This window comes from Planomicrobium stackebrandtii, from assembly GCF_030814955.1.
GTDB lineage: Bacteria > Bacillota > Bacilli > Bacillales_A > Planococcaceae > Planococcus > Planococcus stackebrandtii.
Genome location: NZ_JAUSWB010000002.1, coordinates 228909 through 285786, shown reverse-complemented (window position 1 = coordinate 285786; position 56878 = coordinate 228909). Strand labels below are relative to the sequence as shown.

The window sequence follows — 56878 nt, the reverse complement described above, 5'->3', positions numbered from 1 at the left end:
TTCAGGAATATTCGGCTTCAAGGTAGCGATGATATCCTGCGAAATCAAGGCACCAATCGCCAGTAAATTACCGCTTAGCGTTGAAAGTCCAGCAGAAATTGCACCGGCAATAACAAGTGCTGTCACCCATTCCGGATTATAGACCAGATTCAGGATGATGGTCAGTTTATCTGCATCCCCATCTGAAATGACCAATCCTTGAGTAGCCGTTGCATAAACACCAACAAAGCCCATTGCATAGGTCGCTGAGAACACCAACCCTAGAATGAACGCGAACCAGACCATTGCTGAACGTGCACTTTTCAGATTGGATGCGGTGTAGACGCGCATCGCTAAATGTGGAAGCCCCAAAGCTCCGATCGTCAAAGCTGGAATAATGGAGAAATACCATTTTGGAGAGAATTGGTAATCAAAAAATGTCGGCAAAGACTCCAGCATCGCCGGGACCATATCTGAATAGAACAAAGGCGGGAAGTACCAGCCTGTCGCTCCAACCGCTTTCATGATTGCGCCAAGCGGCAGAATAAACATCAAGGCGATGATGACCATCTGGATTGCTGCGTTGTTTGTCGCTCCTGCCATACCCCCAATTGTGATATAGCCGACGATAATGATGCCAAAAACAAAAAGTCCGGTTAAATAGGGAATACCCAATAAAGTTTCAAAGGTAATTGCAATTCCGATCATCTGGCCCAAGGCATACATGATAGATACCAAAATCATGAAAAGAGCAGCTATAATCGATGCTGTCACTCCATACCGGTCACGGATAAAATGTGTAGGAGAGAAAGCTCCCATCCGGCGCAGGCTTGTGCCGTAGATGATGGTAATCAGCGGGATCGCCAGAATCAATTGGATCCACAACATAATGAACGGCACTTGCAGCTGAAGAATCAGCGCCGTAATGCCCAGGAATGTTGCCAAACTCATGTAAGTTGCCGCCATCGCAAGTCCATTTGTGAAGGCACCAACATTCCCGCCGCCTATGTATAAGTCCTTAGCTGAGGCGCTTTTTCGGTTGGACAGAAATCCAACGACGTAAAACAGAACAAAAGTCGCTCCCACGACCGCTAAACCAAGAATTGGATTGGATAATTGCCAGTTTTGTGCTTCCATTACCTACACATCCTTTGCTTCGTCGGAAACTCCGAGCGCATCGTTTTCACTATCAATTTCATCATCAATCCGATTGCCGATTTTTCCAGCTACAATTGTCAAAAAGAAGACCCCAAACCAGCCCATCAAGATTGGTACAATATACATGACCGGGAAACCAAACAACATGCCATCCACCGGAAAGATAGAGAAAATCAGACCTACATTTCCTACCAGGATAAAGGCGGCCGTCATCCAAATTGTAAACTGCACTTCTTTTTTGTACGCTTTCATCGAATCCCCCGTTTCAACTAGATTCCTATTGCTATTCTTCTCCAACTGAGCGTTCGCTCAGTTTCAACCAAAGTTCCTCCCTTTTTTATTATATGATTGATAACTGTCTTGATTGTAACCGCTTGCATAAAAACAAGTCAACCGAATTTTTAAATTATTTAAAATATTGACGAAAGCTTATTCAACTCATTTTCTCTGATCTTTTTTATAAAAAAATCAATCAAATTTGCATAAAGAGTGTATTCTCGAAACATAAATAAAAAAACTTCACTATTCTAGTATACTTTTATTTTTAAACTATACTTATTGAACTATTGATTTCCACTTATTGCTATTCCGGAAATCAACTCCATTTTCATGCCCGCAAGATCCAAATCATGCAGTGGGCGCGACAGGACGTCACGGATCCTAAGGCTTTGTACCGAATCGATTTCTTATGTGTTGCTCCATCGCTGCGCTGTTCCCTTAGGAGTCTCTGCTGATTTGCTCTCTATCTTTTATGAATACTGTAGGAAAATATAAAATTACTTTCAATCCACCCCTTCACTTAGCGCTCGCGCGTCCAAGGGCGTGGCCAAGCTAGAAGACATGTGCCCTTTTCTTGTGGGAGAGCTGCCGAAAGCGGCCGAAGCGAAGGGTAAAGATTGGCTTCTTTCGTTCCCATATATAGTTGAAGTGATTTCATTATGCACAAATACTTTAAACACAAAATACCCCTCGGACAGCAGACTGCCTGAGGGGTATTTTATGGATAAACTTATAGATTCGGCTTATCGTTTTCTTGCTCCATTTTCTTTTCCAGCTTTTCAAGCTGGCGCTTCGCAAATTCGCGGCCGCCCATACCAAAAGAAATAGCGAACGCTACTGCAAGTCCGGCAATGATGAAAAGGAATGCCAGATTGACAATGTTTGTTGCAAAGTTCAACTGGTCCAAGGTCATGAATACGGCAATAATGATGATGGCGTATTTCACGATGGATCCAAGGAATCGGTTGCCGGAAGACTGTTTGATATAGTTCCCAAGCAAGCTGCCGCCGATGAGTCCAAGGCCCAGAATAATCAGTGAACTGATAAGAAGCGGCAAGTAGCCAATGATGGCTTCACCAATGCCATTCAATACATCAAGCTGCAGTACATTCATTGCCTCCACAGTAAAGAAGATAATGATAATTGTCTGAACTACCTTGCCGACGATGCTCGCAATATCAAAGCTTGGTGTTTTAGATTTGTCCGGATTCAGGTAAGTCGAGAATCGGTTGATGCCTGTGCCGTTCAACAGGCTGATCAATAGATCTCCAACAAACTTAGCGATTAGGACACCTACAAGTATCAAAATGATCGCTACAAAAATGTTTGGGATCATATTCAGAACCTGGTTGAGCATATTGACAATCGGTTCAGAAATCGATCGAATATTTAAGGTCTCCAATGCAATGGTCAAAATCGGAATCAATACGATGACGAAGACCACGTTAGCCAGAACATTTGCAAGCGTTGATTTGTCACTTGAATCCATTCTTGCAGTACCAGTTGATGTACCGCCAGTTTTGCTGGTAATCTTGTTGAACCACTTATCGATATTTATGGCTGCCAAAAGGCTGAACACAAGATTTTTTACAAACTTCGCTACAAAGTAGCCAATCACGATAATAATGATGGCCATGAAAAGATTTGGCAGGAATGCCAATAACTTGTCCATCATATTTGAAATCGGCTGTGCCACATTATTCATATTAAGCGTCTGCAAAACACTCGGAATAAACAAAATGAAGATCAGGTAATAAAGAATTTTTCCTATAGAATCCAGTTTGCTGTCTGCATCTTCTTTTGTTTTTGCCATATGGCCTCTGACCATTGCTTTGTCCACGCCTGCTTTTTTTAATCCTTTCGTGAAGATCGCCCGTACAATCGTCGCTACAATCCACGCAATAAGCAATAACAACAGTGCGCCTAAAACGTTTGGAATGTAATCAATGATCGTATTGCCGACTCCTCTGAAAGAATTTCCAACATCGTTCATACACTCAACCCCTATTATAATTTTTAGATCTTATTTACTATCCCCATACTCTACTGAAAATAAACTCCCGGACAATGAAAAACCGCTCAACCAGTGAGCGGTTCTGTTAAAAATCTTTAAGAAGCCAGCTTTCTTCTCTTCGCCATCGTCAATACAATAATGCCGCACAGGAGCAATCCTACTCCAATCCAAGAAAGGACGCTCAGCTCTTCTCCTACTACCAGCACACCCAAAATTGCTGCCGTCAATGGTTCCGCCAATGACAAAGTTACTGCCGAAGAAGAAGGAATCTGTTTTAAACCAAAAGAAAACCAAATATACGATAAGCTTGTCGCACCGATCCCTAAATAAATGAGCAGCCATAAGTTTCCTGAAACGGTTATGTATGATAAGTCGAAGAACAACAAAAAAGGCAGGAGACAGCAGGCGCTTAGTGAAAAAATTACTGCAACAGCAGAAACCGGTTCCATCGCTTTGAGTACATTTTTACTTGCAAGCGCGTAGACCGCAAAAGAAATGCCAGCACCAAGAGCCATAGCGATTCCTATCGGGTCCACCAGCTGCTGCCCTTTATTGGCAAATAGCAGGACACATCCCGCCAATGCCAGCAATGTAGCGATGCCCCACACTCTGTCCGGTCTCTTCTTTAGCGCCGCCCATTCAATCAGACCGGTTAGTACAGGAGCACTGCCGATTGTTACAACTGTTCCAATGGCAATTCCAGTCAATTGGACAGACGAAAAAAATAAAGGCTGAAACAATGCCATGCTGATAGCGGAAAAAGTTGCTGCCGGCCACGGAATCGAACGCACTGATAGTTTTTTTGCCGCCATTACAAAGATCAGCAAAGAAAAACCACCAATTGCCAAACGGAAAGCGCCAATTGACAATGGATGCGCTGTACCCTCAAAAAAAGATTGGGCTGTACCTGTTGTTCCCCACAAGATGGCTGCCAGCAGCACCCACAAATAGGCTGTGTAATTCACATTCAACACCTCTGACTTTCTATACTACCCTAGTAACATACCATGGTACTGTTGGATTGAGATAGCTGTCTTCTTCTATTATAATAAAAGAAAAGAGGAGGGGATCCTATGTATATGACAGTCAAGGAAACTGCCGCTTTTTTGTCCATGTCTGAAGAACAAGTCAATCGCTACGTATTAGAAGGCCGTATCCGTGCAGTCCATGATGGAGAACAATACATGATCAACACCTCTCAGTTCGGCACGCATTTCCAGCAGTTGGAAGAAGCTAAACAAGCGTTGGAGGAGTGGCGCGCTACGCCGATTCCAGACGATGTGGATATCAAGGATGAAGACTGACCGCAGAAAAAAGCATCCGATCGGGGGAAATATTCCCGGATCGAATGCTTTTTTTGTAATCAATTTCACCTATCTTGTGAGTTCCGGTACTAGTAAACTTTTTAACTTCCTCTCGATAAAACCGCCCCATTTTTCGAATTCCACTAAAAATCCATCGTGGCCAAAATCTGTTTCAACGATTTGCCAGCTTGCCGCTCTCTGCTTTTCAAGCCATGGAACCATCAGTTCACTCGGATAAAGCAAGTCATGAGTAAAAGATAGGGAAAACACCGGGATATCCAGAACAGCATCCTGTATATCATGGGTGTTCATGGCTTTCAGCAGCAGCACATAGCTGTTGGCATCAAACCGATCCGCAAGTTTCTTCCCCTGGTAGTTCAAGTATGACTGTACGTTAAATTCATCGCCATCATTGGTACGGCCAAATCGCTGATTAAACATGTTCCCGCTGCGATAAGTGACCATGCCTGCCATGCGGGCAACTTCGAATCCTTTTAAAAGAGCGGAATCCTCGTAATTTCCACCATTAAATGCTCCGTCATTTTCAATCGCCAAAATACCGATATGATTAAAAGCCACACCATAATCACTGTAGTGGGGTGTAACTGCTAATGGAAGAATCGCATCAACAAACCCCGGATACAACTTTCCCCATTCCAAAGTTTTCATACCACCTAACGAGCCCCCAATCACGCCTGCAAGGTGGTGAATTCCAAGCTTTTTCAAGGCATGATGTTCTGCACGTACCATATCACGTATGGTTAGAGTTGGAAATTCACCGCGATAAGGGGTTCCAGTCTCCGGATTTATCGAAAGCGGGCCAGTCGATCCATGGCATCCTCCCAAAACATTGAAAGTAATCACCTGAAAAACATCTGTATCCACCGGCTTGCCTGGTCCGATTAATCCTGCCCACCATCCTGGATTGTCCTTTGTGCCAACAGCATATTGATCGCCTGTCAATGCATGGCATACTAAGACAACCGGAGCTTTTTCGTCTCCATGACGTTCGTATGCAAGTTCTACATCGTTTAACACCTTAGCTGAATCCAGGGTTAACGCGCCGATGGCTACTGTGTTCATGACAATCCCTCCTTATGCATTTTCCAATACTGCCGCCTGTATCGCCTGTTCCAAATCAGCGATCAAATCTTCTGCGTTCTCTAATCCGACAGACAAGCGGATCAACTCTTCCGTTACGCCGGATGATTTTAATTCTTCATCGTTTAATTGCTGATGTGTGGTGGAAGCCGGATGAATGATCAGCGATTTGGCATCTCCTACATTGGCTACATGAGACCAAAGGTTGACGCTGTCGATGACTTTACGTCCTGCCTCACGTCCGCCTTTAATTCCGAAATTGACAATCGAACCGTAACCATTGTTTTCCAAGTATTTCTTTGCCAGTTGATGAGAAGGATGATCTTCAAAACCAAGGAAATTAACCCACTCGATTTGTGGATGCTGCTTCAAATAATTTGCGACAAGTTGGGCATTGCTGCTGTGTTTTGGAATGCGGAGATGCAAAGTTTCCAATCCTTGCAACAAAGCATGTGCACTTTCAGGACTCAGGGACGGACCAAAATCCCGCAGCAGCTGAACGCGAAGTTTTGTTGCGAAGGCCGCTTCCGGAACATCAATGCCATAACGCAATCCGTGATATGTTTCGTCCGGCTGCGTGTAATTCGGGAATCGTGGATTGTCCCAATTGAAGGTTCCGGCGTCCACTGCTATTCCGCCAATGGTCGTGCCGTGACCGCCAATCCATTTTGTGGCAGAGTGAATGACAACATCGGCACCGAATTTAATGGGATTGCTGCCATACGGAGAAGCAAATGTGTTGTCGATTAACAACGGAATGCCATTTTCATGTGCAATTGCTGCTATTTTTTCTACATCAAAGACATTCAAGCTTGGATTGCCAATTATTTCACCGAATAAAACTTTCGTCTTCTCTGTAATTGCCGCTTTGAAATTTTCAGGATTTGTCGCATCAACAAATTTGGTCTTAATGCCATAACGCGGCAAGGTGTTTGCAAATAAATTGTACGTTCCGCCATACAGGTTGCTGTCCGCCACGATTTCGTCCCCGGCTTCAGCAATATTCATAATGGAAAAGGCAATGGCGGCCATTCCGGAAGACAGAGCAACTGCCGCTGTACCGCCTTCTAATAATGCTACCCGCTGTTCGAAAACATCGACTGTCGGATTCATGATGCGTGAGTAAATATTGCCGGTATCCTTAAGGCCAAAAAGATCCTGTGCGTGCTGCGTGTCCTTAAAGACGTAAGAAGTGGTTTTATAGATTGGCACCCCTCTTGATCCTGTTGCAGGATCCGGCTGTTGTCCGCCATGCAGTAATAAAGTTTCTGGTTTTAAGTTTGTCATTTTCCATTCCCCCTATTTTTTATGGATACAATAATGCCGAAGAGAACAGCAAAAAGCCCTCTTCGGTAAGAAGAGGGCCGTAAATTACGGAGTTTCCTCCTCTTATCTGTCAGAACCTGTCGATCAGTTCTGTAGGAATTAGCACCTTTCCAGACAAAAACGTCTGTTGGTTGCCGGGCATCACAGGGCCTATCCCTCCGCCACTCTTGATAAGAGTATTTGATTTGGTTTTTCATCTTGTTGAGAAGTATAAAAACTTCCGCGCTTTTTGTCAAGTCCATTAGTCAAAAAATTTTGAAACCTTCCTTTCTTTCAAACGTTATCAATTACAGAGGAGGAATTAGCATGCTTATGTGGGTTTTGGTGTTGTTTATCGCGGGCTATATCATTGGTTGTTTTCATGGATCTCTTGCTGCGCAGGCTTTATCAGGAATCAACGTTAAAAAAGAAGGCGTGAAAAATTCTGGTGCTTCCAACGCTGCCATCGTTCTGGGCTGGAAATACGGATTGCTAGTTGCATTTATTGATATTTTTAAAGGCTTTGCTGCGGTTGCAGGTCTCCGTCTGTTATTGGAAACAGGAAGTTTTTCATCTGAAATGACCTGGGCATTATTGTTTGTGGCAGGCGCCGGTGTGGTTTTCGGCCATAATTTCCCCTTCTACATGAATTTTAATGGCGGCAAGGGCACCGCTTCGGTCATAGGCGTTATGCTTGCGCTTGACTGGAAGCTTGGGTTGCTTGGCCTGCTGCTGTTGATCGGCGTTTCGCTGGCAACAGACTACTTGGTAATAGGCGTACTTGTCCTCTATGCCATCTATTTTGTAATCGCTGTCGGCCCCGCTTCCGGAGCCTGGCCCTTGCTGACAGCATCTGCCCTGTTTGCTATGGCTGTATGGAAGCATAGCGAAAATATTATCCGAATAAAAGATGGAACTGAAAATAAAGTGTCTTCAGTCTTAGGCAAGAAATCTACCACATCAAATTGAGTAGATTTCACAAAGGTTTTATTCATATTTTAAAGTTTGTGAAATAAATCTCAATTTCCCCCTTGACTTTTTTGTTATTTCACCATAAAGTAAGACTCACGAATCGAATAGCATACATCACTTTCTTATCAAGAGAAACCGAGGGACAGGCCCTAAGACGTTTCGGCAGCAGATTTGTTTAACCGCAAAAACTGTGCCAACTCCTGCAAATGCCTTTGTGCATTTGGAAGATGAGAATTAGATGGTTTCAACTGGAGCCTTCTTTTTTCTTATGGATAAGAAAAAGGAAGGCTCTTTTTTGTCTATTATCTCAAGGAGAATTTGAGACACCGTCGATTTGATAAGATCCACTACAGCAAAAGGAGGCATTATCACCATGATTCAATTCGAAGGCGTCGCCAAAACCTACCAATCTGGCAAACAGGAAATCCATGCCTTGAACGGCATTGACCTCACCGTCGAAACCGGCGAAATATACGGGGTCATCGGCTTTAGCGGAGCCGGAAAAAGTTCGTTGATCCGCACCGTGAACCTGCTTGAGCGCCCTACTACAGGACGTGTATTGATTCAGGGAAAGGACATTTCCACCTTATCCAGTAAAGAAATTCGCACCATCCGAAAAGACATCGGCATGATTTTCCAGCATTTCAATCTGTTGAATTCTAAAACGGTGTACCACAATGTAGCGATGCCGCTCTTGCTGGCGAAAACGCCAAAAGCGGATATCGAAAAACAAGTCAAAGACCTGCTCGACTTTGTCGGACTTGGGGACCAGGCACAAAAATATCCGGATCAGCTATCCGGTGGACAGAAACAGCGAATCGGCATTGCCCGTGCGCTGGCCACAAACCCTTCCGTCCTATTGTGCGATGAAGCAACATCGGCTCTTGACCCTCAAACGACTAAATCGATTTTAGATCTGCTGCGCAAAATCAACAAGGAATACAACATCACCATCTTGCTCATTACACATGAGATGGGTGTGATCCGGGAAATCTGCGATAAAGTGGCTGTTCTAGAAGCAGGAAAAGTCATCGAGCAAGGCAGCGTCTTTGATATCTTCTCCAATCCGCAGCAGCCTACCACAAAGCGCTTTGTCCGCTCTGTTATGAATGATGAATTGCCTGAATCTCTGCTCCTGCAAATTCAAAATGCCAAAAGCAGCAATGCCATCTACCGTCTCCAGTTTACCGGCAATTCCGTCGGCAAACCGTTCATGTCCCGCGTGTCGCGTGACTTTAAGGTCGATTTGAATGTTCTGTTCGGCAATGTTACGGAGCTGCAAGGCATTCCATATGGCAACCTGATTGTCGAATTTTCCGGAGAGCCGAGTGAAATCGGACGGGCATTATCCTCTATTCGGGAAAGTGATATTCACATAGAGGAGGTCAATAATTATGTCAGTTAACTACGAACAAATCTTAGAAGCTCTTTGGGAAACCGTTTATATGACGGGTGCCGCATTCGGCTTTTCCTTATTGATCGGCTTCCCGCTCGGCATCTTGCTAGTGGTCACACGCAAAGGCCATTTATTGGAAAACGAACCGATTTCAAAGGTGCTCAACGTTGTCATCAATATTTTCCGTTCCGTCCCATTTATTATCCTGATGGTCGCCATTATTCCATTGACGCGCCTGATTGTCGGCACGTCCATTGGAACGGCAGCCGCCATTGTGCCATTAGTTTTCTATGCTGGACCTTATATTGCACGATTAATCGAAAACTCCTTATTGGAAGTCGACAAAGGGGTTATCGAAGCAGCCCAAGCAATGGGTGCCACACCGATGCAAATTATTTTCCGCTTTTTGATTCCAGAAGCTTTAAGCTCCCTGGTTCTCGCATTGACCATAGCTGTAGTCGGACTCATTGGTGCATCCGCCATGGCAGGTGCCATCGGAGGAGGCGGTCTTGGAGACTTGGCCATCACATACGGCTATCAGCGATTCGACACACTTGTCATGTTCATTACCGTAGCGATCCTCGTAGTGCTGGTGCAGGGTGTTCAATCTCTTGGAAATGTATTATCAAGAACTGTACGACGCAGTTGATAAGAAAAGCGGAGGCTGCCGTTTAGATTCGACAGGCATAAGACGATCTGGCGAAGCGGCATGTTTTCAGCCGCACAGCCAGAGTGGCTTATGATCCGAGAATCTGGCAGCTGGAGTCTAGACAATAAAGAAAAGCGGAAGCTGCCGTTTAGCTTCGACAAGCGCTGGAAGCCTTGCCGGTAATGGCGTTTTTCAGCCATTGCTGGAAAAGGTTGAAGCGACTCGAAGGGCTCGCAGCTGGAGTCTAGACAAGGAAAAGCGCAAGCGTGCGTGTAGCTCTGACGAATATAAAAGTTTAGAACTAATAATAACAACATAGAGAAACTGGAGGAATTAATCATGAAAAAAATTACAGCTACTGCCTTACTTTCACTAACAGCATTAACCTTGGGGGCTTGCGGAGACGACAGCAGTTCTGAAGGCAACACGACCGTCACTCTTGGCATCAGCGGATCTGATACGACCATTTGGGATTACATTGCCGATAAAGCCGAAGCCGAAGGAATCGATTTGGAAATCCAAACCTTTTCTGATTATGTAGCACCCAACTTAGCGCTTGCCGAAGGTGAACTTGACTTGAATGCGTTCCAAACAATTTCTTATTTTGACGAATTTGTAGCAGAACACAATATCGATATCGTACCGATTGGCTCTACTGTAATTGCGCCAATGGGCTTGTATTCCGATAAATACGAATCCATCGATGAAATTCCCGAAGGTTCACAAATCGCAATGCCGAATGAAGCAACCAACATGGGCCGCGCACTCCTGCTGCTTGATGAAGCTGGACTGATCACGCTGTCTGAAGATGCCGGACTTACCGGAACTGCCGAAGACATCATCGACAACCCGAAAAATATTGAAATTATGCCGATGGTATCTGGCCATACGCCACGCGCTATGCCTGATGTTGCCGGTTCTGTCATCAACAATGGCGTCGCAGTGGATGCTGGCTTGAACCCGACAGAGGATCCGATTGCCCGTGAAAGCGATACAGCTAAACCGTATATCAACCTAATTGCTGCAAGTGCTGACGAAGCAGACAATGAAGCTTACCAGAAGATCGTTGAGATTTATCAGCAAGAAGACACAGCCGACTTTATCATTGAGCATACAAAAGGTGCTCAGATTCCAACAGTTGTAACAGTTGAGGAATTGGTTGATTACGAGTAAATATTGTCTATTCACTGAACCAAAACTGCTTTTCTTGCAACATCGATAAACGGCATCAATCATCCGGCCAACTCAACCTTTATAGGAGGAATTCCAATGACCCTTACCAAGGAAGCAGCCCAGACCCTTTCCCAGTCAGTCGATTCCCGAAGCAAGACATACATTGAAACAAGCCAGGCAATCCACGCCAAGCCGGAAATTGGCAATGAAGAGTTTTATGCCAGTTCCCTATTGATCAGTTTGCTGGAGGATGCCGGATTTACCGTTGACAAAGCAGTTGCCGGCCATGATACCGCTTTTTTCGCCAGCAAGAAAAGTACTCTTCCTGGACCAACGATTGCTTATCTCGCTGAATATGATGCACTACCTGGAATTGGCCATGCCTGTGGCCACAACATAATTGGAACGACCAGTATCGCAGCCGCTATCGCCTTGTCAGAAACACTGGAAACTACCGGCGGACGCGTTGTGGTCCTCGGAACACCTGCGGAAGAAGGCGGGCCGAATGGCAGTGCCAAAGGCAGTTTCGTTAAACACGGTCTGCTCGGGGGCATTGATGCCGCATTGATGCTGCATCCTTCCGGCAATTCGGCTGTCACCGGCCCTTCCCTCGCTGTCGATCCATTGGAATTCCACTTTTACGGCAAGCCGGCCCATGCGGCAGGATCTCCTGAACAAGGCATCAATGCACTCGATGCCGTTTTGCAGCTGTTTAACAGCATCAATGCATTGCGCCAGCAACTGCCGGCCGATGCACGCGTCCACGGAATCATTACGCACGGGGGCGATGCGCCGAACATCATTCCAGAATATGCGGCAGCCCGTTTTTATATCCGCGGCGATTCCTGGAAGAAAACATCCGATACTGCGCGCAAAATCCGGGCCATTGCCGAAGGCGCTGCTTTAGCAACGGGTGCTACAGTGAAAATCGAGCGTTTCCAGAACGAAGTGCGTGACTTAGTCCTTACCCCAGCCTTAGATGCGATTGTCCGCCGCGAGCTGGAAGCACAAGGTGAAACTGTAGCCGACTCCCGCATCTCTGGACTTGGCTCTACAGATGCTGGCAATATCAGCTATGAAGTCCCTACTGCACATGGCTACATTAAAATCGGACCTGAAAGCTTGATTGCCCATACCGCTGAGTTCCGTGAAGCTGCTAAATCGTCCCACGGCAACGATGCCCTCATCAAAGGCGCCAAGGCATTGGCCTATACCGGCTATCGACTGCTCACGGAGACTGTTCTTTTGGAACAAGTCAAAGCTGCACATGCCGATGCTGTGAAAGCGAAACTACAAAATTAAAAAAACGATGCTCCTCACAGGGGCATCGTTTTTTTAGTCCAGAATTTTCATCATTTTCCCACTTCATGCTAAAATATTCTTATATAGGTTGAACTTGCTGTTTTTCAGCTCTATCTCCAAACAGTGGATTAAACAATTCAATTTATATATAACTTACTCAAGGGGGATTTTTACATGTTGGAAAACTTAATTGAGCGGCTTGTCCGTTATGCAAAAATTGATACCCAGTCTGACTTTAACAGTGCCACCACACCTTCTACGGATACCCAGTGGGATTTGCTCCGTGAACTCGAACAGGAAATGAACTCTATTGGCTTGATCGATGTTGGCATGGATGGATCGGGTTATCTTTTCGGTACGCTACCGGCCAATACCGACCAGGACATTCCAGTGATCGGTTTCTTGGCACATGTAGATACCGCCACGGACTTTACCGGAAAAAATGTTAATCCCAAGCGCATTAATAATTATGACGGACAGGATATCCCATTAAACGACAGCGTTGTGATGGCTGTGTCAGATTTTCCTGCCCTCCAAAATTACATAGGCCATACATTGATTACAACAGATGGCACCACGCTTCTTGGCGCTGACAATAAAGCAGGTATCGCTGAAATCATGACTGCAATGGAATATTTAAATGCCCATCCGGAAATTGAGCATGGAAAGATCCGTGTTGCGTTTACGCCGGATGAAGAAATCGGCCGCGGCCCCCATAAATTTGATGTAGAGCGCTTTGGTGCAAATTATGCCTATACAATGGACGGCGGCCCTCTTGGTGAATTGCAGTATGAGAGCTTTAATGCAGCCAGCGGCAAACTGATTGTCCAAGGGAAAAGCGTTCATCCCGGATCAGCAAAAGACAAAATGGTCAATGCCCAAACAGTGGCCATCCAATTTCAGCAGGAAATGCCAATGAACGAAGTACCTGAATTGACCGAAGGATATGAAGGCTTTATCCATTTGAATAATTTCACCGGCAATGTGGAAACTGCGGAATTGACGTATATTATCCGTGATTTCGATAAAGGAAAGTTCGAAGCCAAAAAGCAGAATATGCAGGCAGTTGCTGAAAAGCTGCAGCAGCAGTACGGCAAAGAGGCTGTCCGTTTGGAAATCGAAGATCAATACTACAATATGCGCGAGAAAATCGAACCTGTTATGGAAATCGTTGATAATGCAGAAAAAGCCATGATTGCATTAGACATTGAACCGAATATTGTTCCTGTCCGCGGCGGTACGGACGGTTCCCAATTGTCTTACATGGGACTTCCAACACCGAATATTTTCACGGGTGGAGAAAATTACCACGGAAAATACGAGTTCATCTCAGCTGAAAACATGGAAAAAGCGACCCAGGTCATTATCGAAATCGTAAAATCAGCCAAGTAAACTAATATTTTAAAAGCGTATTGGACTGGGTCCAATACGCTTTTTTCTTTAGATGATGCTTCGCCCGTTTTGCGCCAGCGCGTAATGAATGCCGTGCTGCAAGGTTTGGAAGCATTGAAATTTTGATAAATTGATGCCCGACTCTGTAATGGTCATGCTCATTTTCGCTGAGATGCCCACTAATATCGTTTGTGTCCCGATCAAGGATGCCGTCGATCCCAACTTTTCAATAAGCATGGCCGCGTGCTGAGTAAAATTGTTGTTCAAACCGGTCAGATCCAAAATCAAATACTTTGCTTTGTGTTTTGGCATGTTCTGCAGGGTTTTCACCAACAACTCTTCCGAACGGGCTTCATCATATGTTCCAAGCAAAGGCACAACCACGATATCTTCCAGAACTGGAATGAGCGGAGATGAAATCTCTTTGATCAGTGCATTCAATTCACTGGTTTTTTCCTCAACTAACCGTTCGAGCTCATTTATTTTTTCCGCTTCTTTTAAACGTGATAAGTGATGGATATTTTTTTCAATCGTCTCTTCTGATGGAAAATATTGAATCACACTTTCTGGAAATCCATCCAATTGATGATGCACAACCTTATACCACATGTTTTGCTTGAACAAAGAAGAAAAAATCCCGGCATAATGTGCCGGCAAAAAGCTGCCTCCCTGTTCTTTCTTCTGCGCCACATTAATCAGATGCTCCCAGCTGTTTTTTAAATGCACTTCCAATGTATGTGTTTCTTCATTGAGTTCTTTTATTTCCGCTAATCCCCATCCGGCAGAGGCGTAAGTGTTGGTGATCAATTGAGCAGCATCTTCAATAGTGACGTCTTTTATACCATGGAAATACTCACCTACTACCAGTCCCTGACGAAATCCTGTTGATTCCAGTACAACATTCGCCGCATCTTTTCCAGAAATCTCTTCCAAAGAATCAAAAAACATTTTCATTGCGGATGCTGTCCAAAAAAGAACAGATTCCTGCCCTTCAAACAAAAAACGGCCTTCTGCCAAATCCCATTCAAAGTTCAATCCGCCTACTGTTATTGCTGATTCCGTAGTCATCTTGCAGCTCCTCTCGCTAACTGGCTCTATTTTATCATATTCGTTATATTTCTTTCTGTTTAGAGGTTGGTTTTTGCAGTTCCTGAAAATTGGAAGTTAGTGCCGACATTTATTCGTTAGAGGCGTATATTATTTACTTCTTAAACACTATAAAAATGGTAGGGGCTTCATGTTTTAAATATTTTATTAAAGGAATACAAAGAATAACACAAAACGAAAGAGGTGCTTTACATGTCAGATAAAAAACCATTTAGTGAGGAAGACCGTAAAACAAGAGACGGCGCTTCTATGGACAATCCAGAACAGTTTAAAACAGATAAAAAGAGTCTTTCCGAAATGCATGAAGAGGAAATGACCGTCGATTCTATTCCAATGGAAGATTTAAAACAGGAGAAAAAAGAAGAAGGAAACAAACGGGCAACGAAGAGCAATTCTTCAAGCGAAGAGAAATTCCCAGAGTAATCAGTGTGAATTTTCGTAAAAGTGAATGCTTTCAAAAAAGACCGCGGAGGCTATGCTCCGCGGTTTTTTTATGCTATGATTCTCGTTTGAACAGGAGTGAAAGAAAATGAAAAATTGGATTTATCCGCTCATGGTCGTCATAGCAGCGAGCTCTTATGGAGTTCTCTCGACCATTATCAAAGTGGCCATGAAAAATGGATTTACTGCTGCGGAAGCAGTAACCGCCCAATACTTTATAGGGTTCGCATTAGCGGCTCTTTTATTTTTTGTTACACAACGCAAAATGCCCCGGATTAAAGGATGGAAGATATTAGTGCTGTCCGGTACCTCCACAGCTGTTACGGGAATGGTTTATGCCCATTCACTTAACTATCTTCCAGCCTCCTTGGCAGTAGTACTCCTTTTCCAATTTACATGGATTGGCATGTTCCTCGATTGTATCGTCAATCGCAGATGGCTAAAGCGCACTGAAGTATTTTCCTTAATCCTGTTATTTGCTGGAACACTTTTTGCAGCTGGCATCATCGGAACGGACTTGAGCGGAATTCCATGGCAAGGATGGGCTTGGGGAATTGGCGCTGCATTTTGTTTTTCAGCGTTCATGTTCGTTAATGGCAAACAAATTGAAGGCATGGATACTTCAGCCCGCTTGTTTTACGTATCGCTGTTTGCAGCAATCGTAGTCGGTCTTTTCCAAACGCCAGAGATTGTCTGGAACGGGCAATTGTTCAATGAAGGCCTTTGGATTTTTGGTGTGATGCTTGGCGTTTTCGGCATCATCATGCCCATTTACTTTTTCTCAGTCGCCGTGCCGCATGTCGGCTCCGGACTTGCATCCATATTAAGCGCCATGGAATTGCCGGTAGCTGTTCTGGCATCGGTGATTATCCTGAACGAAGCTTTAACATTCCTTCAAATTTGCGGTATCTTCATTATTCTTATCGGGATGGTGCTGCCAAGCGCATTTAACCGGACACCTAAAAGAGTCGAACGCATTTAAAAGGCCTGCTGCCTCAGCAGGCCTTTAATGTTTAGTTCGGGATTAAAAAGGAATAGATAAGTACAAAGATAAAAGGAGTGGTATGGATGAACCAGGAAGATGTAAAAAAAGCAGCTTTAAAGATCTTAGAGGAAAGTTATGTGGGGACACTGGCAACAATTAAAGGAAACAAACCCCACTCGCGCTATATGACTTTTTTCAATGATGATTTCACCCTCTACACGGCCACCAGCAAAAATACGCAAAAAGTTGACGAACTGGAGGCCAATCCGAATGCCCATATTCTCTTAGGCTATGACGGTGAAGGGGTCGGCGATACCTTCCTGGAAATTGAAGGAACCATGTCGTTGAATGATGACCGCGAGTTGATCGATAAAGTGTGGAACGAGCATTTAGAAGGCTGGTTTGAAGGACCCGATGATCCAAACCTCATCATTTTGGCGATTAATCCTGACCGCGTCCGCTTGATGAACAAAAAAGGGCAAGAACCGCAAGCACTGGAACTGTAAATGCAAAAACGGCTCAAATTTTTGAGCCGTTTTTTTATGTCTGCAGAATTTCACGAAGCCCTTCCCTGTTAAACAACAGGTCTTCAAGCGTGTATTCATCCAAAACAGTCAAATAAGCATGAAGCGCTTTTCCGAGCACGCCGCGCAATCCGCAAATCGGAGAAATCGGACAGCTGTTGCGCTCAGGATCAAAGCATTCAACCAAGTGGAAGTCGTCTTCCATTTGCCTTACTACCGTCCCGACATTAATATTTTGAGGAAGATCGGCCAAGCGGATGCCGCCGCCTCTTCCTCTTACCGTATGGATAAATCCGGCTTTCCCCAGTTCGAATGTAACTTTCGTTAAATGGTTCTTCGATATGTTGTAGGCGTCAGAAATTTCTTGTATAGTCGTCAGTTTTCCTGATTCTTTGGTCCCTAAATAAATCAAAACTCGTAATGAGAAGTCTGTATACATGGTCAATCTCATTTTCTTCACCTCTTCTGCCTGTTCATTATAACGGCTTTTCGAGAAGTCCGAAAGTAATTGAACCTGTCTTGTGCCTCATGCTTAAATCGGGTCTTTTTAGGTTTGGCAGGCATTCAAATTTCTTTGGAAAGTATTTCTGTTGTATTGGAAATTATTGGAGTCAACATAGAATGTATTTCTCCCCAAACAGAAAGTATAACCAATTTATAGAAATAAAAAATTCTATTTTAGCGTCTTATGCCCGTCGGACCTACACGGACGCTTCCGCTTTTCTTATTGTCCAGACTCCAGCGGCCAGATCCTAGGAGCATAAGCCACTCTGGCTGTGCGGCATAAGAAACACCGCTTCGCCAGCCCGTCTTATGCCCGTCGGACCTACACGGACGCTTCCGCTTTTCTTTGTTGTGACTTTTCTGTGAAGAGAGTTGTGTCCATAATTTAAAGATATATTTAAAATGTATCTTTAAAGAGATTGAGAGCGTATAGTCAAGATATAGAAAACAAAAGGAGAGATTGACTATGTTATCTCAAGAAACCATAACAATTATTAAATCTACGGTACCAGTATTAGAAGTGCACGGAACAAAAATTACGACTGTATTCTACAAAAATATGTTTGAAGCGCATCCTGAACTTTATAATATTTTCAACCAAGCTAACCAGAAAAAAGGGCGTCAGCAAGCTGCATTGGCAAATACAGTTTACGCGGCAGCTGTCCATATCGAAAATCTGGAAGCAATCCTTCCGGCAATTGTCCAAATTGCCAACAAACACGTAAGCTTGGGAATCAAGCCAGAACATTATCCAATTGTTGGAGAATACTTGTTAAAAGCGATCAAGGAAGTATTGGGCGATGCAGCAACTGACGACATCATCAATGCTTGGGCAGAAACTTATGGCGTCATTGCCGATGCCTTTATTGGTCTTGAAAAAGACATGTACGCAAAAATGGAATCTCAGGAAAATGGCTGGAGCTTCTTTAAGGACTTTATAATTGTCCGTAAAGAAAAGGAAAGTGAAAGTATCACTTCCTTCTATTTAAAACCGGCAGACGGCAAAAATGTACCTGCTTACCAAGCGGGCCAATATATTTCCGTGCGCATGTCAATTCCAGGCGAAGAGTACTTATTCAATCGCCAGTACAGCCTTTCTCAAGCTGCGCAACAGGATGAATTCCGCATTTCGGTTAAACGCGATGCAGACAATGACCCGAACGGCCGCGTTTCGGTTTACCTTCATGATGAAATGAATGTAGGCGATCGCTTTGAAGTAAGCGCACCGGCAGGAGAGTTCGTTCTGGATACGGAAAAGACTACTCCCGTTGCATTCGTCAGCGGCGGAGTCGGCATCACACCAATGATGAGCATGTTTGAAACGGTAGCAACCTTGACTCCAGAACGTCCAACTGCATTCCTTCACGCCGCGCGCAATGAATCTATGCACGCTTTTGACAAAGATATTCAGAAATACATTGCTGCTATGGACAATGCAAGCTACAAGACACTTTATTCCGATCAGCCTGAAGGCTACATCACACGTGTGATTCTGGAAGAATACGTCGACATCACTGGCGATGTTTATGTCTGTGGCCCTGTACCTTTCATGGAAGCCATGGTTCAGGAACTGCGGGCACTTGGCATGAGAGAAGAACAGATTCACTTTGAATTCTTCGGTCCAGCCATAGCTCTTCAAAACGCATAATTTCTCACGAAGCTGCCCGTTCACTGGGCAGCTTTTTACGTGTGGTCATTTTCACCCCAATCAAAAGGGACCTGCCAACATGGCAGGTCCCTTTGTCATTTTTCTCTTTTGTTCATTTCATTTTGCGCAGCAGGTAAAGCAGGTAAGGTGTCCCAATCAATGCGACAACCAATCCGCTCGGAATATCTTTCGGTGCAATCAATATCCGTCCGACAAAATCGGCGGTTACCAGCAGCAGTCCACCGATCAAGCCGGATGCCAGGAGCAGCGGCAAATGACGGAAACCGACCAGGCGACGTGCAATATGCGGAGCAACCAGACCGACAAATCCAATCGTGCCGACAATCGATACCGCCACCGTTGAAATGGCGACACCAACGATCAGCGCCCAAACGCGTGTAGAACGGATGTTCAACCCCAGACCGGCAGCTACATCGTCTCCGAAGGTCAGCGTATCCAAGCTGCGCGTGAGATAAATGGCCGGCCAAATGAATATCGCCAATAAGAGCAGCGCAAATTGGACATCTTCCCAGCCTTTGCCGTAAGTGCTGCCTGATAACCAAACTAATGCACTCGCGACTGCCAGCTTCGCTTTGACAATGAACACCTGTGTCGCAGCCGAACCGAAAGCCGAGATGGCGATGCCCATCAACGCAACCAGCATCGGCTGGAAATTATTTTTCCAAGCCGTCACAAGAATAATGCCAAGTGCCAAAGCTGCCCCTACAGTTGCACCAAGCGGCAGGAATTCGGGTGGAATAGCCGGGAAAATAACCAGCAATAGCATCGCTCCTGCTCCCGCCATTGAAGTGACACCGAGCACACTGGCATCTGCAAGCGGATTTCTTAAAACTCCTTGAAGAATGACGCCCGTAATCGCCAGCATTACACCGACAATAAATGAAGTTAAAACTCGCGGCACCCGGAAATTCCAAACTACCGGTTCTGTCCAGGCAAACGTCCAGGCAGAGCCGTTAAAGCTTAATGCCATCACCGTAATACCAGCGATAATCGCCACCAGTATTGGGACAATCAGCTTTAAGCGAACAGGTTTTGTTGTACCGCCCATTTGCCGTTCTCCGCGCTTCATTGATTTGGCCGTGCGCCATGCCAGATACAACAGCCAAGGACCGCCGACCAATGCCGTCATGGCACCGACCGGCACTTCCTGTCCCGGCTGAATCAATCGGCCAAGCACATCAGCACCGACCAAAAAGACACTTCCCCAAATAAAAGAGTGGATAATAATTTGCAGATGTCCCCGGATGCCCATCATGCGGACAATGTGCGGGGCCATCAGCCCAATAAATCCGATGGGTCCGACAACACTGACTGTAGCAGCTGCCAAGACGATGGCCACTCCCCAAGAAGCGAGCTTAACCAGGCGGACATTTTGTCCAAGTGAAGAAGCAATGTCTTCTCCAAGCGATAAAATGTCCATTGGTTTTGCCAACAGCAGTGCACAAAGGAACATCAAGAGAATGACCGGTGCAGCAAATATTACGCCTTCCCAATTCAGTTGAACCAAAGTTCCGGATCCCCAAAGGAAAAGCCCATTTGTCTGGTTTTCAAATAATAACTGGAGTGCTCCGGTAATGGAAGCGAACAGCAGAGAAATGATCATCCCTGTCAAAGCCACACGCACGGGTTCCATTTGTTTCCCGGCAAGGCCAACGACCAATAAAGAAGAAAGTACAGCACCTAAAAGAGCCGTAATAAAAGGAAAAGCACCAAATAATCCCGGAAAAAAGATGGTGGAAACAACCACGAAGAAAAAGGCACCCGCATTAAGCCCCAAAGTTCCCGGCGAAGCCAATGGATTATTCGTCAATGTTTGGAGTACAGCACCTGAAACAGCGAGAGCCCCTCCTGCCAATATGCCGATTGTTAGACGCGGCAAGCGAAATGAAAATACGATATCCTGGATGCGGCCTTCCGTCCAAACACCTGTCAGCAACTGGGGCACTGTGTAGTCTGCCTGCCCCTGCGTCAAGTGAACAATAGACAGCACAATAAGCAGGAAAAAGCCCGCTGTCAGAGAGACAGTGGACTTATTCAGCAATTTGCGGAGCATTAGTCTGTCACCAGTACATCGGTGATTTGGTTCATCAAGGTTTCAGCAGACAACGGTCCTCCATATAGCCAAGTATCAGCACCTAAATCGTACGTACGGCCCTCTTGGACAAAAGCTAAATTTTCCCAGACCGGATTGCCGCTAAGCTGATTTTCATAAATGTTATCTGCATCCGGCACCGTGTAAAGGTAATTGGCGTCTTCGTACTCTACCAACCCTTCTACATTAAAGGTACTGGATCCAAAAATTTCAAACTGGTCCGGTTCGTGGACATTATTCAAGCCCAGGCGATCCAAAATGATGGAGGCCATCGAGTTTGGTGTAAAGACACGAATTTCAGGAGCCTGTGCCCCTGAATAGGCAAGGGTTAAAATGACGTCTTTTGTTTGAAGATCAGCCGCTTCAAGTTCAGCTGCCTTTTCTTCATATTGCGCTTCCAGATCCGTTAAAACTTGTTCGCCTTCGGTTGTTTTTCCTACAGCTTTTGCAATCTCCAGGAAGGTTGTTTCCATTTCCTGATACAGATCAATGCTTTCATCTTCCGGATAGGGATTGAAAATTACCGTAGGAGCAATCGTCTCCAATTGATCAATCATCGCATCGTGACGGAAGCTTACACCGATAATCAAGTCCGGCTCTAAAGCAGCAATAGCTTCAAGGTTAGGTTCTTGGCGGCCGCCGACGTCAACTACCGTTTCGTCCAATTGAGGCTCGATGTTCACATAGTCCCCATACTCTGCAATGTCGGCCATTCCAGCTGGTTGTACACCCACTGCCAGCAAGTCTTCCGCATAAGTCCATTCCAAAACGACAACTTTCTGGGCTGGAGCATCTAATGTGACCTCACCATTGGTGCCTTGAATCGTTACCGGCTCAGCTTCTTCTGCCGGCGCTGCTGGTTCTTCTTCAGCTGATGAGCATGCCGCAAGAACAAGCATGAGCATTGCTGCAATTAATAGTAATAACCGTTGCTTCATAATTGGTATCCTCCAAGTGTTTGATAATGATTCTCAATAAGTCTTATTTTAGTGCTATCTGTCACATTTGTAAAGCTTTTTATAAAATTCGTAATGAAAATTGTTCTCATTTAATAAGAATTTATGCTATAGTTACGGTAATGAAAATCCTATCAATTAGATTTTGGTGAAAGATATGGAGGAATTAAGCAATGACAATAGCCGTCAAAACCAACGACTTGTCCATTGGATATACCGACAATTTACTTTTCGAAAATTTAAATCTATCGATTCCGCGCGGTGAAATTTCAGTATTTGTCGGCAGCAACGGCTGCGGCAAATCGACACTTCTCCGCTCGATTGCGCGTCTTCTTAAACCTCAAGAAGGTTCTATTTTATTGGAAGGCAAAGAAGTCCATAATATGTCTTCACGCGAAGTGGCAAAGAAAATGGGCATCCTGCCACAATCACCCGTTTCGCCTGAAGGTTTGACGGTGCATGACCTTGTCAAGCAGGGCCGCTATCCACATCAATCCTGGCTGAAACGCTGGACTGAAGAAGATACGGAAAAAGTAGAAGCTGCCATGAAAGCAACGCGTGTCGATCAATTCCGCGATAAGCCTGTCGATGAATTATCGGGCGGACAGCGCCAACGAGCCTGGATTGCCATGACACTCGCTCAGGATACCGAAATTATTCTGCTGGATGAACCGACTACTTATTTGGACATGACACACCAAATTGAAATTTTGGATTTGCTGTTTGAGCTGAATGAAACACAAGGACGCACGATCATCATGGTTCTTCATGACTTGAATCTGGCTTCCCGTTATGCACATAATATTATCGCCATCAAAGATGGAGCGGTATTCGGACAGGGAACTCCTGAAAATGTCATCAATTGCGATTTGGTCCGCTCTGTTTTTGGAATGGAATGCCAAGTTTCCAAAGATCCTTTATTTGGTACACCTCACTGCGTACCGTTTGGCAGAGGGCGCTGCATCGTCCCTGAAATCCAACAAGCATTAAGCAGCGCACAATAGTGGACAAACTGGATCTTTTTCAAGTACAGCTCCAAACAAATCCCAATGGCTTTATGACCTTATCGGAAAGCATGGGCAGCCGTTCTGATGAACTGATTGCGAAAGTCCTCGAGGAATCGGGAGCGCCTACTGAAACCGTAGCATCGTCTATCTTCATGCGGCGCTTCGGTTTTTTCATTTCGGCACAGCTTTACTTATTGGCGAATGGGCAAATGTGGGCTGGCCCAATGAGCGAGGTCTACTTGACGGAGGCTGAATATGGAATTGCTTTTGAGATGGACGGAAAATGGCTAAGACCTCGCCAGGAAGGCGATCTGGAAATGGTTTTGAAAGACTATGCCCTGCCTGTCGTAGAAACGTTCCGAAAGATTGGTCCCATCTCCAGACTGAACCTCTGGGAAAACATTTGGGGCTACGTAATCTGGATGTATGGCATGGAAAGTTCGGTGCAGGCTGAACAGGATGTTCGGGATTTGCTGAGCGATTCCTTTTGGCAGCCCGAAATGCGCAAATCGCATTTCAAGCAGTTTTTAGGCGTCCACAGCTTGGCGCAGTCAAAAGCAGAATACAAACGCGTAACCTGCTGCCTTTATAAAGAGTTGCCCGAAACGGATAAATGCTCTTATTGTCCTTTACGAAAATAAACGCCCTGCTGAGATGCAAGGCGTTTTTATGTTGACTCAATTCAACACGGTTATTTCAGGAATTCCAGCCGGTTGCCGAACGGATCGAAAACAAAAAAGCGTTCGATGCCCGGTATGCTGCTATCTTCCTGCCATTCAACTCCGTATTTGCTCAGGTGATCTTTCAGTTCATCATACCCGGCAACACGAAATGCCGGATGTGCTTTTTTCGCCGGTGAAAATGGCTCCTCCACCCCTACGTGTAATTGTTGCCCGCCAAATGCAAACCAGGCGCCCCCTCTTCCTTTTAACGATTCCGGTTTTTCAATTTCCTGCATGCCTAAAATATCCGCATAAAATTTTATCGCCGCCGCTTCTTTTCCAGCAGGTGCCGCAACTTGTACGTGATCAATATGCAAAACAGAAAAACTCATATTCTCACTCCTTTCTTTTTAGTTTATCGATTTTTCGGTCAAAAGAATATACGATTGTTTTTAAGCTTACCCATAAGTTTCTCTAATCACTTTGCAAACGGATTCAGTTTGCCGTAGCATAAGGTACAAAGAGGTGAACCATCGTGACTTTACCACAACAAGCCAGATACTTTCTGAGCAGCCAATCTGTGGCAGTAGACCGCATTCCGCAGCAGCCGCTCAGCCAACACATTCCCACCATGATTGAAGAACTGAAGGATTGGTGCGGAAGCGACAATGCCGGCGTAGCAGTATCCTATTTTTTCCGTCAATATGCGTTATTTGTGACTGCCCAGTTCCATCTGCTCCATCAACACGGCGGCTATTTTTCTTTGCACTGGCGGGAACTGCAATTTGATCGGGTCCATAATTACGGGCTGCCTCTTTTAGAAACGCATGCAGATTCAACCACCTTTAAAAAAGTCATGCCGAATGAACGATTCCAGGCTTTTCATGAAATCCTCAACCGGCAAGTAAACGAACTGCTGAATGAATTCAAAAAACACATAAAAATATCCCCCATTACCTGCTGGGAGAACGTCCTCGGTTCTGTTCTTTGGTTTTATGCGGGTTTAGAAACCCAAAATCCGCGAAAGACTGCAAAAGACCTGGAGTGGCTTCTTGAGTCTAACAATTGGAAACCAATCAAAACTTCGTATCTTGCCGATCTGCTTGGCACAGCTTCCCTGGAACAGGCTGTTTCAAAACCACTTAGAAAAACTTGTTGCATGTACAAGGAGATGCCCCATTTTGCTACCTGTACATTTTGTCCAAAACCTAACTAAAACACCTCAGCAAAAATGCTGAGGTGTTTGTTTATACTTCAAATACTTCGTGAAGGATTTGGCCAGGTGAATTGTTGATCAAGTTTTTGTAGACGCAGCTTGCAGGTTTTTTCTGCAAGACTTTAGCAAAGGACTTGGCATGTTCAGTTTCACCGACTACATGAATTTCATCCCAATGACGATCCCTTTTCAACTTCTCAACTTTGCTGCTCATGTCTTTGTAAAAACGCTCCAAATTCTCTTTTAAACGATGATCCAGATCATCAGCGTGGCTGCCGCTGTTGCCGCCTAAATGAGCACCGCCAGCAAACGAATTTCCTCCGGCACTGCGGCCTGCAGAATGGACCCCTGTTTGTTCGGTCCAAACCTCAAGCCCTGAATCAAATTCATAAAAGATTTCTTCATTGATGATTCCCATGGAAGTGTCAATGACACGTATGCCTTTAAAGCTCGGCAAAACAATTCCTGTATAAGGGTATGCTTTGTACATATATCTTAATTCATCTAATACTGGTTTCGTTTCCCAATGAAAACTTGTTTTAACCGGAACCTGAACATAATGTACAGACCACAAATCCTCATGCGGAGACGCAAAAATAATGACGCCCTTTTGGAGGTCATTTTGATTATCCAAAATTTCTTTTTCAACCTTTTTTCTCAAAGTTTTATACGCTTTTATTTCTTTCTCATCATCAGATGCTTTCAAGTATTCGTCCAGCCGCTTTAGACCGTTCTTCAGGTGGATTTTCCATGCCCCGTTTTGGGCATTTAAATCAGTTGGATTTGTATTCAAATAAACACTTAACACGCAGCGGTCTGGGCATTCAAAACTTTTCAATTCCTGGATTTCGTCGTATAAGGTCATTCAATCATCCTCCTTGTATTCCGTCCTTGTTATCTGATTACCCCCATAAGTTTTATTTAAACGAATCTTCTGAATGATTATCCGAACTGCGTTTAAAATTATCAATCTGTGGTAAATAAAGAGTACGTTAAAAAATTTGAAGGAGCGTGTTACAGGATGGAAAACATCAACAAACAAGTTGAAGATAAGCTGAAGAATACAGATGACAAGAAAAAAGAGCAGATTTTAGCAGATTTTTCGGTTTTCATTAATTACTTAGGAGACAAAGTGGAAATTGGCGAAAAAATGGGCTTAAGCGAGGAACGCATAGCTCAGTTGGCTGAAAAAGTGGCTGGCTACTTAGCGAAAAAAGAGGATCCGAAAAACAGTGAGGAATATTTATTGCAGCGTTTATGGCAGGTTGGCGATAAAGAACAGCAACATATGCTGGCACACATGCTGGTGAAATTAGCCAAAGACCAAAACAATTAATAAATAAAAGGCCATCCTTAATTGGATGGCCTTTTTTCATATAGATGAAACATGATCAGGTAGACAAAGCCGCTTGCCAGTGCGAGCATTCCTAACAGGCCGAATGTCCATGAAAAGCCAAACCACGCTGTCATCGGAATGGAAATCGGGGCAATCATTCGCCCGATTGTATACCGCAAACTGGCAGCCGCAAAATATTGGCCGCGCATGTCTTCTGGTGCCAGTTTGGAAATGAAGTTCTGCTGAAGACCGACAACCATCAGCTCTCCAAAAGTGAATATCGCCATGGCGACAACGAATATCCAAAACCACGAAGTCAGTGGAAATAGCCACATGGCCACCGCATAAAAAGCAGCAGAGGCGAAGAACACCCATTTTTCAGGGAACTTAGTCATCCAGCGAGTAATGATAACCGTCAGCAATGCGACAAACAAGCCATTCTCCGCTAACAGGATACCAAAAGACGTTTCTCCTGTAACTGTCCACTCCCGGTCAAAAAGAGTGGCTATGGTCTGGGTATCAATTGTTTCCTTCAAGTAGATTGGAATTAGCAAATCCAATTGCATAAAGGTTTGTGCACCCAAAATCCCGCCAATAATAAACAGCAGGAACAAGCGATCTTTAAAAATCAAGCCATATTCTTTAAATTGTTTGGACACTGCTCCCATCCAGCCTGCAGCCTCCTGTGACTGCCATTTGTCGACCATCACCTGAGACAAGGTTTCCTTTGTCAAGAGCCTTAGAACCAAGCCAAGCAGCATTGAAATCACTGTCACAACCAGCAGCAGTTCAAAGCGGTATGAAAAGAACAGTACGGCGCCGAAAAGCGGCCCTACTACAACGGCAATATTTAAGGTGGTATAAAAAATAGCAAAAACATCGCTGCGGTATTTTTCCGGAACGACATCCGCAATCATTGCCTGACTCGCCGGCCAATACAGAGACCCGCACATTCCAGCAAGCGTAAACGCGACAAACCCAAGTTCGGGAGACTGCAGCCACGGAGAGTTGGCAAAGGCAAACAATAAAAATGAAAAGCCTTGGGCAACAGAAGCCACGACCAGCATGCGTCTGCGGCCAAAGCGGTCTGCACAATAACCTCCAACCAAGTTTGACGCCACAGAAAACACTTGGGAAATTACCAGCAGCAATCCTGCTGTTCCTTTGCCAAACTCTTCCGCAAAATAAATCGCTAAAAACGGGAATACCATCCAATAACTTGTATTCATAAAAAATTCGCCGACCAGGCGAACTTTCAAACTTCGATCCCAATCTTTTATTTTCATTCCCATTTCCCCGCGTTCTTCTTTATGTCACCTCTGCATTTTTAAGGAGGCGCTATTCAATAATCTCAAGCAGTCTATAACTCAAGCAAATATCGATCATCAAGTCTTTCCGCTCTTTTGCAAATTGAATGGAAATCCGTTCTTTGTCACGCTCAACGATTTCTCCAGCCCCAAAAACACGGTGCCGGACCTGGACCCCTTCAAGCAATGCATCCTCTGAATTGATGGCATTCGGATTATCCGGTACTTTTACTTTAATGGGGGTTTTGGCCGCAGTGCGCTGCGGTTTGGCTTGCCGTTTTTCAGGAACAATTAAGTTTCGCACTTCATCCATAAAGCGGGACTCACTGTCGTAGCTGATCAGCTCCAAATGATTTTTGGCCCTTGTCATCCCAACATAAAACAGGCGACGGGCTTCTTCCAACGTATCCGGCGTCTCCGCATCTTCTTCAGTTGGAATGACCCCTTCCACCAAGTCGATCATATAAACGCGATCAAACTCCAGTCCTTTGGAGCTGTGGAAAGTTGATAAAGTCAACATATCATCGGTTTTTTCCACTTTTGCCTGCTGAGTTACCTGTTCCAGCTGTTTTAACCGCTTTGCAAAAGCGGTCATGGATTCCAAAGGCTCCGCGATTTGTTCCAAGGTTGTTAAAATCTGCGCCAAATACGTCATTTTCATGCCGAATTTTTCTGCACGGCTTGAGAGCATTTGATCATAGCCCATTTCTCCGCGGATGGTCCGTATCACTTTCAACGGTTTCATGCTATTTAATGCATGAAACCATTTTTTCTGCTCGTTCAGTATTTTAATTTGATAGTCTTTTAACGTGATGTTCAAATTGATTTCATCAAAAGCGGGCTTTTCTGTCGGCTTCATGCGGCTCAACATTTTCAACTGGCTGCCTGACCAATAGGCATTGGTTTTGGAAGCGACTTTCGCGTATATATCGACACGCTCCGGCTTTAAGCTGAAACGCATAAAGTTCAGCATATCTTCCACAATCCAATGAGAGAAAAAGCGGTTATCGGAATCCTTCATGTAAAAAGGAATGCCCAATCGTTCAAGTTCACTCATTAATAGCGTTGAAGATGAATTGTTTCGGTACAGAATGGCAACATTTCCGTATTCGGTCAGTTCCTTGAGTTCTTTTAAAACGTATTTGAATTGTGCGTCTTCTGAGGTTAAACGTTTTAAAACGATTGGATCGCCTTCTGGCTGCTTCGTAAACATATTTTTGTCATGGCGCTTTTTATTGGTTTTGATGAATTGATTGGCGGTATGGACAATGTTTTGGGAAGAACGGTAATTGCGCTCCATTTTCATGATGTAGGCATCGGGAAACACCGTTCTGAACTTTAACAAATACGTAGGTTCAGCAGCTCTCCACGTATAAATCGACTGGTCGTCATCGGCTACCACACAAAGATTCTGATGGCGGGCCACTAGCTTTTCCACTATAGCATGCTGAATCAGCGATGTATCCTGGCTTTCATCAGTCATAACATAATCCCATCGTCCTTGGTATTTTGCCAATAAGCTTTTGTCCTTTTCAAGTGCCTCATAGGCCAATGACAGCATATCATCGAAATCCACTAACCTAACGTCATAGTTTTCTTTGAAGGCTTCATACGTTTTCAAAATTTCAATCGCACCCGGAAATGGCTCATTCAGCTTGGCCCATTGTTTTCGTGGCAGCATTTTATTTTTGACAAAGCTGATAAATGAAGTCAGTTCTTCCAGTTGGTCATCGGTGATGGGTTCATCATTTTCAGTTTGGTACATTTCCCGAAGCAACTTCTTTTTATGAAGGCCGTTTGTCTCGCTGCCTTCGATCATGACGTAGCGCGATCCGGAAAAATAGTCACGGGTGATTTGAAAAGCTAAACTGTGGATGGTCGAAAAATCAATTGGCTGAAGTGAAGGAAAAAAACGCTTATAGCGTTCAAGCATGTCATTGGCGGATGCTTTGCTGAAGGTAATAGCTTTAATGCGCTGAGGCGGCACACCTTTCTCTTCAATCAGGTAACCGATGCGCATGATCATAGTGGTTGTTTTCCCAGATCCGGGGCAAGCCAGCAGCAGCAGAGGACCTTCTGTCCGCTCCACCGCTTTCCGCTGTATTTTATTTAATTGAACTCCAAGTTCCTGCTTTTTTCGTTCAAAGAATTGGCTCATTTTAAGGGGCTCCTTCATTTTTCAATAATCCTATATTAACACAAAAACGAACCCGATTATCGGGTCCGCTTTTATTCAAATCTATGGATATGTTTTTGTTGGCCTGCTTTTTATTTTCGTTGCTGTGCAGCAAAGAGCGCCGCTTCGCCAGAGCGTCTTATGCCCGTCAGAGCTACATGGGCGCTTCCGCTTTTCTTCTTGTCCAGACTTCAGCTGCCAGCCCCTCGAGTCGCTTCAGCCTTTCCAGCAATGGCTGAAGAACGCCAATACTGGAAAGGCTTCCAGCGCTTGTCGGGGCTAGACGGCAGCTTACACTTTTCTTTATTGTCTAGACTCCAGCGCCTAGCTCTTCGGGATGTAAGCCACTTTGGCTGTGCGGCTGAAAACACGCCACTTCGCCAAATCGTCTTACCCCTGTCAGAGCTGAACAGGCGCTTCCGCTTTTCTTTGTTGTCCAGACTCCAGCGCCTAGCTCTTCGGGATGTAAGCCACTTTGGCTGTGCGGCTGAAAACACGCCACTTCGCCAAATCGTCTTACCCCTGTCAGAGCTGAACAGGCGCTTCCGCTTTTCTTTGTTGTCCAGACTCCAGCGCCTAGCTCTTCGGGATGTAAGCCACTTTGGCTGTGCGGCTGAAAACACGCCACTTCGCCAAATCGTCTTACCCTGTCAGAGCTGAACAGGCGCTTCCGCTTTTCTTTTAAATAAAGTTTTTCTCGTCTGGCTTGCTGATTGGGTCGGCGTTGCGCTTGTCTTTTCTGTGTGCAGGTTCTTCGTATTGATGATCATCCAGTTCGACTGCTTTTTCTTCGCGGTCTTCTTCTATGGGACGCGGGCCTTGTGATTCCAGTTTTTCGTTTTGAATAGCCGTTTTTTTGTCTTCCGGCAATTCAAATGCATCCTGGGCGTCTTTGTTGACGTAAAGCAATAGCTTGCCGTCTTGAACGTCCCTGTAAAGATGCTCGGATTCATTTTCATCGATCCCCATATTCAAGAAAGCTTGATGAATCCTTTCATTTCCAGTTAAGAATGTGGCAAAGCGATCTGCCCATCCGCCTTCCGATGCATGAACTTCGACATCTGATTTGCCTCTTACAAGAGACAACTGGTCATCTGATTTAGCCATTACATACATGTCTTCATCTAAATAGCCATCTTTTTTCAGCTCTTCGATTTTCTTTAAGACAGTTTCCTGTCTATCATAAGTTTCGATAAATCGATTTGTCATTATGATCTCTCCTTATAGGGGTTATTGTATTTTACCCTTATGGAAGAGGCACGAAACACCGCTTATTTTGCGGAAAGAATCTCACATACACGCCCAACTTGCCCGTCCTCTAATCGCACTTTGATGCCATGCGGATGGGTGGCGGAGTTTGTCAATAAATCTTTAACGATGCCACGTGTCTTTTTTCCAGAGCGTTGATCCTGCTTTAAAATTACGTTCACTTCAATTCCTGGCTTTACGTCACTTCTTTTTTTGCCGTCCACGTTTATCCCCTCCTTGCTTTCCTTTACTATACGCTATTCCCATAAGCCGGACAAAAAATACTCTTAACACGCTTACCTAATTTCTTCTATCAAAATAAAAAAGGCGGGGATCAGTCCCCGCCTTACTTTATGCTTTACTGATTATAACCGATCACGGTCTGTACGTTTTTTGTTGGTTAGCTTGTCGTCTGTCAAATTAGTATCTTCGTCAATATCCGCTTCTTCACGGCGAACTGTTTCATTGACAGTTTCTGTGTCTTGCACTTTGCGTTTTCCAACCACAATCTCTTCAGCTACTACGTCTTTTTTCGTAACTTCGACGCGTTCTTCTGTTACCGGAATGTGAATGTTTTCGCCTTCTTGATAAGCATCTCCAGTTAACCCGGAATCCTTGTCGAAAGAATTTCCTGTTGTTTCTTCATTTACAGGGCGGCGCTCCACGTACACTTCTTCGCGTTCTACCGGTACTTCGATTGATTGAGTTTCTTCAACAACGTGTTTTCCTACGTTGACCTCACCAGTTTGCACACGCTCTTTGTCGACATTTAAACGTTCTTCGTGCAAACGAAGTTTTTCTTCATCTGTACCTGTACGGTTCAAGTCTTTATTTGTGTCATTGAAGCTGTCCGTACGGTTTAAATCTTTATCCTTATTATCGAAGCGATCTGTACGGTTTGCATCTTCAGCCGTACGATCCGATCCAAGTCCAAACCCTGTACCTGAATCTCTTCCGACACCTGCTGTTTCATTTGTATCTCGGCTGAATGTATCGTCTTTTTTATTGTAGTAGGTATCGTTTTCAGCATTGGTATCCACTGTCAGTCCGTCTTTGGCTACAGCTTCATCATCCATATGGTTTCTGCTGGTTCCTACTCCAGTTGCTCCAGCTGCTCCCATTGTGCCTGCTGCACCGCTTGTGGAAGTGTTGTCATATGGGGCTTTACCTTCGTAATTCGCGCCGTACTCACGGTCAACGAATAATAAAATTTTGCCGTTCTGCACTTCCTTGTAGTAACGGTCTGCTTCTGCATCATCTACACCCATTCCTGAGAATGCTTCACGTGAAGATTCGTTGCCTGATAAGAAGCCCATGAACTTATCCATCCAGTTTCCTTCAGATGATTTGTAATCTACATCTGTCCGTCCCCGTACCATGGAAATTTGATCTTTATCTCGTGCCATTACATACATATCATCTTCACTCGAGCCTTGTGCTTTCATTTCCTCGATTTTCTTTAATACTTCCGTTTCACTGTCGAACGTTCCCATAAATTTATTGTTGGCCATTTTTCTATTCCTCCAATTTTTTATGCGTATTTTGAAAATGCTTGCTTAGTTTAGAAAATACCCGACATGTCTTTTCTTAAACATCATGAACTTTTTACGAGTTGTTTTTCCTGTTTTTTTTACTCTTTATTCCACTTGTCTATCCCAGTGGCGGTGTGCTGTAATAGCTTCCAGGAAAGATGCGGTAAAACTTGAACCATCTCCCGCTGTCACTACACCCGGCTGGCTTTCAATACCTGCTGCTTCAAGCCACTGCTGGCCATCATGCGTTGCACCAATCGGCTTGTAATGGTCGAATGTTTCACCAATATAGCGCGCCGCTTCTTTGGCAAATTTTCTGCTGACATCCGGTCCGCCTACTGCATAGACCGCGTCATACAAAACGGGATCCGTGGTTGTGAACGTGTGGTCAACTTCCACTTCTTTGCCGCTTGAACCTTTCAACTTGCCTTGCATTTCGCTGATGATTTCGTATTGGACGCCTTTCACTTCGAGTCCTTCAAGAATCTTCAGTACTTCAGCATCGTTAAAGCCTTTATCTGCTAAAACTCCGACTTTGCGAGTTGCAGGTGACTTTATTGTATTGTCCAGGCTCAATGCCGGTGAAGATTTCGTAACATCAGAACCGCCGCTTGCCGGTGGAGTCACTCCAATATTTTTAGCGACTGCCTGCGCCATTTCCAAATTAACGTTTGTGAACATTTCGACAGCGCCTTCGCGAATCCAGGTCTCCTGGCATTTACCAAGTTCAAAACTGAAAGCTTCGATAATGTGCTTTCGTTCCGGTTCCGTCATGCTGTTCCAGAACATGGTCGCTTGTGAAAAGTGGTCTTTAAAACTCTCGCTGCGGGCACGCACTTTGCGCCCTTCCATTTTCTCCTGGTAATGAGAGTAGCCGCCGTCAGCCTCGCTCACCGGAGCTGGTGTATTGTTGGTAAACGAGCTCTTCTGGTAAGACACCCGCCCTTTATTGATTGTCTGGCGTCCAAAGCCATCCCGCTGGTTATTATGGAATGGGCAAACTGGCCGGTTTATCGGCAGTTCATGAAAATTTGGTCCGTTCAAACGAAGCAGCTGGGTATCGGTATAAGAAAACAGGCGTCCCTGCAGCAATGGATCATTTGAAAAATCAATTCCCGGTACGACATGGCCCGGATGGAATGCTACCTGCTCTGTTTCGGCAAAGACATTATCGACGTTGCGGTTCAAAGTCATCTTGCCGACAATCTGGATTGGAATCTCTTCCTGCGGCCATAGCTTCGTGGCATCCAGCAAATCAAAGTCGAAGTTATGCTCATCTTCCTCTGCGATAATCTGAACACCTAACTCCCACTCAGGAAAATCTCCTTGTTCAATGGAATCATAAAGATCGCGGCGGTTGAAATCCGGGTCTTTTCCGGCAATTTTCTGCGCTTCGTCCCAAACAAGCGAATGGGTGCCAAGCGTCGATTTCCAGTTGAATTTGACAAAATGTGATTTGCCTTCCGCATTGACGAAACGGAATGCATGCACGCCAAAGCCATCCATCATGCGGAAGCTGCGTGGAATTGCACGGTCAGACATCAGCCACATCATCATGTGTGCGGTTTCCTGGTTGTTGATGACAAAATCCCATAACGTATCATGGGCACTGGCAGCCTGCGGCATTTCATTATGCGGTTCGGGCTTTACTGCATGGACAAAGTCCGGAAACTTAATGGCATCCTGGATAAAAAACACTGGCATATTGTTTCCTACTAAATCATAATTTCCTTCTTCTGTATAAAATTTCGTGGAAAATCCGCGAACGTCCCGTACCGTTTCTGCAGACCCTTTTGATCCGGCCACAGTAGAAAAACGGACAAATACCGGCGTCTTTTTGCCTTTTTCTGATAGAAATTTCGCTTTCGTCAAATTCTCCAACGATTCATATGCTTCAAATTCACCGTGGGCAGCATATCCTCTTGCATGAACGACGCGTTCCGGAATGCGTTCATGGTCAAAATGGGTCATTTTTTCCCGAAAATGAAAATCCTCCAACAAAGTCGGACCTCTTTCACCGGCTTTCAATGAAAATTCATCTTCCGCCATCTTCAGTCCCTGGTTGGTCGTCAAGCTTTTACCGGAATCGTCCACCCGGTACTGCTCCAATTGTTCGTCTTTGCTGTTTTCGTTCACTTTGGGTTCTTTTGCCATTTCGCCACTCCTTCAGTTTTTTTTATTCTTTCTCCTATTCCCCTGTCTTCTTTTATAAAACACACTCTGTTTGCTCTTTTTCACAAAAAAATCCCCGCAGGCTATTCAAAGCCCGTGGGGGTTGGATTAAAAAATACTTAAATCCCATTCTTTTGAAATTTGCCGCAGCATCATCGTGCCTGCCGCACTGTTTCCCTGGACATCAATAGCGGGGCCATAGACACCAATGCCCGCTCCTGCTCGAAATTCATACGTTTGCGAGTGAAGCTTTGGCGGAACAGCAGCCATAATGCCGCCTGACACGCCACTTTTCGCCGGAATGCCAACATGTGCTGCAAAGTTTCCTGAGGAATTGTACATGCCGCACGTTACCATGAGCACTTTTGCAACTTGTGCAATTTCTTCTGAAAAATGCTTGACCTTCGTAATTGGATTGAAGCCATCATATGCAATGATCAAACCAATCAATGCCAAATCTTTCGTACTGACTTTGATCGAGCATTGACGAATGTAGATATCCAACGCTTCTTCCACTTCAATATCCAGGAACTTTGCTTCCTTCAAATAGTAAGCGAGTGCCCGGTTTCGGTGAGATGATTTCCATTCCGAATCGTATACTTCCTTATCAAGCTCAAGCGGATGGCCTACCAGCTCTTCCAGAAATTGCAGCAGGAATTCATATTTTTTTTGGCTGGTCTGCCCTGGCAGCAAAGCTGATATGGTAATCGCGCCTGCATTGATAAAGGGATTGAACGGCTTGTTCGGCCGATGGATCTCAAACGGAATAATTGAGTTGAAAGCTTCTCCGGTCGGTTCCACATCCACTCTTTCCAATACAAAGTCCAAGCCGTAATGGCGGCTCAATGCAATAAATGTCAGTGCTTTTGAAATGCTCTGCAGAGTAAACTCCTTTGTCGTATCTCCTGCACAATAATAATTTCCTTCATCGTCGACCATGCAGATCCCCAACTGGCTCGGATCTTCTTTTCCGAGTGCCGGTATGTATTGCGCGGTCGTTCCCAATATGGCATGGCCTTTGTTATCTTTTACCCATGCTTCTAGCTGTTCCTGAATGCGCGGATTGTTTTGCACTGGCATCCCTCCTCAAGTTCTTTCTTCTCATCATGAATGACATATGCTGCCTTTGTCAAAAAAGCATCGCCTTTTATAAAAGGAAATTCAAATACGAAAACACTCTTTGTAAATTCGTCTTTTGTACATGGCAAGAAAAAACCTTCCCTGTTGTTCAGGGAAGGCTAAGTTTATAGTTTATCGTACCATGCTTTGGCAGCTTCTACTTCCGGCATCGTCAGCTGATGGCCGAAATCTTCCCAATGCAGATCGACTTTTGCTCCAGCTGCTTTCAACAGTTTTTCAAGGTCTGTCGATTCTTCTGCCGGACAGATTGGGTCGTTTGTTCCTGCTGCAATAAATACGGGAATGCCAGTTAAATCAGGCAGATCCGCTTCACGGTTTGGCACCATTGGATGGTGCAGGCTTGCTCCTTTTAATGAATCCGAATAGGTGAAAAGCAGGTTGGCCGCAATGTTGGCTCCATTTGAGTAGCCGACCGCAATGACATTTTTGCGGTCAAAACCATGCTCTGCAGCAGCCTGTCCAATAAATTCATGCAGCTCTTCTGTGCGGAGTTTTAAATCTTCCATGTCGAATACGCCTTCGGATAAGCGTTTGAAAAAGCGCGGCATGCCGTTTTCAGATACATTTCCGCGAACGCTCAAGACAGATGCCTCCGGGTCGATATGGGCAGCGATTGCCAATAGGTCGGTTTCATTTCCGCCTGTTCCGTGGAGCATCAAGAAAGTTGGTTTTGCAGGATTTGTGCCTTGCTGAAAAATATGTTTCATTGTTAAATACCTCCAGTGATAGTTTAAGTTAGTCCGTTTTAAAAGATAACTTGTTTAACCTGCTCTACTTAGCAGAGCAGATTAATGAGTCCTTTTTTGTTTATTTTTAACCGTTCCCCATTTTTCACAAAAAGAAACTTATCTCGAATTCAAGATAATAATACCATAGATTTTCTATTCTTCCAATAAAAAAGATCCATGGCACAAATGTGCATGGATTTTTCCTTGGCATTATCCTTGTGGGTTCAGCATATCTTCTAAATTTTCTTTTGAGAACAAGTAGTTTTCATTGCAGAAATGGCATTGTGCTTCTGCTTTGCCATCGGTGACGATCATGTCTTCAATTTCAGCAGTTCCAAGGCTTTGAATCGCTCTGGAAATCCGGTCTCTGGAACATTGGCATTGAAATTGGACTGGAATTTCATCGAGTACATTTACATTCCCGACTCCCAGTACTTCGTTCAGGATATCTTCCGGCGTCAAGCCCGCACGGACCATATTGGAAATGGTCGGAATGACTTTCAAGCGCTCTTCAATTTCCACAATGACTTTTTCTTCAGTTCCAGGCAGCAATTGAATAATGAATCCGCCAGAAGCCTGGATGGTGTTATCGGGATTGACGATGACCCCAACGCCTACTGAGGAAGGAATTTGTTCAGATGTCACAATGTAATGGGTAAAATCGTCTCCCAGTTCACCGGACACAATAGGAACCTGTCCTACGAATGGCTGAAGCAATCCGATGTCTTTCGATACCGATAATGTCCCTTCCGTGCCCACAGCTTTTCTGACATCCAGCTTGCCTTGCTCATTCAAATCAAAATGGGTTAATGGGTTTGTCACGTATCCGCGAACTTCACCTTTAGCGTTTGCATCCACCAAGATGGTGCCGATTGGGCCTCCCCCATTGATGCGGATGGTTAATTTTTCTTCGCCTTTCATCATGGCACCGAGCATCACGCTCGCTGTCATGGAACGGCCGAGTGCAGCTGACGCTGTCGGCCATGTGTAATGGCGTCGCTGAGCTTCCCCTACCGTTTCAGTTGTACGTGCAGCATAGGCACGAACTTGCCCATCATAGGCTAAGGCTTTTACTAAATAATCGTTCATCGTCTTCTTCCTCTCTATTTTGGGCTTCCTATGAGTGGGCCGCTTGTTTTTTCAGGCGTACTTTATCAGGAGTGACGTCATCGCCAAGCGGATCAATGACCTTCATGCTGGTAACAGTCGATTCCACTTGTCCGCGGATTGACCGCAAATAGTCTTCACGCAATACTTGACGCTCTACTTTTTCAGCATTTGTCAGCCCTTCTTCACGTGCTTTTTTTGCCAATTGGTTGATGCGCGGTAAAATTCCAATCATTGTTTTCCCTCTTTCCCACTTTATCCGACCAGCTTTTGAGACAGCCATTCGGTTAGTTTTTTTGTTTTTTCCTGAAATTTCTCTTCCTTCATTTTCTCGGAAAGCAAAGCAATCGTTTCTTGTTCCATCCGGGAACGCCAGGCATTCTCCGCTTCCAGCATCAAATCCGTCAGCAGGCAGCATCGCTCAGGCTCTTCCAATTCCAACAAGTCGCCCAATACTCCACTGGGTGAATAAAGCGATTGCTGGCCCTCGATTGCTACATATATATCAAAAACACTGATGTCTTTTGGTTTTTTATTGAGCTTAAATCCACCTTTAACGCCTGGTACAGATGTGATCAGGCCTGCACTGACCAGCTTTCTCAAGAGCTTCTGAAAATATGTCGGGGAAGTGCCGAGCTGTTGGCTAATGGCTTCTCCCGGAAGAACTGCTTTGTCCGGCAGCATGTTCAACAGCAGAATGGCATACACGGATTGTTCTACACCTGGTTTCATATGCACCCAAATCACCCTCTTTCAATTACGGATATATTTTATCCTTGTTATCCACAATAAACTATCTCGAATTAAAAGTAAATAAGTATGCTCAAACTACTCAGCATACAAAAAGACCATCCAAATTGGATGATCTTTTCTTCTTCATATTATCTAAATCCTGCAAAAGCTAGACGATTCCGGATACCGCACCGTAAGCAAGCGCCAATAAAATAACAAAAGCCGGATGAATTTTCCTGATTTCCAGCAGCCAATAGCTGACGATAATCAGGATCACTGTTTGCACGGTACCTGAAGTATCGACTGAGGTCATGAAAAATTGCAGCGTCATAGCACCCAGCAATACGGCGATGACCGGCCTGACAAGCTTGGTGATGTTTTTGACTTTCGGTGAATCCTTGTATTTTAAAAGGGTGACCATTAAAAGAACCATCAAAATAAGAGACGGTGCCACCGAAGCGAACAAAGCAACTATCGATCCCAATATGCCGCCTTCCATATAGCCGATATAACCTGCCATTTTTGTGGCAATCGGCCCTGGCAGTGCATTTCCGAGAGCCAGAACTTCACCAAACTCCTGAGTTGTCATCCAGCCATAACGGTCCACCACTTCTTTTTCCACCAGCGGAATCGAAGCAGGACCCCCTCCATAACCCAAAATACCGGGGATAAAAAACGCCAAAAAGATGGACCAGTAAATCATTTCGACCCGACCCCTTTCTTAAAGGTAGTTAAGGAGAGAATCAAAACGCCTAATATGACAATCGCCGGATGAATATTCAATAGTTCCAAAAGGATGATGGCGATGGCTGTAAATAGAATCGCGCGACCGATTCCCAAAGACTTGCCTGACTTTTGAAAGAAGTCCCATGTCATAACCGCCAGCATGACGCCAACGACTGGCACTACTGCGGCTGACATGCTGTTAACCCATTCCAGATCTTTGTACTTTTGTAAAACCCCCAAAAGGACAATCATCATAACTACTGTCGGGATAACCGAAGCAGCCAGCGCAATCAGGCATCCCACCATCCCATTGACGCGATAGCCAATGTAGCCGGCCATTTTTGTGGCAATTGGCCCCGGCATCGTATTCCCCAAAGCCAGGGTGTCGCCAAACTCGTCTTCTGTCATCCATTTATAATTGGTCACGGCTTCACGATGAAAAAGCGGAATGGCAGCAGGTCCGCCACCGAATCCGAGAAGACCGACACGGAAAAAAGCGAGAAAAAGATCTTTGTTCGTTTTCAGCCGGGAATGGCCCCTCCTCTTTTTCTCCGCTTTTCTAGCGCTTACCAAGCAGCTACCGCGCCGTCTGTACGTGACTCGGTGCCTCCAGCCAAAACGCCCGTCTCAGGATTTCTCCAAATGATTTGTCCCCGACCAAAACTGCCGCCATCTGTCGCCACTTGAATGTGGTGGCCTTTTCGAGCTAAAGCTTGTGCCAGGTAATTCGGGAAATTGGGTTCTACAAGAACGGTCTTTCCTTCCATCCACTGCCATCTTGGTGCGTCGAGTGCAGCTTGCGGATTCATTAAATAATCGATGGTGTTAGTCACCACTTGAAAATGGCCTTGAGGCTGCATATATCCACCCATTACACCAAATGACCCTACAGCTTTTCCGTCTTTTGTCAGGAATCCTGGAATGATGGTATGAAATGTTCGTTTTCCGCCTTTAAGCACGTTGGGATGCTCAGAATCTAGAGAGAAATCGGCTCCGCGATTTTGCAAGCCAATACCGGTTTCCGGAATAACGATTCCTGAACCAAAGCCCATGTAATTGCTTTGGATATAGGAAATCATATTGCCTTCTTCATCTGCCGCAGACAGGTAAACCGTCCCGCCTTTAGGCAATTCGTATGGCTCCGGATCGGAAGCGGTTTCTCCGATCGTTTTAGCGCGAGATGCGGCATATTCTTCAGACAGCAGATGCTCTGTACTGATCGGCATGTTTTCAGGCTCCGTAATAAACGCCTTGCCATCGGTAAACGCCAATTTCATCGCTTCAATCTGTTCATGGTAGGTATCGGCAGACTGCCATTTTGGCTGACCCAGCTCTTTGAAAATATTCAATGCCATCAGAGCAACCATGCCCTGTCCATTTGGCGGAATTTCCCATACTTCATAGCCGCGGTATTTTGCCGATACAGGTTCAACCCATTCCGGCTTGAACGCCGCCAAATCTTCTTTGGATAGGAACCCATTATGTGTTTTCATAAAGGCATCGATTTTATCTGCAATCGCCCCTTCATAAAAAGAGCGGCCATCGGTTTGTCCGATTTCTTTTAAAGTAGCAGCATGGCCCGGAGATGACCACATTTCCCCTACTTCAGGCGCTCGGCCATTGGGAGCGAAAGTATCAAACCATCCTTGATATTCTTCGCCGGTAAATGTGGTTTTGTATTTGGCATAGGCGCCTTTCCAATATTTCCCGAGAATAGGTGTTAGCGGATATCCTTCTTCAGCATAACGAATGGCTGGCTTTAGTGCCTCAGCCAGCGTCAACTTGCCAAACTTCTTCGACAACTCAGCCCAGGCAGCAGGCACTCCCGGCACTGTCACTGGCACTAAGCCGAACGTCGGCATTTTTTCAAAGCCGAGTGCTTTAACCGCTTCTGGAGAGATGCTTTTTGGTGCAGGACCCGAGCTGTTCAAGCCGTGCAATTTGTCTTTAACCCAGACCAAAGCGAAAGCATCTCCGCCAATGCCATTTGAAGTTGGTTCGACAACTGTTAATGCCGCAGCGGTTGCGATGGCTGCATCAATGGCATTTCCTCCATTTTGCATGATTTCAATGCCCGCCTGTGCCGCCAGTGGCTGAGAAGTTGCCACCATTCCTTTTTTCGAAAAAACTGTGTGGCGCTGTGATGCAAACGGATTGTGTAAGTAGTCCATAGTAATCCTTCCTTTCTTTTAATTAACCTTTTGTATAAAAATAATTCCTATTTAAGATCAATTGTTAATCATTATTCCATATTTCTTTAACTATAGTAAAGGACGAATACTTTCGATTATAAAGTATTCGTTTACATATTTCTACATGGAAACGAAAAAATACAGAATATTCCTACAAAAAATTTTTTTGCCCATATAAATAAAATTCTGCAGCCTGAACAGCTGCAGAATTTTATAGTTTCATCCCCGTACGGCTCTTGAATCGCCGCAGAAGAATATGGCTTTCAACTCTTGTGATGCCGTCTAGAGCATAAAGCTCTTCGTTTATAAACTTTTCAAGACCGGCAAAATCATCAACCAATACATGCATATGAAGGGTGGATGGGCCTGTCATCTGGTAACAGCTAGCTACACTGGGATTATCCGCCAAGGTTTGAGCCACTTCAACCAAGGAAGCTGGTTCGCAGTCTACTTCAAAAAAACCAGAAACTTTCTTGCCGACTTTTTCGCTGTTGATCACAACTGTAAAGCTTTCTATAACACCAGCTTCTGTTAATTGGTGAACTCTTTCCCGAATAGCCACGCGCGACAAATTTAGTTCTTTGCCGATGTCCACATACGAAATCCGGCCATTTATTGTTAACAAGTCTAATATCTTGCGGTCGATATGATCTAATTTCATGAATACACCTCATGCTTTTATTTTAAAGTTCATTTTTTGCTTTATGAGCAGCTTTAATTGCTTAAGTAAAATTGCGTGCAATAGACGCCCGGAGCCACTTCAAGCAAGCCCTGTTCCCGAAAACCGAATGCTTTATAAAGAGCAGTCGCCGGTTTATTTGCAGTGCCGGTACTGACCGTGAAGTCATGTTCTTTAAACTTCTCAAGCAAATATTCCATCAGTTTTTTGCCAACGCCTTTTCGGAAATGATTAGGACTTACCACAAGCCGATGGATCTCAACGGTTCCACCTTTAACTTGGTACGATATGATTCCCAGTAATTGCCCTTCGCTGTAACCTAAAAATGTTTCATTGCTCTTTTGAATTTCGGCAAGAGTTTCATAAAGCTGCGGAATTCCATCAAATCTTATCAGTTCAGCCTCTACCCGGTAAGCGGCCTGCTGAATTTGCTGAATTTCCTTGGCAATTTGCATGTTCCGATGATCTAATTTGAAAATAATAATCCATCACCTCATCCTAACTTTACCACGATGCGATTCCGGAAGTTCACAAAATTTATTTCTTTAGAAAATAGAGCAGTTCATCAAATTTGGCGGCAGCATCCTGATAGCCCTGATTATATAAGTTTTCGAGCTTTATCGGATCCCGTTCCACGCCTCGAATTTTGTACAGGTTCATCGGTCGTATTACCAAAGCCAGGCCCTCGCTTTCCAATTGTTCAATAAACTCCATTGTTTGATTGTAATACAGATGCCGGCTCTCCATGGTCTTTGCGATTGCAGGGTATTGGCGGACAAATGCCGGCATGATTTTAGCAAACCGGCTCTTCTTTTTCCGATAGCCTTTTTCTCTGGTCAATACGATTATCGGTTTTGTCACTCCGTCAGACAAGGCTTTCCGGATTGGCAGTGGATCTGCAATGCTTCCATCCATCAATAGCTTACCGTTGAATTCCACGGGCCTCGACATAAGCGGAAGAGAGCTCGAAGCCCTGACAATGGCCAATACATCTTCCGGCCGATTTGGCTTTTCAAAATACACCGCACTACCAGTAAGGCAATCCGTTGCACCCACTACAAATTCTTCTGTTGCATCATTAAAACGGCCATAATCAAAAGGAACCAAACTGTTCGGAATTTTATCGAAGATCAAATCCATCCCGAAAAGTTCACGTCTAACGAGCAAGTTTTTTACTGAGATGTACTCCGGATGATGGACATAGCCGATTGTCACTTCCCGGTTGCGGCCGTTTTGCCTGGAAATATAAGAAGAGGCGTTACAGGCTCCGGCTGAAACACCAATTACATAGTCCACAAATATCTCTTCTTCCAATAGCTTTTCAAGAACGCCCCCGGTATAAACCCCGCGCATTCCGCCGCCTTCCAATACCAACCCGCTCTTCATGTAAATTCCCCCTATAGCTGAGCTAACCTACTTTATCAATCAGCTCCGGCTTATTGTTTTTTGGCGAATTGACTTCTTCAGACACCTGGTAGGCTTCCATATCTTCTGCTTTATAAGGCTTCAGCAATTCTTTCAGTGTTTCAATATCTTCTACACGAGGATCCAGCCAGATTCTTTCTCCTTCTTTTGTCAGGATAACCGGCATCCGATCATGGATCGATTCCATTAAGGCGTTCGGTCCAGTCGTTAGGATAGAGCAGCTATTGACGGTTTTGCCATCCGGTGACTGCCACGACTCCCAGAGCGCCGCAAAAGCAAAAGGCTCCCCGGTCTTCATCTTGATGAGCATCGGAATCTTTTCTCCATCTTTACGCTGCCATTCGTAAAAAGAATCTGCCACTACTAAACAGCGTTTCTTTTTAAAGGCATTGCGGAAGCTTGGTTTTTCTGCTGCTGTTTCAGATCGGGCATTAATCATCTTATAGCCGATTTTGGCGTCTTTTGCCCATGGGGGAATCAGTCCCCAACGGAGCTTGCCTAGGCGGTTTTTGTTTCCATCATTTACGACCGCCACGACCTGCTGGGAAGGCGCTACATTATAGTTTGCTGAATACTCATCATCGTTTATTGCGGTTTCCTCAATATGAAATCGCTCGATTAAGACCGTGTAATCTGTGAACAATGAATATCTTCCACACACACTAATCACTCCTTTAAATAATGGCTTGCTCCCCCTAAATATAACAGATAATTCTAACTACTTACGAATTATTGTCTTTGCCTCCGAAATGATTCAGATAATTTGCCGTTTCCTAAAAGAGGCATAACTATTGCTTTCCCAGACCTTAGGTATTGGAGGATCGACAATTTTCAGCACTTGTCTTTATTCCTTTAAATCCATAGCCCTAAGCCTTTACACTCGTTAAGACTCAAAATCTGTGGAAAATTCGTTAAGGTCCCTTAAATGGCTAAATAGTGTTATAATAGAAGAACAACGAGTTATATTAGGAGGAATCACATGGCTACTGCACGCGAAATGAGTCTCGTCAACAAGGATTTTCTGGTTGAAGAATTAGGGCTGAAACAACAAGGAAACTCAACTATCTTTATGAATGAAGATTGTTTTGTATTGTCCCCGTCTGTTCAGCGATATGAAAAAGGATTTGATGTCAGTGAATTTAATTTGGCAAAGTTCGATCCCGAACGTCAACAAGGCTTTTTGCTCGTACGGTACATGGATACCTTTTTAATGGCAAAACTTGAAAGCTTCACGACAAAAATGATGCTTCCTGAACTTCAAATCAAAAAGAAAAACACAAAACCGCATTGGAAATTCACTGTTGCTGAAAATCCGGCATATCATATCGTCAATACTCAGAACAAGGAACTGCGCTACCGTCTGCAGGAACCTACGAAAAAACAAATCGCTTCTTTCTTTAAGAAAATATAAGCTCTTCCCGCTGCCGGTGTGCATGCGGGTTTTTTAATGCTGTCATAACATTCAACGAGGATGGGCCGGCGGAAGTTCCCGAATGTTTATCTTTGCTTTGTCCCATATAGATTCTCCGATTCTAATGTTAAAATGGAGACAACATGAACTTTTCCATTGGCCGGTGCTGCTTAAGGCATGCTGCCGGTTAAAGATGAAAGTGATTATTGATTGGACGTGACCTATGGAATCTCAGCGATATACCGTAAAAGACCGCGAGTTTTGGAAAATCATCCTTAGCCTCTTATTTGCCTCTTTGTTTATTTTTGCAAACATGTATGCCGTTCAGCCCCTGCTGCCTGTTTTTGTGGACGAATTTCAGGTTTCTGTTTCTACAGCCAGCCTGTCGTTGTCACTGACCATCATCGGTTTAATACTGGGCTTGATCGTTCTTGGTTTTTTTTCAGATCGAAATGGCAGAAAGTCCTATATCATCTATTCTTTGCTCGGTTCAGCCGTCCCTTTTTTCATCATTCCGCTGACCGACTCTTTTACCGTGCTGCTGATTCTCCGTTTTATCCAAGGCTTTGCCTTGGCAGGCGTTCCTGCTGCTGCCCTTGCCTATATCAGCGAGGAAGTTGACAGAAAGAATATCGCATATGCCACCGCTCTTTATATTTCCAGCAATGCATTGGGCGGCATGCTTGGACGCTTTTTAACCGGATATCTGACGGATCATTTTTCCTGGCAAATATCCTTTTATGCGTTCGCTGTAACGGGGCTTCTTTTGTTCGCCGCTGTTGTCTATCTGCTGCCGCCATCACGAAACTTCAATTCCAGCCAACTAAGTTTTGCAAAAGACATCGAGGGATTCCTGATTCACTTGAAAAATCCGGCACTTCTCGTCGTCTTCGGCCTTGGTGTAGTTTTGCAAATTTCCTTTACCGGCCTGTGGACTTACTTGCCTTTCTATTTGGAAGCACCGCCATACTCCATGTCGCTGCAGGCAATCTCATATTTGTTTTTCGCCTATGGCATTGGTGTCATTGGTTCTCCTTTAGCTGGCCGTGCAGCAGAAAAATTCGGTTTGCGCAATGTCCGCCTGGCAGGAGTGTTTATCTTGTCGGCTGGAATTTTCATGACACTCAGTCCGTATCTTTGGATGATTGTTGTGGGCCTTTGTGTAACTTGCCTTGGCTTTTTCACTTCCCATTCTCTGACCGCCGCCTCAGTCGGCCAGCAGGCAACCCACCATAAAGGCAGTGCTTCCAGTTTGTATTTGGTATCGTATTATATCGGCGTGGCAGCGGGCAGTTCGTTGCTCAGCCCTTTATGGACTTCTGTTGGCTGGACAGGCTTGGTTCTTTTCACCGCCATTTTACCGCTTCTTTATATACTGGCAGTCACTCTATACAGAAAAAAAGCAGGCTCCACCGGAAGGTGAGCCTGCTTTTTGCTGCTTGTTTAATTTTATTCAAGGAATTCTGGCGGGATCGACAACAAGTCAATTCCCCAGACAAGCGGCAGGAAGTAGTACACTGCAAGTCCGACAAAGAAAATACCGAATATATTTAGTGCCAATCCTGCTTTGGCCATATCTGCAATTCTTAAATAACCTGATCCGAAGACTACAGCATTCGGAGGTGTAGCAACCGGCAGCATGAATGCACATGATGCCGCTACTGCAGCAGTGACTAATAGCGCGTACGGATGGATGCTAAGAGCTACCGCAAGGGACGCCATGATTGGAAACATCATTGAAGCAGTTGCAGTATTCGACGTGATTTCAGTCAAGAACAATACAAGCGCAGCTACTACAAGAACGACGATAAGGACATTAACGCCCTGTAATCCAATCAATTGATTGCCGATCCATTCAGAAAGGCCGGAATTTGTAAAACCGGCTGCGATGGCCAGTCCGCCGCCAAACAGCAGCAGGATCCCCCAAGGCAACTTAACGGCAGTCGCCCAGTCCAGCAAGTGATCACCTTTTTTGTTTTTGGAAGGAATGATAAACAGGACCATAGCGGCGATTAAACCAACCATTGCATCGGTCACTTCCAAGTTCGGCGCAAAAGCATCTAAAACAAATGAACGGCTGATCCAGGCTAATGCTACAGCTACAAAAACCACAAAGACAGCTTTTTCTTCATATGAAGATGCACCTAAGTCTGTTTTCTGCTGGCGTATTACTTCGCCGCCACCAGGCAAATGTTTCAATTTTTGAGGATAAGCGACTTTTACCAAATAGACCCAAGCTACTAAAATAAAAATCCAAGCCAAGGGCACGCCAAACATCATCCACTGTGCGAAAGTAATTTCAATTCCGTAAATTTCATTGACCGCCCCTGCCAACAGCGTATTTGGCGGTGTTCCAATTAAAGTAGCAATCCCGCCAAGTGAAGCGGAATAAGCAATACCAAGCATAAGGGCTTTACCAAAGCCAAAATTCTCTTTTGAAGTATCAATCGAAGGATCATCCTTCAGTGCATCTGATACTTGATAGATGATAGCCAAACCGATTGGAACCATCATCATCGCCGTCGCCGTGTTGGAAATCCACATCGATAGGAATCCAGTAGCGACCATGAAACCGAGAATGATACGCTCTGTATTGGTTCCTATTAAAGAAATGATCGTTAGAGCGATTCGTTTATGTAGGTTCCATTTTTCCATTGTAAGGGCTATCATAAATCCGCCCATAAAGAGAAAAATTGTATCGTTGCCATATGACGAAGTTGTAGCGCTTACATCGAGGCCGCCAGTCATTGGAAACAGAATAATCGGCAAGAGCGATGTTGCGGGAATCGGAATCGCTTCCGTAATCCACCAAGTAGCAATCCAGATTGTGCTGGCCAATATAGCTTTCGCTTCAGGAGGCAGTCCATCAGGATTAAAGAACAGTAAGGTTAGTACAAAAAGTAGCGGACCAAGAAACAGGCCAATTAACTGAGGGGTGTTGTAACTGCGGTTTTTCTTGCGTTCATCGTAAGATCCTGCATCTTCTGCCCGATCGCGATCATCGGGTATGCCGGCCCCTGGGTTAGTAAAAAGACGGAATGTATCTTTAGCCTGATCGTGCTTTTCCCACATCCAGTTCCATGTTGCTGAAATCATCTTATCCCTCCATTAACTTAAAAAAAAGAATTTTTCAATAATTACCTTTATTAGTGTACCGGTTTATGTTCAGTTTAACAAGCCAACTGTTTTATATAATATTGAACTTAAGAATCGTTCTATATCTAATCCGCTGTGGTTTCTTTAGTTCAATTTATTATAGTTATGTAATTCATCCTCTTTTACACCAACTAAAAAAGGACTCGGAACTAAAAGTTCCGATCCTTTAAAGGCAACCTTATTTAAATAAGGTTCTTACACAGACTGCTTACTTTTCTTCCGATTCGCCAATCTGATTTTGTTCATCGCCGACTCCTGTATTGCTGTGGGCGCCTTTTTTATCCATCTTTTTGCCGTCTTCTCTTGACTCCTGATCAATGCTTTCAAACTCTTCACGCTGGCGTCGGTTTTGGCTGTTTTGCGGATTTGCATCCCTTGAAAAATCATTCTTAGACATGCCATCAATCCTCCTAGTTAAGTGTGTACTCTTACACTTCCCTTTTGTCACAGAGTAAAACGTTTACAGCGAAAAGAGTAAACCATATCCGAAATAAACGGAAAAGAGCGACAAGAGTGCGAAAACCAAGTATTCTGAAGGTCCTCCAGTTGTTGCGGTCAAGGGAAAACGAACATTCCACCTAAGTGGAAACAGCAGTTTAACGCCTCTTTTTGTTGCCATGTCCAATACTATATGACTTGCCATCCCTACCAGCAATCCCGCCGATACAGCTTCGATCGGCATGAAGTTATGCAGCAGTACTGCAATAATAACCAAAAATAGCAAGCTGTGGGTGAACGTCCGATGGCCAAAAAGGCCATTAATCAGCTTTGAAAGAATTGGCAGAGCCCGGCCGATTTTGCTGCTGCCATGGCATATATCGGGAATCAGTGAACCAATAACTCCAGCTCCCAGCAAAATAGCCGGTTCATAATTTGTGATTTGTGCAAATGCAAGGCTTGCTGCTACGCCGCCTATGATGTGAGTCTTGCCAGTCATGCTTTTCTTCTCCTCCATCGTGCTGGATCAATGTCATTTTTATTATACTAAAAATCGTGTATGCTGAAGATAACTACTTTGATAATTACTACATGATTAGTTTAACTTACTCAAATGGAGGCGTCACTATGGGCATTCACCGTTTTTTTACTTCACTGAATGATTTGGAAAGAATTATCCGGGCACCTGGCATGTTTAAGTTTGAAGAACATAACGTGGCAGCCCATTCTTGGAAAGTAAGCCAGTACGCGATGTTTTTTGCAACCATCGAAGAACGTGAAGGCCGTGAAATCGACTGGAAATCATTATATGAAAAAACCATTAACCATGATTTTGCCGAAGTCTTTATCGGCGACATCAAAACACCCGTCAAATATGCTTCACCCGAATTGAAGGAAATGATAGCGAAAGTAGAAGAAGGCATGATGGAGAAATTCATCCTTCGGGAAATCCCCGAAGAGTTTCGTGAAGTGTTTTTTAATCGCATGAAAGAAGGAAAAGATGCGACCATCGAAGGACGATTGCTTGAGATGGCAGATAAGTTGGATCAATTCTACGAAGCATTCGCTGAGTTGAAGCGCGGCAATACCGACAAGGAATTTGTCGTCATGTATCGGATAGCTTTAACGAAACTGCTGGATCTTCCATTGCCGGCAAGTGTTGGATACTTTAAAAATGTCATGCTTGATGACGTCATAAATGAAGATACTGCCATCGATGTAAAAGAAATTACACGCCAAATCATTGCTGAGCACTAAGCTCTGCTCTATATTTCAGGGTCAAATTATGGTAAATTTAACACCAACAATACTTTCGGAGGTGAATCCCTTAATTAAGGGAATTTATTGGACCCCATACTTTTATTGAATTTAGCCTTGCTCGTCTTATTAATCGCGTTAACGGCTGTTTTCGTCGGCTCAGAATTTGCCGTCGTTAAAGTCCGGATGTCGCGCATCGACCAATTGATCGATGAAGGCAATAAAAAAGCTGTATTGGTCAAAAAGATCACCAGTGACCTTGATTATTACCTGTCAGCGTGTCAGCTCGGGATTACCATTACTGCCCTCGGTTTGGGCTGGTTGGGTGAGCCGACTGTTGAACGGCTTTTGCATCCTTTGTTTGAAAGGCTCGATGTTCCTTCTGCCGCATCTACCATCATTTCATTTGTTCTGGCTTTTTCGCTGGTGACGTTCCTGCATGTTGTTATTGGGGAAATGGCACCAAAATCTTTGGCGCTTCAGTTTGCTGAACGGATGACACTTTTGCTGTCGCCTTTCCTGTATTGGTTTGGCAAAATCATGTATCCTTTCATTTTTATTCTGAATGGGGCAGCTCGCATCCTATTGCGGGTTTTTGGTATAGAACCAGCCAAAGAAACCCAAGCGCACTCAGAAGAAGAGCTGAAGATCATCATGGCCCAAAGCTTTCAGAGTGGGGAAATCAACCAAACTGAGTTGTCGTATATGCAAAATATTTTCGCCTTTGATGAGCGCAGTGCCAAGGACGTCATGATTCCGCGCACGCAGATGATTGCTTTTTCAGATGATTTGTCGAATGGCAAACTTTTGACTGAAATCCGTGAGCACCGCTTTACGCGCTATCCTATAGCGAAAGATGGCGATAAAGACGACCTGATCGGCTTTATCAATGCCAAAGAAGTGTTGACGCATTACGCAGTCAATGGTCAATTTGAAATGTCCGAACTTATACATGACCTTCCTTACTTCCATGAAACGACACCTCTTCAAAATGCCTTGGTCAAAATGCAACAAGAACGCACGCATATCGCCTTGGTCATTGATGAATATGGCGGCACTTCAGGATTGATCACGATGGAAGATATTTTGGAAGAAATCGTCGGGGAAATCCGCGATGAATTTGACGAAGATGAGGACGAGGAAATTATTAAGGAAAGCGACTCGCGCTACCTTTTAAGCGGACGCGTCCGCTTAAAAGACTTGGAAGAACGCTTTGGCTTTAAGTTCGAGGATAGTGAAGACATAGATACAATCGCTGGCTGGATCCAGCACCAGCTGATTGAAGCCGAAACTGGAGACCTTGTTGTCAAGGAAGACTGCCAATGGTCCATTGTTGAAATGGAAAATCATCACATCCTAAAAGTTGCTTGTGATATGCTGCCAAAATCCTAATAAAAAAGAGTGCCATTATATTTGGCACTCTTTTTTTGCTCAAAACAAACCACTGTTGTTTTCCAAATAGACTTTAGTTTTCCATTTTAGGATTAACTCTATGCATAACGGGGCATATAAAGAGTAAATAATTTTGAAATGGAGGTTTTTATATGAGTAAAGCTATGGGTTTTGCCAAAGAACTTGGCAGTGAATTCAAAAAAGATAATGCAACGACCCTAGCTGCAGCACAAGCTTATTACTATCTTTTAGCTATTGTTCCTTTATTGATCCTGCTGCTGGCTATCTTGCCTTATCTACAGATTGATCCACAAAGGGCCGTAGATTTTATCGGCACCATTCTTCCGGGAGAAGTAGCTTCTACATTTGAGGATACGATCGTCAGTGTCGTCACTACACCTTCAGGCGGTTTGTTGACATTTGGTATTTTGGGTACGCTTTGGTCGGCTTCCAACGCGTTGACCGCTTTTATCAATGCCACTAACCAAGCATACGGTGTCGAAGAAACTCGTTCATTCATCAAATTGAAAGCAACAGCTATTGTTTTAACGCTTGGTATGTTAGTTGCTGTCATCGTCGCGCTCGTTTTGCCGATTTTCGGCGGTACCATTATCGACTTGATCAAAACAACCTTGAATCTTCCTGAGCAGACGGAAATCATTTTCCAAATCTTGCGTTGGGTCATTTCCATTGCAGTCATGAGCATCGTTTTGGCATTCATGTACAAATTTGCTCCCGATAAGCATTTCCCGTTCAAGGAAGTTATTGTCGGTGCGGTAATTGCAACCGTCTTATGGCAGGTCGTATCATTTGGATTCTCGATTTACGTTGCTAATTTCGGCAGCTATTCTGCTACATATGGCAGTCTCGGAGGACTTATTGTTCTAATGCTTTGGTTCTTCTTGACCGGCCTGATTCTGGTGATTGGTGCTGAAATCAATGCCATTCTCCACAGAAGAAGAAATGCGAAAGCAGGAGCTTCTTCTGATCCTGTTGCACAAAGCGAAGCGAACCAAAAAGAGGCGAAAAACACAGAGTCATCTATGAACAACTATTAAACACGCAAGCCCCTTCACCAAATTGGTGAGGGGCTTTTTAGTCTTCTATGCATTAATCAATCAGCTTTTTCATATAACGCCATCCATTCATCAATTGTGAAGGTTTGGACTTTTCCATCCTGAACTTCTATTGAGAAATAGTCAGCAGTTTTTTCATTACTGTTGAGCAGATGCCTAGAAACCCGTTCTATCTGCTCTTTGCTCTCGGTTGTGCGTTCTACCCACGATGGATAGTCGAACGTTTTCCGGCGATCCGCCGACTTCCGTTCCACCATTCCGTTCTCTTCCAGCAGCATTTTCCATTCCTCTTTTGACAGGCATCTCGAATGGCTGTCATCCCGAAGTTTTTCCGTTGTATTCATAAATTGCGCCAGCTCAGAATCAGCAGGAGCGACATTGTCAATCAGGACAAAACGGCCGCCCTTCTTTAAGACGCGCGACATTTCTGCAATAAACCGTTCCGGATTGGGAAAATGGTGAGGTGCGATTCGGCAAATGGCTGCATCAAAGGTTTCCTTCAAAAAAGGCAGTGCTTCGGCATCGGCCACCACGTAGTGAATGTTATCGAAGCTGTCTCGCAAATGCTTTGCCGTATTTTCCAGCATCTCCTCTGTCAGATCTGTGGAAAACACCGTTCCTGCATGAGGAGCCAGTGTTTTGGTCACATGCCCTCCACCTGTTGCAATATCCAGCACAGTCCATGTATTTTCCGGTTGGAGCCATTCAACGAGCAAGGACAAATCGTCCCCCTTGGCGTGGCTGTCGCTGGTTACGTATTTATCCGCATTTTTACCAAATACTTCTTTTACTTTCTGTTTTGGTGTCTTGTCCATACTTTCTCTCCTCATTTACATTCCAGGGCGGTGTTCCAGGAAGTTGCGATGCGCAAACCCTTCCACTTCCGCTTCCGTATAATGTTTCTGCAGCTCATTGATTAAATTCGGAAATTCGGAAGCATTTCCAAGTCCTGCTATATGCGAGGATATCCCATCAAAGTCCGATCCGATGCCGATTTGACGGATACCGCCTAGCGAACAAAAATGATCGATATGACGAATCAAATCCGTGATGGACGCCTGTTCACTGTCTTTATTGATAAATTGCGGGCAAAACACCACGTCGATCATTCCCTCTTTTGAGAACATTGCCTGTATTTGCTGATCATTGAGATTTCGGGGGTGGTCGCAAAGCGCACGCGCATTGGAGTGGCTGGCAATCGGGTATTTTGCAAGCTCCATGACATCCCAAAATCCGTTGACGGACAGATGGGAAACATCGGTGAATACATGATGTTCGTTATTTAAGCGAACCACTTCTTTCCCCAGCACCGTTAAACCCGCACCTCTAGGATCGCCGACACCATCAGCACAGAGGTTGGCGTTGTTCCAGGTCAACCCGATCGACAACACACCCAAACGATAAAGGTGGCGAAGCTTTGCCAAGTCATTGCCGAAAGCATCAGCTCCCTCTAACGTTAAAACAGCTCCAATTTCATCAGGCTTTAATAAATCAATATCCTGCCAGTTCTTAATATGTTTCATCAAAGGATTTTTCTCCAGGATTTCGCTGTAGAATAAATCCACTTGCTCCAGTGCATGCTGCCATTTTTCATCAGACGGAAATTCCGGATGAATAAAGATAGCAAAAAATTGCACTTTCACGCCTCCAGCCTGCAGCCGTTCGAAATTGGTTTCCAGCTCATTCGACTTTCGGTAGTCCAACAATTCCCCTTTGAATAACGCATTTCGTTTCGCTACTTGCAGCTTCAGCAAAGCATCACAATGTGTATCAAACACTTTCATTTAGTCATCCCCTTCTTCTCGGCACGCCTCGATAAATCCGGCAAATATTCCAATCGATGCCGCATCTCCTGCTTTCGCCATGTTTTCAGGATGCCATTGGACCCCTAAAGCAAAGTGGTGCTGCGTGCTTTCAATAGCTTCCACGATGCCATCACTTGATACTCCACTGACGATAAATGGCTCCGGCACATGCCGGTTCGCCTGATGGTGACGGCTGTTTACTTTCAGACGCCGCAGTCCGCTTAGGCGGTGCAGCAGCGACCCTTCCGTTGCGTCAATAAAATGGGAGCCATGGAATTTTGGTGCTCTTTGTTGATGCTGAAGCAATTTTCCTGTTGTTTGTGCGGTAATATCCTGATACATATCGCCTCCGACGGCAATATTCAAAATCTGCGCTCCGCGGCACACACCAAGAATCGGTTTGTTTAAATCCAGCACTTTTTTTGCCAGAGCCACTTCAAATGCATCGCGGGACGGGATGATTACACCAAGATTTGGGTGGGGCTCTTCATCGAACAAAGTTGGATCGATGTCATATCCGCCTGCTAAAAATAGTCCATCGATATGCTCAGCAATTTCATCAATATCTGTTTTTTCCAATACATGCGGGAGCATGATCGGCAAACCGCCCGCTGCCAAAATTGCTTCTGTATCGGCTAGTTGAATGCCGTATTCATCACGTCCCAATTCCAGAGACGCCGTAAGGCCAATGATTGGTTTCATTTATGTATAACCTCCAGTTTGTAAAAATTGTATATAGTAAACATACAGAAAGTTCTGACGAAATGCCAGCGCACATTAACTATCAAAGCTGAATCTCACAGAAAAAACGGAAAACCCCAAAGCCTTCCGCAGTAATGTTGCTATTCCGCATCCCATTCTGCAATCGCCGTGGCAATCGCATCTTCAATTGGCGTAACTGTAGATAAATCATTGTTTATGATAATAGAAAAAATCAGCGGCTTGCCATCTTTTGTTGTGGCGTAGCCTGACAACGCTGATACTGCAGTCAAAGTGCCTGTTTTTGCTTTGACGTTTTGCTGTGCCGCGGTTTCTTTCATCCGATTCCGCAATGTGCCTCCAACAAACCGTTCTGGAGCCCCTGCTACCGGGAGGGCATTCAAGTAGCTGTCAAACCAGGATTTGTTCTGTGCGCCAAACAGCAATTGAGATACTTCGTTCACTGGAATCAAGTTCACATGTGACATTCCTGAACCATCACGCAGCAAGATCGTCTCCGTATTAACGCCAAGCTCACCAGCGACATTCTCCATCACTTCCAGACCCGCTTCCCAGCTTCCTGTTCCTTGAACGACCCGTCCCATTTCCTTAGTTAGCACTTCCCCATGGCCGTTATTGCTAAGCTTCATAAAAGGAATCGAAAACTCTGACAGCGTCATCGATTCATGCTCCAGCAGCAGCGTACTGTCTGCAGGTGTTTCTCCCATTGTCACCGAATGCTTTCCAGCCCATTCAATTCCTTGGGCAATCAAAGCATTTTCAAACAAATCGAGTGCATAGCCCGACGGTTCGTCAACAGCAATCCATTCACGGGTACGTGAACCTTCGACAGGTATATTTCCTTCAATCACAATTTGGTTTGTTCCATGTTCACGGCTGATGGAAACAGTTTTTGGCTGTTCTGCCGCTACTGTTTTCGCATGATTTACAATGGTTACGTAGTCCGTTTGCGGCGTCAGCGATACTTTGGGCTCTGCACCGGCTAAATCACCCGGGTTTACTTCGACAATAACGGATCCTGCATCGTAATCTTCGTTAGGCGATGCAGTTAATGCGGAAACCTGAGCACCGTAATAATACACTTCATCCTGCCAAGTAATGTCTTCTGAAAGACGGACATCGTCATACCAAGTATCGTCACCGATCAGATCGCCTTTGATTTTTTTAATTCCCTGGCTTTTGAGTGCCAGCGCAAACTGTTCGAAATCTTCCTGCAGCAAAGTCGGATCTCCTTTTCCTTTCAAATAAAGATTGCCATGGAGCATTTTCCCTTTAACTGTTCCATCCGTATGTACTTCTGTGGTGAACCGATAATCTTCACCTAAGGTTTCAAAAGCTGCGGCAGCTGTAAAGAGCTTCATATTCGATGCCGGAACCAATCGGGTAGTTCCAATATGATCGTATATTTTTTCCCCCGAATCTGCTTCTCGTATGCTGACACCAGCTAAAGCTCCATCGAGCCGTTCGTCCTGGAGAATCTGGTTTATTTCATTGACCAAAGATGCGTATTCATCGTCTGCACCTACTGTTGCTTCGTGTTTAGAGAAGTGCATCGGTAAAATTGCCAATAGCCCTGTCAGTATAAGAAATGCGGTCCATTTAAAAAATTTGCTTCTTGCCATTAATCCATCCCCCCGTCCCTTGATATGTTAAAGAATGTATCATAATGCGAAGCTAAATTTTCAGTTAATTTTAAAGTTAGAACTTTACACATAGAATTTTCTTATACTTATAGGAATATTATCCATTTTATATACATAGAAAAAACGTTTAATCCTTCTTGTTAGCTCTATGCACCTATACATTTCCATAAAAAAAGCTCAGCAGAAAATTTAATTTTCCGGTGAGCCCACTAATTATTCAAGTGTTTTTTAAGACTTCCATATTTCGAACTTATCCACCAGTCTGCAGTTCTGTCGTATAAATTAGGCTGTCC

58 protein-coding genes and 2 riboswitches (2 of these 60 only partly in view) are annotated in these 56878 nt (G+C 44.6%); of the genes, 20 read left to right on the top strand and 38 right to left on the bottom strand.

Going from position 1 to position 56878, the window contains the following annotated elements; genetic code table 11:
- The 4 genes from QOZ98_RS04990 to QOZ98_RS04975 form a co-directional block, all read right to left on the bottom strand.
- Positions 1-1116 carry the 5' portion of a solute symporter family protein gene (locus QOZ98_RS04990; RefSeq protein ID WP_308786395.1) on the bottom strand. It extends 534 nt beyond the left edge of the window, so only the first 1116 of its 1650 coding nucleotides appear in the window; its start codon is at positions 1114-1116; its stop codon lies off the left edge, out of view.
- 3 nt (positions 1117-1119) lie between these two features.
- Positions 1120-1389, bottom strand: coding sequence for a hypothetical protein (locus QOZ98_RS04985; RefSeq protein WP_142827016.1), 270 nt, complete (start codon positions 1387-1389; stop codon positions 1120-1122).
- 757 nt (positions 1390-2146) lie between these two features.
- On the bottom strand, positions 2147-3409 hold the full coding sequence (locus QOZ98_RS04980) for a mechanosensitive ion channel (protein ID WP_308786394.1): 1263 nt from the start codon (positions 3407-3409) through the stop codon (positions 2147-2149).
- Between the two features lie 116 nt (positions 3410-3525).
- The gene (locus QOZ98_RS04975; RefSeq protein ID WP_308786393.1) at positions 3526-4395 is read right to left on the bottom strand and encodes a DMT family transporter; all 870 of its coding nucleotides are present in this window, start codon (positions 4393-4395) and stop codon (positions 3526-3528) included.
- A 108-nt stretch (positions 4396-4503) separates the two neighbouring features.
- Here QOZ98_RS04975 and QOZ98_RS04970 point away from each other — a divergent pair, with 108 nt between their 5' ends.
- Entirely contained in the window at positions 4504-4734 is a 231-nt protein-coding gene (locus tag QOZ98_RS04970; protein ID WP_308786392.1) for a helix-turn-helix domain-containing protein, read from the top strand.
- 69 nt (positions 4735-4803) lie between these two features.
- On the opposite strand, the gene metX is transcribed toward QOZ98_RS04970, so the two are convergent.
- Together metX and QOZ98_RS04960 are read right to left on the bottom strand one after the other, a co-directional pair.
- Complete coding sequence (metX, locus tag QOZ98_RS04965; RefSeq protein WP_308786391.1) at positions 4804-5817, bottom strand: homoserine O-acetyltransferase MetX; 1014 nt, start codon at positions 5815-5817, stop codon at positions 4804-4806.
- A gap of 12 nt (positions 5818-5829) precedes the next feature.
- Positions 5830-7122: an O-acetylhomoserine aminocarboxypropyltransferase/cysteine synthase family protein gene (locus QOZ98_RS04960; protein ID WP_308786390.1), complete on the bottom strand. Its 1293-nt coding sequence runs from the start codon at positions 7120-7122 to the stop codon at positions 5830-5832.
- A 99-nt stretch (positions 7123-7221) separates the two neighbouring features.
- Positions 7222-7338: riboswitch (SAM riboswitch) on the bottom strand.
- A 129-nt stretch (positions 7339-7467) separates the two neighbouring features.
- Here QOZ98_RS04960 and QOZ98_RS04955 point away from each other — a divergent pair.
- The 6 genes from QOZ98_RS04955 (at position 7468) to pepT (ending at position 14024) form a co-directional block, all read left to right on the top strand.
- Positions 7468-8109, top strand: coding sequence for a glycerol-3-phosphate acyltransferase (locus QOZ98_RS04955; protein ID WP_308786389.1), 642 nt, complete (start codon positions 7468-7470; stop codon positions 8107-8109).
- A 122-nt stretch (positions 8110-8231) separates the two neighbouring features.
- Positions 8232-8346, top strand: a riboswitch (SAM riboswitch).
- Between the two features lie 139 nt (positions 8347-8485).
- Complete coding sequence (locus QOZ98_RS04950; protein ID WP_308786388.1) at positions 8486-9517, top strand: methionine ABC transporter ATP-binding protein; 1032 nt, start codon at positions 8486-8488, stop codon at positions 9515-9517.
- Positions 9507-10157, top strand: a complete 651-nt coding sequence (locus QOZ98_RS04945) for a methionine ABC transporter permease (RefSeq protein WP_308786387.1) — start codon at positions 9507-9509, stop codon at positions 10155-10157. The genes QOZ98_RS04950 and QOZ98_RS04945 overlap by 11 nt, the downstream gene beginning before the upstream one ends.
- A gap of 339 nt (positions 10158-10496) precedes the next feature.
- Positions 10497-11330, top strand: coding sequence for a MetQ/NlpA family ABC transporter substrate-binding protein (locus QOZ98_RS04940; RefSeq protein WP_308786386.1), 834 nt, complete (start codon positions 10497-10499; stop codon positions 11328-11330).
- A 96-nt stretch (positions 11331-11426) separates the two neighbouring features.
- The gene (locus QOZ98_RS04935; protein ID WP_308786385.1) at positions 11427-12632 is read left to right on the top strand and encodes a M20 family metallopeptidase; all 1206 of its coding nucleotides are present in this window, start codon (positions 11427-11429) and stop codon (positions 12630-12632) included.
- A gap of 174 nt (positions 12633-12806) precedes the next feature.
- Positions 12807-14024 carry a peptidase T gene (gene pepT / locus QOZ98_RS04930; protein ID WP_308786384.1) on the top strand — a complete coding sequence of 406 codons (1218 nt, stop codon included), beginning with the start codon at positions 12807-12809 and terminating at the stop codon, positions 14022-14024.
- A gap of 48 nt (positions 14025-14072) precedes the next feature.
- Here pepT and QOZ98_RS04925 read toward each other — a convergent pair whose 3' ends face one another.
- Positions 14073-15092 (bottom strand): STAS domain-containing protein, encoded by a 1020-nt coding sequence (locus tag QOZ98_RS04925; RefSeq protein ID WP_308786383.1) that lies wholly within the window; start codon positions 15090-15092, stop codon positions 14073-14075.
- A 231-nt stretch (positions 15093-15323) separates the two neighbouring features.
- Between QOZ98_RS04925 and QOZ98_RS04920 the strand changes: the two genes are divergently transcribed.
- The 3 genes from QOZ98_RS04920 to QOZ98_RS04910 all read left to right on the top strand — a co-directional run bounded on the left by QOZ98_RS04920 (position 15324) and on the right by QOZ98_RS04910 (position 17063).
- Positions 15324-15554 carry a hypothetical protein gene (locus QOZ98_RS04920; protein ID WP_142827004.1) on the top strand — a complete coding sequence of 77 codons (231 nt, stop codon included), beginning with the start codon at positions 15324-15326 and terminating at the stop codon, positions 15552-15554.
- Between the two features lie 106 nt (positions 15555-15660).
- On the top strand, positions 15661-16554 hold the full coding sequence (locus tag QOZ98_RS04915; protein ID WP_308786382.1) for an EamA family transporter: 894 nt from the start codon (positions 15661-15663) through the stop codon (positions 16552-16554).
- 86 nt (positions 16555-16640) lie between these two features.
- Positions 16641-17063, top strand: coding sequence for a pyridoxamine 5'-phosphate oxidase family protein (locus QOZ98_RS04910; RefSeq protein ID WP_308786381.1), 423 nt, complete (start codon positions 16641-16643; stop codon positions 17061-17063).
- A gap of 34 nt (positions 17064-17097) precedes the next feature.
- Here QOZ98_RS04910 and QOZ98_RS04905 read toward each other — a convergent pair whose 3' ends face one another.
- Complete coding sequence (locus QOZ98_RS04905) at positions 17098-17532, bottom strand: RrF2 family transcriptional regulator (protein ID WP_142827001.1); 435 nt, start codon at positions 17530-17532, stop codon at positions 17098-17100.
- 519 nt (positions 17533-18051) lie between these two features.
- Here QOZ98_RS04905 and hmpA point away from each other — a divergent pair.
- Positions 18052-19233, top strand: a complete 1182-nt coding sequence (hmpA, locus tag QOZ98_RS04900; protein ID WP_308786380.1) for an NO-inducible flavohemoprotein — start codon at positions 18052-18054, stop codon at positions 19231-19233.
- Positions 19234-19345: 112 nt separating this feature from the next.
- On the opposite strand, the gene QOZ98_RS04895 is transcribed toward hmpA, so the two are convergent.
- Together QOZ98_RS04895 and QOZ98_RS04890 are read right to left on the bottom strand one after the other, a co-directional pair.
- Complete coding sequence (locus QOZ98_RS04895; RefSeq protein WP_308786379.1) at positions 19346-21307, bottom strand: iron ABC transporter permease; 1962 nt, start codon at positions 21305-21307, stop codon at positions 19346-19348.
- Positions 21307-22284, bottom strand: a complete 978-nt coding sequence (locus QOZ98_RS04890; RefSeq protein ID WP_308786378.1) for an ABC transporter substrate-binding protein — start codon at positions 22282-22284, stop codon at positions 21307-21309. The genes QOZ98_RS04895 and QOZ98_RS04890 overlap by 1 nt, the downstream gene beginning before the upstream one ends.
- Before the next feature lie 191 nt (positions 22285-22475).
- On the opposite strand from QOZ98_RS04890, the gene QOZ98_RS04885 reads away from it, so the two are divergent.
- Positions 22476-23306: an ABC transporter ATP-binding protein gene (locus QOZ98_RS04885; protein ID WP_142826997.1), complete on the top strand. Its 831-nt coding sequence runs from the start codon at positions 22476-22478 to the stop codon at positions 23304-23306.
- Positions 23306-23950 carry a hypothetical protein gene (locus tag QOZ98_RS04880; RefSeq protein ID WP_308786377.1) on the top strand — a complete coding sequence of 215 codons (645 nt, stop codon included), beginning with the start codon at positions 23306-23308 and terminating at the stop codon, positions 23948-23950. Before QOZ98_RS04885 ends, QOZ98_RS04880 begins: the two co-directional genes overlap by 1 nt.
- A 50-nt stretch (positions 23951-24000) precedes the next feature.
- Here the strand turns inward: QOZ98_RS04880 and QOZ98_RS04875 are convergent, their stop codons facing one another.
- The gene (locus tag QOZ98_RS04875; protein ID WP_308786376.1) at positions 24001-24363 is read right to left on the bottom strand and encodes a VOC family protein; all 363 of its coding nucleotides are present in this window, start codon (positions 24361-24363) and stop codon (positions 24001-24003) included.
- Positions 24364-24506: 143 nt separating this feature from the next.
- Here QOZ98_RS04875 and QOZ98_RS04870 point away from each other — a divergent pair, with 143 nt between their 5' ends.
- The gene (locus QOZ98_RS04870) at positions 24507-25187 is read left to right on the top strand and encodes a hypothetical protein (protein ID WP_308786375.1); all 681 of its coding nucleotides are present in this window, start codon (positions 24507-24509) and stop codon (positions 25185-25187) included.
- A 31-nt stretch (positions 25188-25218) separates the two neighbouring features.
- Here QOZ98_RS04870 and QOZ98_RS04865 read toward each other — a convergent pair whose 3' ends face one another.
- A complete protein-coding gene (locus tag QOZ98_RS04865; protein ID WP_308786374.1) occupies positions 25219-26052 on the bottom strand; it encodes a VLRF1 family aeRF1-type release factor in 834 nt (277 codons plus the stop codon).
- Between the two features lie 156 nt (positions 26053-26208).
- On the opposite strand from QOZ98_RS04865, the gene QOZ98_RS04860 reads away from it, so the two are divergent.
- The gene (locus QOZ98_RS04860; protein WP_308786373.1) at positions 26209-26523 is read left to right on the top strand and encodes a DUF3243 domain-containing protein; all 315 of its coding nucleotides are present in this window, start codon (positions 26209-26211) and stop codon (positions 26521-26523) included.
- Between the two features lie 17 nt (positions 26524-26540).
- Here the strand turns inward: QOZ98_RS04860 and QOZ98_RS04855 are convergent, their stop codons facing one another.
- The 18 genes from QOZ98_RS04855 to QOZ98_RS04770 all read right to left on the bottom strand — a co-directional run bounded on the left by QOZ98_RS04855 (position 26541) and on the right by QOZ98_RS04770 (position 44348).
- Entirely contained in the window at positions 26541-27809 is a 1269-nt protein-coding gene (locus QOZ98_RS04855; protein WP_308786372.1) for an MDR family MFS transporter, read from the bottom strand.
- Positions 27810-27861: 52 nt separating this feature from the next.
- On the bottom strand, positions 27862-29988 hold the full coding sequence (locus QOZ98_RS04850; RefSeq protein ID WP_308786371.1) for an ATP-dependent helicase: 2127 nt from the start codon (positions 29986-29988) through the stop codon (positions 27862-27864).
- Between the two features lie 699 nt (positions 29989-30687).
- Complete coding sequence (locus QOZ98_RS04845) at positions 30688-31215, bottom strand: general stress protein (protein WP_308786370.1); 528 nt, start codon at positions 31213-31215, stop codon at positions 30688-30690.
- A 62-nt stretch (positions 31216-31277) separates the two neighbouring features.
- Entirely contained in the window at positions 31278-31478 is a 201-nt protein-coding gene (locus QOZ98_RS04840; protein WP_142826988.1) for a YwbE family protein, read from the bottom strand.
- 141 nt (positions 31479-31619) lie between these two features.
- Positions 31620-32765: a DUF2382 domain-containing protein gene (locus QOZ98_RS04835; protein ID WP_308786369.1), complete on the bottom strand. Its 1146-nt coding sequence runs from the start codon at positions 32763-32765 to the stop codon at positions 31620-31622.
- Positions 32766-32891: 126 nt separating this feature from the next.
- The gene (locus QOZ98_RS04830) at positions 32892-34940 is read right to left on the bottom strand and encodes a catalase (protein ID WP_308786368.1); all 2049 of its coding nucleotides are present in this window, start codon (positions 34938-34940) and stop codon (positions 32892-32894) included.
- Positions 34941-35066: 126 nt separating this feature from the next.
- Positions 35067-36038, bottom strand: a complete 972-nt coding sequence (glsA, locus tag QOZ98_RS04825; protein WP_308786367.1) for a glutaminase A — start codon at positions 36036-36038, stop codon at positions 35067-35069.
- Between the two features lie 164 nt (positions 36039-36202).
- Positions 36203-36805, bottom strand: a complete 603-nt coding sequence (locus tag QOZ98_RS04820; protein ID WP_308786366.1) for an alpha/beta hydrolase — start codon at positions 36803-36805, stop codon at positions 36203-36205.
- A 231-nt stretch (positions 36806-37036) separates the two neighbouring features.
- Positions 37037-37915 (bottom strand): Hsp33 family molecular chaperone HslO, encoded by an 879-nt coding sequence (gene hslO / locus QOZ98_RS04815; protein WP_308786365.1) that lies wholly within the window; start codon positions 37913-37915, stop codon positions 37037-37039.
- Between the two features lie 28 nt (positions 37916-37943).
- Entirely contained in the window at positions 37944-38168 is a 225-nt protein-coding gene (locus QOZ98_RS04810; protein WP_142826982.1) for a DUF896 domain-containing protein, read from the bottom strand.
- A gap of 20 nt (positions 38169-38188) precedes the next feature.
- On the bottom strand, positions 38189-38671 hold the full coding sequence (locus tag QOZ98_RS04805; RefSeq protein ID WP_308786364.1) for an RrF2 family transcriptional regulator: 483 nt from the start codon (positions 38669-38671) through the stop codon (positions 38189-38191).
- A gap of 163 nt (positions 38672-38834) precedes the next feature.
- Positions 38835-39368, bottom strand: a complete 534-nt coding sequence (locus tag QOZ98_RS04800) for a chromate transporter (protein WP_308786363.1) — start codon at positions 39366-39368, stop codon at positions 38835-38837.
- Entirely contained in the window at positions 39365-39964 is a 600-nt protein-coding gene (locus QOZ98_RS04795) for a chromate transporter (RefSeq protein ID WP_308786362.1), read from the bottom strand. Before QOZ98_RS04795 ends, QOZ98_RS04800 begins: the two co-directional genes overlap by 4 nt.
- On the bottom strand, positions 39958-41562 hold the full coding sequence (locus QOZ98_RS04790) for a gamma-glutamyltransferase family protein (RefSeq protein WP_308786361.1): 1605 nt from the start codon (positions 41560-41562) through the stop codon (positions 39958-39960). The genes QOZ98_RS04795 and QOZ98_RS04790 overlap by 7 nt, the downstream gene beginning before the upstream one ends.
- 232 nt (positions 41563-41794) lie before the next feature.
- Positions 41795-42244, bottom strand: a complete 450-nt coding sequence (locus tag QOZ98_RS04785; protein WP_308786360.1) for an Lrp/AsnC family transcriptional regulator — start codon at positions 42242-42244, stop codon at positions 41795-41797.
- A 53-nt stretch (positions 42245-42297) separates the two neighbouring features.
- On the bottom strand, positions 42298-42717 hold the full coding sequence (locus QOZ98_RS04780; protein WP_308786359.1) for a GNAT family N-acetyltransferase: 420 nt from the start codon (positions 42715-42717) through the stop codon (positions 42298-42300).
- Positions 42718-42799: 82 nt separating this feature from the next.
- Positions 42800-43648, bottom strand: coding sequence for a patatin-like phospholipase family protein (locus QOZ98_RS04775; protein WP_308786358.1), 849 nt, complete (start codon positions 43646-43648; stop codon positions 42800-42802).
- Between the two features lie 22 nt (positions 43649-43670).
- Entirely contained in the window at positions 43671-44348 is a 678-nt protein-coding gene (locus QOZ98_RS04770; RefSeq protein WP_308786357.1) for an SOS response-associated peptidase, read from the bottom strand.
- Between the two features lie 318 nt (positions 44349-44666).
- On the opposite strand from QOZ98_RS04770, the gene QOZ98_RS04765 reads away from it, so the two are divergent.
- A complete protein-coding gene (locus tag QOZ98_RS04765) occupies positions 44667-45098 on the top strand; it encodes a hypothetical protein (RefSeq protein WP_142826974.1) in 432 nt (143 codons plus the stop codon).
- A gap of 223 nt (positions 45099-45321) precedes the next feature.
- Entirely contained in the window at positions 45322-46521 is a 1200-nt protein-coding gene (locus QOZ98_RS04760; protein WP_308786356.1) for an MFS transporter, read from the top strand.
- A 26-nt stretch (positions 46522-46547) separates the two neighbouring features.
- Here QOZ98_RS04760 and QOZ98_RS04755 read toward each other — a convergent pair whose 3' ends face one another.
- The 3 genes from QOZ98_RS04755 to QOZ98_RS04745 all read right to left on the bottom strand — a co-directional run bounded on the left by QOZ98_RS04755 (position 46548) and on the right by QOZ98_RS04745 (position 49191).
- Positions 46548-48194 (bottom strand): SLC13 family permease, encoded by a 1647-nt coding sequence (locus tag QOZ98_RS04755; RefSeq protein ID WP_308786355.1) that lies wholly within the window; start codon positions 48192-48194, stop codon positions 46548-46550.
- Positions 48195-48462: 268 nt separating this feature from the next.
- Entirely contained in the window at positions 48463-48651 is a 189-nt protein-coding gene (locus QOZ98_RS04750) for a hypothetical protein (RefSeq protein ID WP_308786354.1), read from the bottom strand.
- 63 nt (positions 48652-48714) lie between these two features.
- A complete protein-coding gene (locus QOZ98_RS04745; RefSeq protein ID WP_308786353.1) occupies positions 48715-49191 on the bottom strand; it encodes a metal-dependent hydrolase in 477 nt (158 codons plus the stop codon).
- A 128-nt stretch (positions 49192-49319) separates the two neighbouring features.
- Between QOZ98_RS04745 and QOZ98_RS04740 the strand changes: the two genes are divergently transcribed.
- The 3 genes from QOZ98_RS04740 (at position 49320) to QOZ98_RS04730 (ending at position 52399) form a co-directional block, all read left to right on the top strand.
- Positions 49320-49949, top strand: coding sequence for an HD domain-containing protein (locus QOZ98_RS04740; RefSeq protein WP_142826969.1), 630 nt, complete (start codon positions 49320-49322; stop codon positions 49947-49949).
- An 87-nt stretch (positions 49950-50036) separates the two neighbouring features.
- Positions 50037-51341, top strand: a complete 1305-nt coding sequence (locus QOZ98_RS04735; protein ID WP_308786352.1) for a hemolysin family protein — start codon at positions 50037-50039, stop codon at positions 51339-51341.
- 152 nt (positions 51342-51493) lie between these two features.
- Entirely contained in the window at positions 51494-52399 is a 906-nt protein-coding gene (locus QOZ98_RS04730) for a YihY/virulence factor BrkB family protein (protein ID WP_308786351.1), read from the top strand.
- 56 nt (positions 52400-52455) lie between these two features.
- Here QOZ98_RS04730 and QOZ98_RS04725 read toward each other — a convergent pair whose 3' ends face one another.
- The 5 genes from QOZ98_RS04725 to QOZ98_RS04705 all read right to left on the bottom strand — a co-directional run.
- Positions 52456-53232, bottom strand: a complete 777-nt coding sequence (locus QOZ98_RS04725; RefSeq protein WP_308786350.1) for a class I SAM-dependent methyltransferase — start codon at positions 53230-53232, stop codon at positions 52456-52458.
- A gap of 15 nt (positions 53233-53247) precedes the next feature.
- Positions 53248-54201: a dipeptidase gene (locus tag QOZ98_RS04720; protein WP_308786349.1), complete on the bottom strand. Its 954-nt coding sequence runs from the start codon at positions 54199-54201 to the stop codon at positions 53248-53250.
- Positions 54202-54924: a gamma-glutamyl-gamma-aminobutyrate hydrolase family protein gene (locus QOZ98_RS04715; protein WP_308786348.1), complete on the bottom strand. Its 723-nt coding sequence runs from the start codon at positions 54922-54924 to the stop codon at positions 54202-54204.
- A gap of 140 nt (positions 54925-55064) precedes the next feature.
- Positions 55065-56564, bottom strand: coding sequence for a D-alanyl-D-alanine carboxypeptidase/D-alanyl-D-alanine endopeptidase (dacB, locus tag QOZ98_RS04710; RefSeq protein WP_308786347.1), 1500 nt, complete (start codon positions 56562-56564; stop codon positions 55065-55067).
- A 271-nt stretch (positions 56565-56835) separates the two neighbouring features.
- On the bottom strand, positions 56836-56878 hold the 3' end of the coding sequence (locus QOZ98_RS04705) for a hypothetical protein (protein ID WP_308786346.1). Its footprint extends 227 nt past the window's final position; 43 of the gene's 270 nt are visible here — the last part of the coding sequence; the start codon falls outside the window, past its right edge; the stop codon is at positions 56836-56838.

What these genes read in the sequence shown, in the direction of transcription:
- QOZ98_RS04860 (WP_308786373.1), top strand. Translation starts at nt 26,209, where the DNA reads ATGGAAAACATCAACAAACAAGTTGAAGATAAGCTGAAGAATACAGAT.
- QOZ98_RS04955 (WP_308786389.1), top strand. Translation starts at nt 7,468, where the DNA reads ATGCTTATGTGGGTTTTGGTGTTGTTTATCGCGGGCTATATCATTGGT.
- QOZ98_RS04875 (WP_308786376.1), bottom strand. Translation starts at nt 24,363, where the DNA reads ATGAGTTTTTCTGTTTTGCATATTGATCACGTACAAGTTGCGGCACCT.
- QOZ98_RS04750 (WP_308786354.1), bottom strand. Translation starts at nt 48,651, where the DNA reads ATGTCTAAGAATGATTTTTCAAGGGATGCAAATCCGCAAAACAGCCAA.
- QOZ98_RS04885 (WP_142826997.1), top strand. Translation starts at nt 22,476, where the DNA reads ATGACAATAGCCGTCAAAACCAACGACTTGTCCATTGGATATACCGAC.
- QOZ98_RS04910 (WP_308786381.1), top strand. Translation starts at nt 16,641, where the DNA reads ATGAACCAGGAAGATGTAAAAAAAGCAGCTTTAAAGATCTTAGAGGAA.
- QOZ98_RS04780 (WP_308786359.1), bottom strand. Translation starts at nt 42,717, where the DNA reads ATGCAAATTGCCAAGGAAATTCAGCAAATTCAGCAGGCCGCTTACCGG.
- QOZ98_RS04830 (WP_308786368.1), bottom strand. Translation starts at nt 34,940, where the DNA reads ATGGCAAAAGAACCCAAAGTGAACGAAAACAGCAAAGACGAACAATTG.
- QOZ98_RS04720 (WP_308786349.1), bottom strand. Translation starts at nt 54,201, where the DNA reads ATGAAAGTGTTTGATACACATTGTGATGCTTTGCTGAAGCTGCAAGTA.
- QOZ98_RS04865 (WP_308786374.1), bottom strand. Translation starts at nt 26,052, where the DNA reads ATGACCTTATACGACGAAATCCAGGAATTGAAAAGTTTTGAATGCCCA.
- QOZ98_RS04925 (WP_308786383.1), bottom strand. Translation starts at nt 15,092, where the DNA reads ATGACTACGGAATCAGCAATAACAGTAGGCGGATTGAACTTTGAATGG.
- QOZ98_RS04935 (WP_308786385.1), top strand. Translation starts at nt 11,427, where the DNA reads ATGACCCTTACCAAGGAAGCAGCCCAGACCCTTTCCCAGTCAGTCGAT.
- QOZ98_RS04970 (WP_308786392.1), top strand. Translation starts at nt 4,504, where the DNA reads ATGTATATGACAGTCAAGGAAACTGCCGCTTTTTTGTCCATGTCTGAA.
- QOZ98_RS04895 (WP_308786379.1), bottom strand. Translation starts at nt 21,307, where the DNA reads ATGCTCCGCAAATTGCTGAATAAGTCCACTGTCTCTCTGACAGCGGGC.
- QOZ98_RS04790 (WP_308786361.1), bottom strand. Translation starts at nt 41,562, where the DNA reads ATGGACTACTTACACAATCCGTTTGCATCACAGCGCCACACAGTTTTT.
- QOZ98_RS04855 (WP_308786372.1), bottom strand. Translation starts at nt 27,809, where the DNA reads ATGAAAATAAAAGATTGGGATCGAAGTTTGAAAGTTCGCCTGGTCGGC.
- QOZ98_RS04820 (WP_308786366.1), bottom strand. Translation starts at nt 36,805, where the DNA reads ATGAAACATATTTTTCAGCAAGGCACAAATCCTGCAAAACCAACTTTC.
- QOZ98_RS04950 (WP_308786388.1), top strand. Translation starts at nt 8,486, where the DNA reads ATGATTCAATTCGAAGGCGTCGCCAAAACCTACCAATCTGGCAAACAG.
- QOZ98_RS04835 (WP_308786369.1), bottom strand. Translation starts at nt 32,765, where the DNA reads ATGGCCAACAATAAATTTATGGGAACGTTCGACAGTGAAACGGAAGTA.
- metX (WP_308786391.1), bottom strand. Translation starts at nt 5,817, where the DNA reads ATGAACACAGTAGCCATCGGCGCGTTAACCCTGGATTCAGCTAAGGTG.
- QOZ98_RS04980 (WP_308786394.1), bottom strand. Translation starts at nt 3,409, where the DNA reads ATGAACGATGTTGGAAATTCTTTCAGAGGAGTCGGCAATACGATCATT.
- QOZ98_RS04775 (WP_308786358.1), bottom strand. Translation starts at nt 43,648, where the DNA reads ATGAAGAGCGGGTTGGTATTGGAAGGCGGCGGAATGCGCGGGGTTTAT.
- QOZ98_RS04725 (WP_308786350.1), bottom strand. Translation starts at nt 53,232, where the DNA reads ATGGACAAGACACCAAAACAGAAAGTAAAAGAAGTATTTGGTAAAAAT.
- glsA (WP_308786367.1), bottom strand. Translation starts at nt 36,038, where the DNA reads ATGCCAGTGCAAAACAATCCGCGCATTCAGGAACAGCTAGAAGCATGG.
- QOZ98_RS04945 (WP_308786387.1), top strand. Translation starts at nt 9,507, where the DNA reads ATGTCAGTTAACTACGAACAAATCTTAGAAGCTCTTTGGGAAACCGTT.
- hslO (WP_308786365.1), bottom strand. Translation starts at nt 37,915, where the DNA reads ATGAACGATTATTTAGTAAAAGCCTTAGCCTATGATGGGCAAGTTCGT.
- QOZ98_RS04755 (WP_308786355.1), bottom strand. Translation starts at nt 48,194, where the DNA reads ATGATTTCAGCAACATGGAACTGGATGTGGGAAAAGCACGATCAGGCT.
- QOZ98_RS04740 (WP_142826969.1), top strand. Translation starts at nt 49,320, where the DNA reads ATGGGCATTCACCGTTTTTTTACTTCACTGAATGATTTGGAAAGAATT.
- QOZ98_RS04915 (WP_308786382.1), top strand. Translation starts at nt 15,661, where the DNA reads ATGAAAAATTGGATTTATCCGCTCATGGTCGTCATAGCAGCGAGCTCT.
- QOZ98_RS04985 (WP_142827016.1), bottom strand. Translation starts at nt 1,389, where the DNA reads ATGAAAGCGTACAAAAAAGAAGTGCAGTTTACAATTTGGATGACGGCC.
- pepT (WP_308786384.1), top strand. Translation starts at nt 12,807, where the DNA reads ATGTTGGAAAACTTAATTGAGCGGCTTGTCCGTTATGCAAAAATTGAT.
- QOZ98_RS04850 (WP_308786371.1), bottom strand. Translation starts at nt 29,988, where the DNA reads ATGAGCCAATTCTTTGAACGAAAAAAGCAGGAACTTGGAGTTCAATTA.
- QOZ98_RS04920 (WP_142827004.1), top strand. Translation starts at nt 15,324, where the DNA reads ATGTCAGATAAAAAACCATTTAGTGAGGAAGACCGTAAAACAAGAGAC.
- dacB (WP_308786347.1), bottom strand. Translation starts at nt 56,564, where the DNA reads ATGGCAAGAAGCAAATTTTTTAAATGGACCGCATTTCTTATACTGACA.
- QOZ98_RS04760 (WP_308786356.1), top strand. Translation starts at nt 45,322, where the DNA reads ATGGAATCTCAGCGATATACCGTAAAAGACCGCGAGTTTTGGAAAATC.
- QOZ98_RS04890 (WP_308786378.1), bottom strand. Translation starts at nt 22,284, where the DNA reads ATGAAGCAACGGTTATTACTATTAATTGCAGCAATGCTCATGCTTGTT.
- hmpA (WP_308786380.1), top strand. Translation starts at nt 18,052, where the DNA reads ATGTTATCTCAAGAAACCATAACAATTATTAAATCTACGGTACCAGTA.
- QOZ98_RS04800 (WP_308786363.1), bottom strand. Translation starts at nt 39,368, where the DNA reads ATGATTTACTGGTCCATCTTTTTGGCGTTTTTTATCCCCGGTATTTTG.
- QOZ98_RS04730 (WP_308786351.1), top strand. Translation starts at nt 51,494, where the DNA reads ATGAGTAAAGCTATGGGTTTTGCCAAAGAACTTGGCAGTGAATTCAAA.
- QOZ98_RS04745 (WP_308786353.1), bottom strand. Translation starts at nt 49,191, where the DNA reads ATGACTGGCAAGACTCACATCATAGGCGGCGTAGCAGCAAGCCTTGCA.
- QOZ98_RS04785 (WP_308786360.1), bottom strand. Translation starts at nt 42,244, where the DNA reads ATGAAATTAGATCATATCGACCGCAAGATATTAGACTTGTTAACAATA.
- QOZ98_RS04845 (WP_308786370.1), bottom strand. Translation starts at nt 31,215, where the DNA reads ATGACAAATCGATTTATCGAAACTTATGATAGACAGGAAACTGTCTTA.
- QOZ98_RS04960 (WP_308786390.1), bottom strand. Translation starts at nt 7,122, where the DNA reads ATGACAAACTTAAAACCAGAAACTTTATTACTGCATGGCGGACAACAG.
- QOZ98_RS04940 (WP_308786386.1), top strand. Translation starts at nt 10,497, where the DNA reads ATGAAAAAAATTACAGCTACTGCCTTACTTTCACTAACAGCATTAACC.
- QOZ98_RS04810 (WP_142826982.1), bottom strand. Translation starts at nt 38,168, where the DNA reads ATGATTGGAATTTTACCGCGCATCAACCAATTGGCAAAAAAAGCACGT.
- QOZ98_RS04715 (WP_308786348.1), bottom strand. Translation starts at nt 54,924, where the DNA reads ATGAAACCAATCATTGGCCTTACGGCGTCTCTGGAATTGGGACGTGAT.
- QOZ98_RS04905 (WP_142827001.1), bottom strand. Translation starts at nt 17,532, where the DNA reads ATGAGATTGACCATGTATACAGACTTCTCATTACGAGTTTTGATTTAT.
- QOZ98_RS04765 (WP_142826974.1), top strand. Translation starts at nt 44,667, where the DNA reads ATGGCTACTGCACGCGAAATGAGTCTCGTCAACAAGGATTTTCTGGTT.